This is a genomic window from Chryseobacterium sp. BGARF1 (genome assembly GCF_001677955.1).
Lineage (GTDB): Bacteria > Bacteroidota > Bacteroidia > Flavobacteriales > Weeksellaceae > Chryseobacterium.
Genome location: NZ_LELA01000058.1, coordinates 1 through 57671, shown reverse-complemented (window position 1 = coordinate 57671; position 57671 = coordinate 1). Strand labels below are relative to the sequence as shown.

Annotated in this window: 53 protein-coding genes and 1 other RNA gene; 20 read left to right on the top strand and 34 right to left on the bottom strand. The window is 32.9% G+C overall.

Translation table 11 applies throughout. From position 1 onward, the window contains the following. Window positions 1-88: 88 nt before the first annotated feature. From AB671_RS12115 to AB671_RS12015, 21 genes are all read right to left on the bottom strand, one after another. Window positions 89-676, bottom strand: coding sequence for an acetyltransferase (locus tag AB671_RS12115; protein WP_066677509.1), 588 nt, complete (start codon window positions 674-676; stop codon window positions 89-91). Window positions 677-764: 88 nt separating this feature from the next. Then, the gene (locus AB671_RS12110) at window positions 765-1370 is read right to left on the bottom strand and encodes a sugar transferase (protein ID WP_066677508.1); all 606 of its coding nucleotides are present in this window, start codon (window positions 1368-1370) and stop codon (window positions 765-767) included. Next, window positions 1363-2529, bottom strand: a complete 1167-nt coding sequence (locus tag AB671_RS12105; RefSeq protein WP_066677507.1) for a glycosyltransferase family 4 protein — start codon at window positions 2527-2529, stop codon at window positions 1363-1365. The genes AB671_RS12110 and AB671_RS12105 overlap by 8 nt, the downstream gene beginning before the upstream one ends. Before the next feature lie 36 nt (window positions 2530-2565). Further along, window positions 2566-3903, bottom strand: coding sequence for a phenylacetate--CoA ligase family protein (locus AB671_RS12100; protein ID WP_066677506.1), 1338 nt, complete (start codon window positions 3901-3903; stop codon window positions 2566-2568). A gap of 6 nt (window positions 3904-3909) precedes the next feature. Further along, window positions 3910-5154 carry an EpsG family protein gene (locus AB671_RS12095; protein WP_066677504.1) on the bottom strand — a complete coding sequence of 415 codons (1245 nt, stop codon included), beginning with the start codon at window positions 5152-5154 and terminating at the stop codon, window positions 3910-3912. Window positions 5155-5159: 5 nt separating this feature from the next. Beyond that, complete coding sequence (locus AB671_RS12090) at window positions 5160-6461, bottom strand: glycosyltransferase (RefSeq protein ID WP_066677502.1); 1302 nt, start codon at window positions 6459-6461, stop codon at window positions 5160-5162. A gap of 273 nt (window positions 6462-6734) precedes the next feature. After that, a complete protein-coding gene (locus AB671_RS12085) occupies window positions 6735-7277 on the bottom strand; it encodes a DapH/DapD/GlmU-related protein (protein ID WP_082987297.1) in 543 nt (180 codons plus the stop codon). Then, on the bottom strand, window positions 7274-8614 hold the full coding sequence (locus AB671_RS12080; RefSeq protein ID WP_066677500.1) for a lipopolysaccharide biosynthesis protein: 1341 nt from the start codon (window positions 8612-8614) through the stop codon (window positions 7274-7276). The genes AB671_RS12085 and AB671_RS12080 overlap by 4 nt, the downstream gene beginning before the upstream one ends. A 73-nt stretch (window positions 8615-8687) precedes the next feature. After that, window positions 8688-9896, bottom strand: coding sequence for a UDP-N-acetyl-D-mannosamine dehydrogenase (gene wecC / locus AB671_RS12075; protein WP_066677498.1), 1209 nt, complete (start codon window positions 9894-9896; stop codon window positions 8688-8690). A gap of 10 nt (window positions 9897-9906) precedes the next feature. Beyond that, complete coding sequence (gene wecB, locus AB671_RS12070; RefSeq protein WP_082987296.1) at window positions 9907-11028, bottom strand: non-hydrolyzing UDP-N-acetylglucosamine 2-epimerase; 1122 nt, start codon at window positions 11026-11028, stop codon at window positions 9907-9909. A gap of 119 nt (window positions 11029-11147) precedes the next feature. Continuing rightward, window positions 11148-12431: a nucleotide sugar dehydrogenase gene (locus AB671_RS12065; RefSeq protein WP_066677494.1), complete on the bottom strand. Its 1284-nt coding sequence runs from the start codon at window positions 12429-12431 to the stop codon at window positions 11148-11150. Window positions 12432-12497: 66 nt separating this feature from the next. Continuing rightward, entirely contained in the window at window positions 12498-13466 is a 969-nt protein-coding gene (locus AB671_RS12060) for an SDR family oxidoreductase (RefSeq protein ID WP_066677492.1), read from the bottom strand. A gap of 2 nt (window positions 13467-13468) precedes the next feature. Further along, the gene (locus AB671_RS12055; RefSeq protein ID WP_066677490.1) at window positions 13469-15844 is read right to left on the bottom strand and encodes a GumC family protein; all 2376 of its coding nucleotides are present in this window, start codon (window positions 15842-15844) and stop codon (window positions 13469-13471) included. A 20-nt stretch (window positions 15845-15864) separates the two neighbouring features. Beyond that, window positions 15865-16674: a polysaccharide biosynthesis/export family protein gene (locus AB671_RS12050; protein WP_066677488.1), complete on the bottom strand. Its 810-nt coding sequence runs from the start codon at window positions 16672-16674 to the stop codon at window positions 15865-15867. A 113-nt stretch (window positions 16675-16787) separates the two neighbouring features. Beyond that, on the bottom strand, window positions 16788-18737 hold the full coding sequence (locus AB671_RS12045) for a polysaccharide biosynthesis protein (protein WP_066677487.1): 1950 nt from the start codon (window positions 18735-18737) through the stop codon (window positions 16788-16790). 314 nt (window positions 18738-19051) lie between these two features. Then, window positions 19052-19519 (bottom strand): regulatory protein RecX, encoded by a 468-nt coding sequence (locus AB671_RS12040; RefSeq protein WP_066677486.1) that lies wholly within the window; start codon window positions 19517-19519, stop codon window positions 19052-19054. Window positions 19520-19670: 151 nt separating this feature from the next. After that, on the bottom strand, window positions 19671-20936 hold the full coding sequence (glyA, locus tag AB671_RS12035) for a serine hydroxymethyltransferase (RefSeq protein ID WP_066677485.1): 1266 nt from the start codon (window positions 20934-20936) through the stop codon (window positions 19671-19673). 104 nt (window positions 20937-21040) lie between these two features. Continuing rightward, window positions 21041-22075: an ACR3 family arsenite efflux transporter gene (gene arsB, locus AB671_RS12030; protein ID WP_066677482.1), complete on the bottom strand. Its 1035-nt coding sequence runs from the start codon at window positions 22073-22075 to the stop codon at window positions 21041-21043. A gap of 4 nt (window positions 22076-22079) precedes the next feature. Then, window positions 22080-22691, bottom strand: coding sequence for a protein-tyrosine-phosphatase (locus tag AB671_RS12025; RefSeq protein ID WP_066677480.1), 612 nt, complete (start codon window positions 22689-22691; stop codon window positions 22080-22082). A gap of 78 nt (window positions 22692-22769) precedes the next feature. Beyond that, the gene (locus tag AB671_RS12020; protein WP_066677478.1) at window positions 22770-23243 is read right to left on the bottom strand and encodes a DUF6428 family protein; all 474 of its coding nucleotides are present in this window, start codon (window positions 23241-23243) and stop codon (window positions 22770-22772) included. Window positions 23244-23314: 71 nt separating this feature from the next. Continuing rightward, window positions 23315-23644 (bottom strand): ArsR/SmtB family transcription factor, encoded by a 330-nt coding sequence (locus tag AB671_RS12015; protein ID WP_066677477.1) that lies wholly within the window; start codon window positions 23642-23644, stop codon window positions 23315-23317. Between the two features lie 168 nt (window positions 23645-23812). On the opposite strand from AB671_RS12015, the gene AB671_RS12010 reads away from it, so the two are divergent. Continuing rightward, window positions 23813-24106, top strand: a complete 294-nt coding sequence (locus AB671_RS12010; RefSeq protein WP_066677476.1) for a hypothetical protein — start codon at window positions 23813-23815, stop codon at window positions 24104-24106. An 81-nt stretch (window positions 24107-24187) separates the two neighbouring features. On the opposite strand, the gene AB671_RS12005 is transcribed toward AB671_RS12010, so the two are convergent. From AB671_RS12005 to AB671_RS11990, 4 genes are all read right to left on the bottom strand, one after another. After that, window positions 24188-25384 (bottom strand): efflux RND transporter periplasmic adaptor subunit, encoded by a 1197-nt coding sequence (locus AB671_RS12005; protein WP_066677474.1) that lies wholly within the window; start codon window positions 25382-25384, stop codon window positions 24188-24190. Window positions 25385-25474: 90 nt separating this feature from the next. Continuing rightward, window positions 25475-26743 (bottom strand): ABC transporter permease, encoded by a 1269-nt coding sequence (locus AB671_RS12000; protein WP_066677472.1) that lies wholly within the window; start codon window positions 26741-26743, stop codon window positions 25475-25477. 78 nt (window positions 26744-26821) lie between these two features. Beyond that, a complete protein-coding gene (locus AB671_RS11995; RefSeq protein ID WP_066677470.1) occupies window positions 26822-28051 on the bottom strand; it encodes an ABC transporter permease in 1230 nt (409 codons plus the stop codon). A gap of 171 nt (window positions 28052-28222) precedes the next feature. After that, window positions 28223-28912 (bottom strand): ABC transporter ATP-binding protein, encoded by a 690-nt coding sequence (locus tag AB671_RS11990; protein WP_066677464.1) that lies wholly within the window; start codon window positions 28910-28912, stop codon window positions 28223-28225. Between the two features lie 430 nt (window positions 28913-29342). Here AB671_RS11990 and AB671_RS11985 point away from each other — a divergent pair, with 430 nt between their 5' ends. The 14 genes from AB671_RS11985 (at window position 29343) to AB671_RS11915 (ending at window position 43725) form a co-directional block, all read left to right on the top strand. Then, window positions 29343-30317 (top strand): ribonucleotide-diphosphate reductase subunit beta, encoded by a 975-nt coding sequence (locus AB671_RS11985; protein WP_066677462.1) that lies wholly within the window; start codon window positions 29343-29345, stop codon window positions 30315-30317. A 3-nt stretch (window positions 30318-30320) separates the two neighbouring features. Continuing rightward, entirely contained in the window at window positions 30321-30812 is a 492-nt protein-coding gene (locus tag AB671_RS11980; RefSeq protein ID WP_066677460.1) for a hypothetical protein, read from the top strand. Between the two features lie 310 nt (window positions 30813-31122). Next, on the top strand, window positions 31123-32781 hold the full coding sequence (locus AB671_RS11975; protein WP_066677458.1) for a ribonucleoside-diphosphate reductase subunit alpha: 1659 nt from the start codon (window positions 31123-31125) through the stop codon (window positions 32779-32781). 261 nt (window positions 32782-33042) lie between these two features. After that, a complete protein-coding gene (locus AB671_RS11970) occupies window positions 33043-35982 on the top strand; it encodes a T9SS type A sorting domain-containing protein (protein ID WP_066677456.1) in 2940 nt (979 codons plus the stop codon). Between the two features lie 9 nt (window positions 35983-35991). After that, complete coding sequence (locus tag AB671_RS11965; RefSeq protein WP_157444198.1) at window positions 35992-36225, top strand: hypothetical protein; 234 nt, start codon at window positions 35992-35994, stop codon at window positions 36223-36225. Window positions 36226-36389: 164 nt separating this feature from the next. Then, window positions 36390-36845 (top strand): hypothetical protein, encoded by a 456-nt coding sequence (locus AB671_RS11955; protein ID WP_066677448.1) that lies wholly within the window; start codon window positions 36390-36392, stop codon window positions 36843-36845. After that, complete coding sequence (locus AB671_RS11950; protein WP_066677446.1) at window positions 36842-37042, top strand: helix-turn-helix transcriptional regulator; 201 nt, start codon at window positions 36842-36844, stop codon at window positions 37040-37042. Before AB671_RS11955 ends, AB671_RS11950 begins: the two co-directional genes overlap by 4 nt. A 465-nt stretch (window positions 37043-37507) precedes the next feature. Then, window positions 37508-39010 (top strand): hypothetical protein, encoded by a 1503-nt coding sequence (locus AB671_RS11945; RefSeq protein WP_157444197.1) that lies wholly within the window; start codon window positions 37508-37510, stop codon window positions 39008-39010. A 6-nt stretch (window positions 39011-39016) separates the two neighbouring features. Continuing rightward, entirely contained in the window at window positions 39017-39460 is a 444-nt protein-coding gene (locus AB671_RS11940) for a hypothetical protein (protein ID WP_066677441.1), read from the top strand. Between the two features lie 26 nt (window positions 39461-39486). Beyond that, the gene (locus tag AB671_RS11935; RefSeq protein ID WP_066677437.1) at window positions 39487-39816 is read left to right on the top strand and encodes a hypothetical protein; all 330 of its coding nucleotides are present in this window, start codon (window positions 39487-39489) and stop codon (window positions 39814-39816) included. Between the two features lie 35 nt (window positions 39817-39851). Next, entirely contained in the window at window positions 39852-40427 is a 576-nt protein-coding gene (locus AB671_RS11930; RefSeq protein ID WP_066677435.1) for a hypothetical protein, read from the top strand. Between the two features lie 15 nt (window positions 40428-40442). Next, window positions 40443-41054: a hypothetical protein gene (locus AB671_RS11925; protein WP_066677433.1), complete on the top strand. Its 612-nt coding sequence runs from the start codon at window positions 40443-40445 to the stop codon at window positions 41052-41054. A 34-nt stretch (window positions 41055-41088) separates the two neighbouring features. Beyond that, entirely contained in the window at window positions 41089-42684 is a 1596-nt protein-coding gene (locus tag AB671_RS11920; protein ID WP_066677432.1) for a LytTR family transcriptional regulator DNA-binding domain-containing protein, read from the top strand. 153 nt (window positions 42685-42837) lie between these two features. Beyond that, on the top strand, window positions 42838-43725 hold the full coding sequence (locus AB671_RS11915; RefSeq protein WP_066677430.1) for a DUF72 domain-containing protein: 888 nt from the start codon (window positions 42838-42840) through the stop codon (window positions 43723-43725). A 2-nt stretch (window positions 43726-43727) separates the two neighbouring features. Here the strand turns inward: AB671_RS11915 and AB671_RS11910 are convergent, their stop codons facing one another. Next, window positions 43728-44318, bottom strand: a complete 591-nt coding sequence (locus AB671_RS11910) for a hypothetical protein (RefSeq protein ID WP_082987294.1) — start codon at window positions 44316-44318, stop codon at window positions 43728-43730. Between the two features lie 53 nt (window positions 44319-44371). On the opposite strand from AB671_RS11910, the gene AB671_RS11905 reads away from it, so the two are divergent. Then, window positions 44372-45610 (top strand): hypothetical protein, encoded by a 1239-nt coding sequence (locus AB671_RS11905; RefSeq protein WP_066677429.1) that lies wholly within the window; start codon window positions 44372-44374, stop codon window positions 45608-45610. Here the strand turns inward: AB671_RS11905 and AB671_RS11900 are convergent. From AB671_RS11900 to AB671_RS11880, 5 genes are all read right to left on the bottom strand, one after another. Further along, the gene (locus AB671_RS11900) at window positions 45607-46251 is read right to left on the bottom strand and encodes an HD domain-containing protein (RefSeq protein WP_066677428.1); all 645 of its coding nucleotides are present in this window, start codon (window positions 46249-46251) and stop codon (window positions 45607-45609) included. The genes AB671_RS11905 and AB671_RS11900 overlap by 4 nt on opposite strands. A gap of 91 nt (window positions 46252-46342) precedes the next feature. Next, on the bottom strand, window positions 46343-47185 hold the full coding sequence (locus AB671_RS11895; protein WP_066677535.1) for an alpha/beta fold hydrolase: 843 nt from the start codon (window positions 47183-47185) through the stop codon (window positions 46343-46345). 91 nt (window positions 47186-47276) lie between these two features. After that, window positions 47277-48164, bottom strand: a complete 888-nt coding sequence (locus tag AB671_RS11890; RefSeq protein ID WP_066677423.1) for a ribokinase — start codon at window positions 48162-48164, stop codon at window positions 47277-47279. Between the two features lie 55 nt (window positions 48165-48219). Continuing rightward, window positions 48220-48861: a DUF4241 domain-containing protein gene (locus AB671_RS11885; protein ID WP_066677422.1), complete on the bottom strand. Its 642-nt coding sequence runs from the start codon at window positions 48859-48861 to the stop codon at window positions 48220-48222. A 75-nt stretch (window positions 48862-48936) separates the two neighbouring features. Then, window positions 48937-51636 carry a valine--tRNA ligase gene (locus tag AB671_RS11880; RefSeq protein WP_066677420.1) on the bottom strand — a complete coding sequence of 900 codons (2700 nt, stop codon included), beginning with the start codon at window positions 51634-51636 and terminating at the stop codon, window positions 48937-48939. 128 nt (window positions 51637-51764) lie between these two features. On the opposite strand from AB671_RS11880, the gene AB671_RS11875 reads away from it, so the two are divergent. Then, on the top strand, window positions 51765-52220 hold the full coding sequence (locus AB671_RS11875) for a DUF1573 domain-containing protein (protein ID WP_066677417.1): 456 nt from the start codon (window positions 51765-51767) through the stop codon (window positions 52218-52220). Window positions 52221-52397: 177 nt separating this feature from the next. After that, window positions 52398-53267: a polyphosphate kinase 2 family protein gene (locus AB671_RS11870; protein WP_066677415.1), complete on the top strand. Its 870-nt coding sequence runs from the start codon at window positions 52398-52400 to the stop codon at window positions 53265-53267. 29 nt (window positions 53268-53296) lie between these two features. Here the strand turns inward: AB671_RS11870 and AB671_RS11865 are convergent, their stop codons facing one another. Together AB671_RS11865 and rnpB are read right to left on the bottom strand one after the other, a co-directional pair. Continuing rightward, the gene (locus AB671_RS11865; RefSeq protein ID WP_066677413.1) at window positions 53297-54190 is read right to left on the bottom strand and encodes a PKD domain-containing protein; all 894 of its coding nucleotides are present in this window, start codon (window positions 54188-54190) and stop codon (window positions 53297-53299) included. Window positions 54191-54226: 36 nt separating this feature from the next. Beyond that, window positions 54227-54549, bottom strand: an RNA gene (gene rnpB, locus AB671_RS11860) — RNase P RNA component class A. Window positions 54550-54711: 162 nt separating this feature from the next. On the opposite strand from rnpB, the gene AB671_RS11855 reads away from it, so the two are divergent. After that, the gene (locus tag AB671_RS11855; RefSeq protein ID WP_066677411.1) at window positions 54712-55203 is read left to right on the top strand and encodes an RNA polymerase sigma factor; all 492 of its coding nucleotides are present in this window, start codon (window positions 54712-54714) and stop codon (window positions 55201-55203) included. Next, entirely contained in the window at window positions 55196-55870 is a 675-nt protein-coding gene (locus tag AB671_RS11850; RefSeq protein WP_066677409.1) for a beta-carotene 15,15'-monooxygenase, read from the top strand. Before AB671_RS11855 ends, AB671_RS11850 begins: the two co-directional genes overlap by 8 nt. 59 nt (window positions 55871-55929) lie before the next feature. On the opposite strand, the gene rpoN is transcribed toward AB671_RS11850, so the two are convergent. Continuing rightward, a complete protein-coding gene (gene rpoN, locus AB671_RS11845; RefSeq protein ID WP_066677405.1) occupies window positions 55930-57393 on the bottom strand; it encodes an RNA polymerase factor sigma-54 in 1464 nt (487 codons plus the stop codon). Window positions 57394-57671 lie beyond the last annotated feature (278 nt).

Here is a 57671-nt window from a genome sequence, read left to right as displayed (position 1 = left end):
CAATACCAATATAAAATTAAATTATGTTAAATCTCAAAACCTAATAAAACTGTTTTTTTAGACAATAAAAATAAGAATTAATAAGGTTTTAGTTTTTAATAATTCTTCCAGGATTTCCCACGATTGTAGCTCCATCGGGAACATCTCTTATGATAACAGCTCCTGCGCCCACGGTACACCACCTACCTATACGTATACCCTGAATAATTACAGCCCCTATCCCGATATGGCTGCCTTCACCGATGTAGACATCTCCAGCCAGTGATGCGTTTGGAGAGATATGAACGAAATCTTCCAAGGTACAATCATGATCAACTGACGCATTGGTATTTATAATGCAGTGTTTACCGATGTTGACCTCTGAATTTACTGTTGCCCCGCCCATAATTACGGTTCCTTCTCCTATGCTGGCTCTTCCTGAGATTATAGCTCTAGAGTGTACAAGTGTTACATATTGAAAACTGTTATATTCTGACGCAATCTTTTTTCTGACCTCATTATTCCCAATAGATATAATTGCTTTTATGTGCTGATTAGGTACATTATGCATAACAGGATAATCGAGAAGCTTTGTTTTAGATTGGTCCTTATCAATAAATCCCTCGATCAGAATATCTTTATCTTCTGCAATTTCTGCAATTACTTTTCCGTGTCCACTGGCTCCGTATAAATACATAAGTAGTTGTTGGTTGTTAGTTTTTGGTTGATAGATGAATGTATTAAAAAATTGTTATAAAACAGTACCATTAATTTACATGCAAAAATTAATTATTTCCATTAAAAGCTTCTGCCGTCGCCTGACCTTCTTGTGATATTCCCTCACTTTTAAAAACTTTTTTAAAGGTGGTAAAAAAGACTTTTAAATCTGTTGTAAAAGAAATATGATCAACATACCAAACATCAAGTTCAAACTTTTTTGTCCACGAAATTGCATTTCTTCCGTTTACCTGTGCCCATCCTGTAATCCCAGGTCGTACTAAATGACGTCTTTTCTGATTTTCGCTATACAATGGTAAATATTGTGGTAGCAAAGGTCTTGGTCCTATTAGAGACATATCTCCTTTTAAAACATTGATCAATTGCGGCAATTCATCTAAAGAAGTTTTGCGCACAAATGCTCCAATTGGCGTTAAACGTTCAGCATCAGATAAAAGATTTCCGTTTGCATCTTTTTTATCATTCATTGTTTTGAACTTGATGATGCTGAATATCTTTTCATTTTTACCCGGGCGACGCTGAAAGAAGAACGGCTTCCCATCATTCGCAAAATAAAGCCCAATCATTACAACGATAAATAATGGACTTAAAATCAATAACCCTAAGAAAGCAAATATAAAATCAAAAAGTCTTTTAAATATAAATTTATACATTAAGTTTCTTTTCTTTAAGTAATTGTGTATATTCTTCTAACAGAGCTTGCCAAACAACAGCTTGCTCATATCGAGATTGTATCATTGAGCGAGAATTTTCTTTGAGTTTAAAATAAAATTCTTTATCCTCTATCATTTTTAACATTGCTAATCTTATAGCTTCAGAATCTTTAACAGGAATTATCGTTCCGTTTTCTCCTTCTATGATTATTTCGTTGCAACCATTAATATTAGAAACAATACTCGGCAAACCCATTGCTCCAGCCTGCATTACTACATTTGGAAAGCCCTCACGGTAACTAGGGAAAACTAAAGCATTCGCAATTGCAAAATAAGGGCGTACATCTTTCTGGAAACCAACACTGATGATGTTATCATTAGATTCAATTTTCTTTAATGTTTCAAATCTTAAAGGATCTAAATCGCTTTCTAAAGGTCCAACCAATAATAGTTTTGCATTATGAATTTTGAGTTGTGAAAAAGCTTCTATTAATTCGTTAATTCCTTTATCACCTACTAAACGTCCAACAAATACAAAAATAAAATCATCTTGTTGAATGTTTAGTTTCATTTTTAGTTGTGCTTGATTTTCTTGCGAAAAGTATTGACAAGAAAAGAACATAGTGTCAATCCCATTTGAAGACCCCTCTCCAATCACTTTTAATTTATCAATTGAAGTATAATTATTTTGCAATATAAAGTCATATAACCCTTTTGAGTTGGGATAAACCTTAGTTGCAGATGAATACGTTAATTTCTCAACAAAATCTAACACTTTTCGTTTATTTCCAACAGCCTCCATCAATGGAAGACCAGCAACCGTATGTAGTCGAATAGGAACTCCTGCCAATTTTGCAGCTAACATTCCTATTATTCCAGCTTTTGGGGTATGGGTATGTACAATTTGAGGTTGCTGTTGCTTTAAAAATTTGTACATTTTCCAAAGTGAATTTATATCTTGTAATGGAGTAATTTTACGAGACATATCAATTGGAATAACTTTTATTCCTTCTTCATCGTGTACTTCGTTCAATTCTTTTCCTTGTGAAGAAATACCTATAACCTCAAAATGTTGTGACATGAAACGATGTTGTCCTTTTAAAAGGATTTTTAAAGATATTGGAACTGTTGTAATGCGGATAAATTTAATATTAATCATAGTTTGAGGCTAATAATTCTCCTGAAAAATTTAACTTTATTTTAAAATTTTTACTGCACTTAGCTTTCCTCTTTTTGATTTCTCAAAATTAGAAACTGCTTTATATTCAAAAACAAAATTAGTTTCCAGGAGGGATTTCATTTTATCTTCAAAATCATTAAAAAGACTCTTATCTAATTGATCTTTGCAAACGTATTCGACAAGCACGGTATTTTGCTGTTGGGTAAGGACTAATTGCGATTCTAATATTTGACTCGGCAGATATTTAAGAATTAACGAAAACCTACCAAAAGCTTTACCTTGTGGAGTAATAAATATTTCTTCTTGTCTTCCTTGTATTTCTTTAACTCTAATTACAGAGTTGACTTCTGAATCAATGGTAGCATAATCACCAATATCATAACGAATGAGGGGAGTGAATGAACTACTAAAACTGGTAATTAACATTCTTCCTGATTGATTAAATTTTACTTGACTATAATTTTCGTCAACACATTCAAAGTAACCAATTTTATTACAATTTAAATAACCATTCTTACCGTTTGAGAACATGTATACAGAACCTTCAGATGAACCGTAAAAATCAAAAATTTCACATTCAAAAAAATCTTCGATTTCTTGTCTTTGATAATCTAATAATTTTTCAGCTGTAGTCAATACATGCTTTACATCAGGCAATTTTAAATTATTCATTTTTAATAACCTAACTAATGAAATAATCGTGGACGGGTAGCCTTCTAAAATTTCTATTTTAAATTTTCTTAAAGCATTATAATAGTCAAAAATCTTATCATTTGAAAGATGATATATCGAAAACAACAAATGTTTATTAATAAAATCTTGTCTATAGACTTTACCATTTCTAGCTAAATCAGCACCTGGAAATCTTGCTACTGGTTTTGAATAATTAACATTTCCTAACTTTAACGAAATTAGGAACATCGTTAATCGCATTTTTAATTCGGAGTTTTTGATTGATCCAAAAATAGGAGTTCCAGTAGAACCACTGGTTCGATATTTATAAGAATTAAAACGGTTGCTTTCTTTTGAAATAAATTCTTGGTTAAATTCTTTCAATGTTTCTTTTTTTAATATTGGAAGTTGTTTTAAATCAGATAAATTATTTATTTTCTTATAATAATTTTTATGCCTGATGTAATAGGGAACATGATTTGTTGCATAATTAATCAGTAAATTAATTCTATTTAATGTATTATTATCATTAAAATCATCAACGTTTAAATTTTCAATAATTTTCGAAAATGGTCTTATAAACGGAATAACATTATATTTTTGATAATACTTATAATTATTTACAATAGTTAATATTATATTTTGTAAAAATTCAGGTAGAGTTGTATAAATCTTTTTCATAATTAATCAGGTACGAAATCCCCATCCTTCAAGTATAGTCCAGAAAAAATTTCCATACCAAAATGTGGGGGTTAAAATGAGTGAAGGAAGCATAAAATTGGTAAATGCGATACTAAAGGAAAATGCGGGTAATGCCAACATTATTAAATTTTTCATTCTTCTTGCCCTGTAAATAGCATAATTTTTAACCAGAAAAACAAGCAAAAATAAATGGGCGATGTTCATAAATCTTGCTCCTGAAGGAAAAGAAGTGGCTATGAATGCAAATGAATAAAAGAATAAAACAAAAGCAAAAAAACTAGTATATTCTGTCTTATCGCCTTTCATGCGTTTTAATAATTTATGAAGGAATAATATACTTATAAATACAAAAATCTTAATCCCATAATCAAAATACTTTTGAACGCCTAAAAATAAAGAATTATCTCTCCTATTTTCCACAAGGTTTGCCATGTCTTGGGTGTTAAGACTATTCATCCTGCTTCCTGCTGCGCCTAAAGAATCGGAGTCTGCCAAAAAACCAATATTGATGGAATTTGTACTTAAAAACCAAGAAGCAGCAAAGGTTGCTATGAATATATAAAAAAGTACCGGCATTACACCTTTTTTATTATAAAATAAAGGATGTATAAATCGATACAAAATCATAATGGGCACGATAAGTATAAAACCATAGTGGAACAAAGGAGTAACCAAAATACCTAAAATCCCAACTGTTCTTTTTTTAATTATATAGTTATACGTCGCATAGAAAAAAATCAGGGCCCCTGTCCAAAATCTAAAACCATTAATGTTAGATAAAGAAATATAAGTGTAAAACACCAAGGCTAATATGAAAGTAAAGACATCCCAATATTTACCTCTTTCGTTTACAAAAATTCTTAAAGATAAATAACTAAAAATTCCATATACCAACCCCGCAAACGCATACATGATTTTTGGGTTAGTCGTAAAAATAGATGTGATGTAGAACAATAGGAGACGGTACAAATCTCTGAGTTCTCCATTTTGATACAAGGCAATGATAGCATCAGAATCAAGCGTATTATCAAAACGACTGAAAGATTGTGCATAACGGTAGGAGTCTGCAGAAGGATCGGAAAATGAAATTGCATACCCGAATAGCATTGCGAAACCTACATAAACAAAAGCACTTGATTTTGAACGAATATCGAGCAAAGCAGTTATAAAACCCGCTATGGGTAATATAAAAAATAATGGAAAACCTAACCCTGCTATTTTCTTGTACATGTTTGTTAAAAAAGATTTTCTATTAATTTGATTTGGTTATCCCATACAAAGGAATCCAAATTTTCTACCGGTAAAGGCTTGTTATAATATCCATTTTTAAAATCTGACACCAATTGCGTGAAGTCAATATAAGCTTCTTCCAGATTGAATTCTAATGTGTCAAAGTTAAATCCCAAATTATTAGCCTCGATGATCTGAGATGATTCTGCCGCCGCCGGAGCAAAGTTCACAATAAGTTTACGGGCTGCTATGTACTCAAAAATCTTTATAGGAATTGTCTGATAATGGGCTTTGATATTGGCTACAATCAACCATAAAAAAGTTGCTTCTGACATTTGTTTTATCACCTCTGTACGGGGAATACTGCCTAAAAAATTTACACATTGATTGGATTCAAATCTTTCCATCTGCTGCTTTATATCCTCTTCAATGTTTCCTGCAATGCGTATTTGTATATCATCAGTAGACAAAATTTTATCTTGAATTGCTTTATCTACAAGCTGCATCAATGGAAAAGGAGAACGCAGTCCGTTGTAAAAACTGCCTGCATAAAAAAAACTCAATTTTTCAGTATCTCTAAGCTGTTGAACCATTTCAGGAAAGTCTGATTTGTCAAATCCATTGTAAACGCAATGCATTTTTTGGTCATGCTTCGGATAAAATTTCTGATATGCTTTTTGCATGGTTTGGGTAACAAAAGTTACCTCGTCAGCTTTACGGATAATGGATGCTTCAAGCTTTTTATGTAAAATTGCTTTGATACCACTTTTAAATTCCCAATGCTCAACATAATTAAAATCACGAAAATCGGCTATCCATTTTGCTTTGCTGTTTTGCTTTTTTATAAACGATGCAATTCTATGATTGGTAACACCAGGAGATGTTGAAAAAATCACATCTGTATTTTTAACCAATTCATTATTCTTCTTTAAAAATGATTTCACTTCCGGATACCAAAACATTCCTTTGTCTGGAAAAATCAGTCGCTGTGCAGTTTTAAATAGAAATAATTTCAGCTTTGATAAAATTTTTATATTGCTTTTTATTTGATTATTTTGACGAAGTTTACTTGCGGAACTTCCTATTTTGCTCTTAACTTGTATTAACTCCACACCATCAATATGTGGGTCAAAATCTAGGTTTTCCCCCATTGGCAAATCCGGGTTTTTACATGTAATAACTTTTACGTTATATTTAGCCTTATCCAAATACTTTGCTAAAGCATGCGGTCGCTGAGCACCGGCAACATTATTTGGAGGATAAGCATATGCAATTATTAAAATGTTTTTTTTTATTTCAAAATCCATGAATTACTTTCTATGTTTTTTAAAGAATTCCTTATTTTTTTTCATCTGTTCATCATTCCACTGCCACCATTGTTAACCTATTTATCAAGTTACATTTTCCTATATCCACATTTCTTATTATAAATAATTCATTCGCCATTCTTTGTTTTAGCATCTATTTCATTTCCTTTAATTTAAATTTATAGTAGAAAAATGATACACTGCCAAAATCAAATTTGTAAAACGTAGATTTTAGGGTATTTAATAAATAGAATCAGCAGATTTTCAAAAGCCTTAATTATTTTCATTTAGATATTTTATTACTTTACAGGGATTTCCTACTGCTACAGCATTAGAAGGAATATCCTTAGTAACTATGGAACCTGCCCCAATAATAGAATTATCTCCGATGCTTACTCCCGGAAGTACTACGCAATTTGCACCTAACCAAACATTTTTACCAATTCGAATTGGCTCAGAGAAATCATGCTTAGATAAATTTTCAGCCGAATGATTGGCACTGATAAAGGAACAGTTATATGACCACAAGGTTCCTTCACCTATCTCTATTCCATTAATAGCTTGATAATAGCATCCTCCAGAAGTTGCGAAACACAAGTAAACTGAACTTGCTTTTTCACTACCTTGAATTCGTATCTTATGCGGACTATTACTTCGAGATGTAAAATGAAAAAGAAAATCACCGTTATTCACTCTTAAAATATATTTAAAAAAAATATTTACAAGATAAGTTCCAACTCCTGTTGCATAGTATTTACGTTCAAAAGTTTTTTTGATAAGGGGTATGAAATAGAATATTTTAAATATGTTTTTCATTTTATTAAATAAATTAAAATTATTAATGCCATTAAAATTAATATTTTATAATTGAGAAGAAATTTATAGACATAATCTTTAATCAATTTTTCATGATAGAGTTGTAAAAACGCTAATATTATCGTTGCGCTCAACGTTCCAAACACCACTCCTGAAATACCAAAAAAATAGTACAACACCAAGGAAAGTACTGCATTTGTAGCCAGCATAATAATCGCATACAAAGATATGTATTTAGTTTGTCCGGCTGCCGTTATCAATGCCCCGTAATAATTATTCCTAAACAAACCAATCAGCAGATAGGTTTTAAATAAAAATACAGATTCTTCATATTTCGGACTGTAAATGAAGTATATGATTTCCTCTGCAAAAAACATAAGCAGGATAATCAAAGGATAAGTGATGTATGAGATCTGAAGGGTAGTTTTCATCCAAAGTTTCTTTGCTTTTTCCTTTTCATTATTTGTAATCATTCTCACAAGATCAGGATAAATTCTCTGTGAAAATGCAGCACTAAGCATTGCAAAAATCGGTATCTCTAAAGCTCCTACAGAAAAAATTGCAAATGTTTCCGCATTTTCAAATGTATTAACAATCAGCATTGCGGTATTTAGAGTCAAAGTTCCAATAAAGGTCGCTAAGTAAAGTGGAAGTCCTTGCTTAAGTACTTTGGCAAAATAGTCTTTATTTATCCATTTTGTGGTAATAATAAAATTTCCTTTTACAATTAAATGAGCTATTGGAAGTAGATAAACTAATATGTACAGTATAATTCCTACATAGAGATAATTTGTAGATATCCTATCAAAATACAAATACGTCAACAATAAAAATATCCCCGTAACAACAAAACCAATCAAAGTAATATTGGTATGCAATTGAACTTTGCCATCGTTTATATATGCATATCTGAGCGTTTTATTAATTGCAAATACAAAATAAGCAAGTGGGAGTAAAAAGCTTAGAAGATAATATTCTTTGAGATCAACCCATCCTAAATAGTTTGTTAAATTGGCTATCGAAATTATCACTACTAAAACTAACGAAATAATTAGATAAAATGAAAAGGTGTTTGCAAACATCCATTTTCTTTTCCTTTCTTTAGCTAAATAGTACTTGTAACCTTCAGAAATCCCAAAAGACATGAGCGGTATTAATAAATTAATAACAAATATGAGATGTTTCCACTTTCCAAAGTTTACTACACTTAAATTTTTTGAAAAAATAAAATCGATTCCTATAAAATATAAAGCTACGATGCTTTGTGAAAAAGCAAGTAAGAAACTCTGATAAACATTCCCTTGTGAATATTTTTTAATTAATTTTAAAACCTGCATCGTTCAATAATTTAAAAGTTCTTCTTCATTAAATTGGTTGTAATTAACAAAAGGTTCTCTACAATATTTACTATTAGGATATACCACAAAAATCCAATACTACTTTTCCTGCACCATAGTTTAATGTTTTAAACTCATTATGAGCTACCAATAAAGCAATAATATCCGCTTTTTCTATCGCTTCTTTATAATCTGTTATTTTAAAGATATTATGCTCGTGGATGTTCGGTTCTACAATAAAGTATTCTTCATCATTCGCCTCTTGTAAAACTCTTTGAACGATATATTTAGCCGGAGATTCTCTTAAATCATCAATATTGGGTTTAAATGCTAGTCCCATCATAGCGATTTTCGGCTCTCTATTGTATTTTAATTTAAATTCTTTTTTAGCCTGCTTAATTTTTTCCGCACACCAAAAAGACTTGTGGTTATTAACCTCTCTTGCAGTTCCTATAATTCTAGATTCTAATGGATATTCAGATGTAATGAAATATGGATCAACAGCAATACAATGACCTCCAACTCCGCAACCAGGTTGTAAGATATTTACACGCGGGTGTTTATTTGCCAAATGAATAAGCTCCCAAACATTGATTCCCGCTTTATCACAAATTAAAGAAAGTTCATTAGCAAAAGCAATCTGCACATCACGAGATGAGTTTTCAGTCAATTTACACATTTCTGCTGTACGAGCATTTGTAGGATGCAGTTCGCCTTTAACAAATTGCCCATAAAATTCCAAAGCTTTTTCTGTTGAGGCATCATCTACACCACCAATTACACGATCATTATAAACCAATTCGTACATTACGTTTCCTGGCAAAACTCGTTCAGGGCAATATGCAAGATATATTTTATTTTTTAACTCTGGGCGTATTGAAAAAATCAATTGCATCATTTTTTCAGTTGTTCCCACTGGAGAAGTAGATTCTATAATATAAAGGTCACCTTCCTTCAACAGCGGTATAATACCCTCAGTTGCAGCTTGCACGTAGGAAATATCGGGTTCATGATTGCCTTTAAAAGGTGTTGGCACAACAATTAAGTATGTTTCTGCAGAAACCGGTTTGGTATCTGCTTTTAAGAATCCATTTTGTACAGCTTCAGCTACCGCTTTATCAAGATCTGGTTCAACAATATGAATTTTCCCAGCATTGATGGTATCTACAACATGTTGAGAAATATCTACACCATGAACAGGAATACCGTTTCCTGCGATTAATGCTGACGTTGGTAAGCCTATGTAACCTAATCCTATTGTCACTACTTTGGGTGAATTCATTTGTATAAGTTTATATGTTTTTAATAAAATTTACTATTCTTTCGCAAGCTTTTCCATCACCGTATGGGTTATGCAATTCGCTCATTTTTTGATAAATATTTGTGTTATCTAATAAATTAAAACATTCTGAAATAATTTTATCTGTATCAGTTCCCACTAAAATAACTGTTCCGGCATCTACTGCTTCGGGTCTCTCAGTCGTGTCACGCATCACTAAAACAGGCTTTCCTAAACTCGGCGCCTCTTCCTGTACCCCCCCACTATCTGTAATGATTAGATAAGATTGATTCATCAGCCAAACAAACTCTGGGTAAGCAAGAGGATTAATAAGTTTAATATTTTCAATTCCTGAAAGGATATCGTAAACCGGACCTTGAACATTGGGATTTAAATGAACAGGATAAATAATTTGCACATCCGGTTTTTGAATTGCAATTTCTTTTAACGCTTTACATATGTTTATAAATCCTTGACCATGATTTTCACGACGGTGCCCCGTGACTAGAATTAATTTTTTAGTTGAATCCAAAATGTTTTTAATCCGATCGATTTCTTCATTATCAAGCTCTTTTACTCTTTCAGAGCTGTCTAACAAAGCATCAATAACCGTATTACCTGTAATGAGTATATTTTCTTTTTTAATATTTTCATCCAATAGGTTTTGAGCAGATGTCCTCGTAGGTGCAAAATGGTAATCACAAATCCTTCCTGCTACCTGCCGGTTCATTTCTTCAGGAAAAGGAGAAAGTTTGTTGTGCGTTCTCAATCCTGCTTCTACATGACAAACTTTAGCCCCTGAATAAAATGCTGCAATACTTGCTGCCATTGTCGTCGTAGTATCTCCGTGCACATATACATAATCTGGTTGAAAATCTTCCAGAATAGGTTTCATTTCTGTTATAATATCAGCAGTAAGATTATATAAATTTTGATTAGGCTTCATTAAATCCAAATCATAGTCTGGAATAATGTTGAAAAAGTTGAGAACTTGGTCCAGCATTTCCCTATGTTGAGCGGTCACACAAACTTTTGTTTCAAACACACTAGTGTTTTTTTGAAATTCTTTTACCAATGGTGCCATTTTAATAGCCTCTGGTCGAGTTCCAAATATTACTAAATTTTTTATTTTCAAAGTAAGAAGTTTTTGAGATTAATAATTTATCTATTTCACAATGTGTAATCTAAGCATAGCTAATTAATCGTCATTTGAGCTGTAAAAACAATTAATTTTGACTTTAGATTCATATAAATCTATAATCTATTGTCACAATCTTTTAATATTCCTTTCACATCATAGACCACTCCGCCTTCAATTAAGAATTGATTCAAATCTAAGTTTGTAAACTCATTATGCGCAACAGTTAAAATAATAGCATCGTATTTAGTCCCTTCAACAAGCTCAGAACTACAATCTAAATTATATTCATGCATTACCTCTTCTGGATTTGCCCAAGGGTCGAAAGTAGTAACCTTCATCGAATAATCTTCTAGTGCACTAATAACATCAACTGCTTTTGTATTACGAACATCTGGACAGTTTTCTTTGAACGTAATTCCTAAGTTCAATACTTTAGCTCCGTTTACTTTGATATCTTTTTTGATCATTGTTTTCACAACTTGCGATGCCACATATTCACCCATAGAATCATTCAAACGACGACCTGCTAAAATTATTTCCGGATGATATCCATGCTCTTGAGCTTTTTGTGCCAAATAATAAGGATCTACCCCAATACAATGACCACCTACCAAGCCTGGTTTGAATGGCAAAAAGTTCCATTTTGTACCAGCTGCTTCTAAAACAGCATGGGTATCAATATTCAATAAATTGAAAATTTTAGCTAATTCATTGACGAATGCAATATTGATATCTCTTTGAGAGTTTTCAATCACTTTTGCTGCTTCTGCCACTTTAATAGTGGGTGCCAAGTGTGTACCTGCCGTGATAACAGATTTATATAAATCATCTACTTTTTTTCCTATTTCAGGAGTAGAACCAGAGGTTACTTTCAATATTTTTTCTACGGTATGTTCTTTATCGCCTGGATTAATTCTTTCGGGAGAATACCCTGCAAAGAAATCTACATTGAATTTCAAACCGGAAGTTTTTTCCACTACCGGGATACAGTCTTCTTCGGTAGCACCAGGGTAAACAGTAGATTCATAGATAATGATGTCTCCTTTTTTGAGTACTTTCCCCACCGTTTCGCTTGCTTTAAATAAAGGAGTTAAATCGGGGCGGTTATTTTTATCAACTGGTGTAGGAACCGTAATTATGAAATAATTACAATTTTTGATCTCGTCTAACTGATTGGTTACATACAAACCTTTCTCTTCGTTAGGACTATCAACTAAAACCGCCTGAAGCACCTCATTTTCAACCTCTAAAGTATTATCAGTACCCGATCTCAATTCATGAATTCGTGTTTCATTGATATCAAAACCAACGGTGTTGTATTTAGTAGCAAATAATCTCGCCAATGGCAAACCTACATATCCTAAACCGATAATTGCAATTTGATGTTGTGTATTCATATTTTATAAAAGAGTTTTCAATATTGGTTTTCTATTTTTAACAATGTATTTTGTAATATTTATTTTCTATTTAAGGTTTTCCCAATACCATTTTACGGCTTCTTTCAGCCCTTTATCTATTGTATGAGTGGGCTCATATCCTAATAAAGTTTTTGCTTTTTCAATAGATGCTAGCGAGTGTGGAATATCCCCGATACGGTTTGGACCGTATATTACGTCGATATTAGCAATCTTTTTATCAAATTCACTTAAATACTCTTTCAGATACCCAACTAAATCATTTAATGTTGTACGATCACCAACAGCTGTATTGTAAACGGTATTTATTGCTTCCGAATTATCTGTCAGCATTGCTCGTTCATTCATCTGAATAACATTGTCGATATAGGTAAAATCACGTGAGTAATCACCTGTTCCATTAATTTTCGGAGACTCGTGCTTCATCAATTGTTTTACAAACAAAGGAATAACTGCCGCGTAAGCACCATTGGGATCTTGTCGACGACCAAATACATTGAAATACCTTAAACCGATGCATTCAATACCATAGGTTTTGCTAAAAACATCTGCGTATAGCTCGTTAACATATTTGGTAATTGCATAAGGCGATAAAGGTTTCCCAATAACATCTTCCACCTTCGGTAAAGATTCAGAATCACCATATGTTGAAGAAGATGCTGCATATACAAATCTTTTAACGTTTGCATCTCGTGCCGCAATCAGCATATTTAAAAAACCAGAGACATTCACATCATTGCTGGTTGTAGGATCTTTAATAGAACGGGGAACAGACCCTAATGCTGCTTGATGCAATACATAATCTACCCCTTCTACAGCCTTTTGGCAAGTTGGAAAATCACGAATATCTCCTTCTATAAGTTGATAATTTGGATTTTGAAGAAATACTTCTATATTATGACGATGTCCTGTAGCAAAATTGTCTAAACAAATAACATTATAGCCTTTATTTAAAAAATATTCTGAAAGATTTGAACCAATAAATCCAGCTCCTCCACTAATTAAAATTTTGTTCATTATTATGATTTAAATATTTTTTTCCACCAAGGCTCATTAGAATCAGCATTGTAGCCATAGCCATATTTGTAACCATAGCCATAGCCACTGTTCATCTTGCTTACATCATTCAACACTATTCCTACATTTTTAATTTTCTTTTCTTTTACCTGCTTATTGATAAAGCCTGTTAGTTCTTTTTCTGTATAACCAGAACGGGTAACATAGACTGTAACATCTGCCACATCAGCAATTAAGAATGAATCTGTTACCAACATCAAAGGTGCACTATCTAATATGATATAGTCATACATAGGTTTTAAACTTTCTACAAGTTCGTGATATCTACCGTTAGATAATAATTCTGTAGGATTTGGGGTAATGACTCCCGAATAGATCACATCACAATACGGATTGAATGAAGTAGGATGAATAATTTCTGACACATTAATTTGGTCATCATACATAAATTCTGAAAGACCAATTAATCCTTTTCTACTTTCGTTATATCTCTGTAGCTGCGGGTTTCTAATATCTGAACCAATAATCAGTACCTTTTTTCTAGGTGTTGCCAATGTTAAAGCCAAATTAACTGAAGTAAATGTTTTCCCCTCTCCTTTAACTGTAGAAGTAACAAGAACTACATTTCCTTTTTTGTTTTTCGGCAACATAAAATTAATATTCGTAATTAAAATTCTGAATGCTTCAGCCAAAGGAGACAAATCATTTAATTGCACCACTTCAGCATCACCCTTTTGCACTGATGGAAGTTCACCAACGACTGGCGCTTCATCAATCAATTTTTCCAAATCAAGCTTTGTTTTAACTTTATTGTTGAATAATTCTATTAAGTAAATAACCGCAAAAGGAATCAGTAACCCAATAATGAATGCTCCCACATAAATGATCATTTTTTTAGGAGAAACGGGTATAGAATTAGTTAGTGCATCGTCAACAATTCTCGCTTTGGGTGCTGCAATTGCTAAAGAAATGGCAGCTTCTTCACGTTTTTGCAGTAATAATAAATACAGCTGTTCTTTGATGTTCTGTTGTCTTTCAATACTCCTGAACATTTTCTCCTGAACAGGAATTTTAGAAATTTTCCCCGACAATCTGTTTTGTTCACCTAAAATGGTGTTTCTTACAATCTGCAGTCCTGATTTGTTTTTCTGCAGACTTTGCACGACAGAACTCCGCATACTGTTGATCTGATTCGTAATATCCTGCACCACAGGATTGGCATTCGTAGAATTTTCAAGCAATCTGTTTCGTTCAATCACCAATTGATTAAACGCAGCTATAGACGTAGCAATACTTTGATCTGAAAGACCTACATTTAATGGTAAAACCTGATAAGTTCCCTGCCTGTTAACCGATGTCAGTAAGCTGTTGATCAATTCGAGCTGAGTTTCGTTTTCTAATTCTTGCTGACGATTTCCCACCGCTGTCTGTAGTGAAAGCCCTGCTTCTGTCTGAATATCGGCAATATTATTTTTAACTTTAAATTCTTCTTTCTGCGATTCTACATTTCCAAGCTCTCTGCTGATCAGCGACACTCTTTCATCAATAAAAGAAGCCGTTTTTTGCGCTTCTGAATTTTTATCCAAATTAGCTTCACGATTGTAATTCACCGCCAAGCGATTCAAAATATTTTCAGCTTTCTCGGGAACAGGATCAGTGAATGAAATCTTCAGTACCGTTGCTTCTTTCTGCGCTAGACTTACATTAAGTTGAGTTAGATAATATCGGGCTCTGTTCATTCCCGACATAAACTGCAGGATGTACATGCTTTTTTGATCGGATTTTCCTTTGAATTTTGGATTTTTCTGAAACATGACCACTCCAAAAGGCATGGTGACCGCTGTATTAAACTGTGCCTGTATCTCTTTTTTTAAATCTTCAGATTTAATAATAATTTTATTCCCTACAACTTGAGCGGTAACCTCGTTTTTGGGATATTTTGCTTTCTTTTTTTCACTGATAATGCGTACCAAGAAAGGAGAAGACTCCTGATAAAGCTCTGTTTCTTTAACACTTCCCTTAGAATAAACGCTGGTTTCCAATGCGAGCTCTTTTACTACAGAAAGCATCAGCTTTTTAGATTTTAGAATCTCAATTTCGTTATCCACCGAATTGGTTCCCATACCACCGATGCCTCCCAATTCAGAAATCATCGACATTTCAGGCTGTGAAGAGGCTGATTTTTTTACTTCCTTAATTAATAAAGTAGATTCTGTACTGTATACGGGAATACTGTATCTTAAAAAAAACCATGCAGCAATAACCGCTATAATTACTCCTATAATAAACCAATACCAACGATGAATATAAGGTTTTAAAATTTCTCTGATGTTGAAAGACTCTTCCTGAGACTCTTCTTGTGTTTGGTTGTAATCCACTATAAAGAATTCTTCTTATATTAATTTTTTGTAAGGGCTAAAACTCCAATAACCAAAGAAGCAATAACTGATGCCACCGATATATACAATCCTGTATTAGGATCTACCCTAGCTGCTTTTTCTCGGTTAGCGTTAGGCTGTATGTAGATTACATCATTCTGTTTAAGATAATAAAAAGGTGAATTGATAAACTGAGCACTGTTAAGGTTTATTCTATGGTGTGTCATTTGCCCATCTACAGTTCTAATAAGAAGAACATTGTTACGGATACCATAGGTAGTCAAATCGCCCGCTAATCCTAAAGCAGCGAGCACCGTAGTATTTCCTTCAGGAACGACATAAACTCCCGGTCTGGCAACTTCACCCATTACCGACACTTTGAAGTTGATCAATCTAGCATCAATAACAGGATTCTTTACGTATTCACCGACAAGATTCGTTAATTTTAATCTAAAACTCTCTATATTTTCATCTTTAGCGTTTACTTTACCGATTTGAGGAAATACGATATTATAATCAGTATCTACAATATACGTTTGACCTACAACTGGTGTTGGCTGCGGAAGACTATTAGAGCTAGGATTTGAATAACGAACGACTTCAGAACTTGACGAATAGCTTTGGTTAAATGGTCTCACCACATCCAAATCTTTTGCCGTTACGGAAATAATCAACTGATCTCCCGGTTGTAATGTCGTACGGCTGTTTTTAATTGAATTATCTAATGTAATATTTTCAATGTCTTGCATGTAATTAATGTCCTGTCTCGGTGTACAAGAAAATACAGCCAGACCTAAAGCACTATATACAAAATATTTTTTAAAATTCATTTTCGGTAATTTTTTCACAAAAATAGGATTATTATTTTTCAAACAAAACTTGTTGAGGGTTATATTAAGAATTAGCTGTTAATTATCCTTAACAACAGTTTTTTTTATTTAAATTAATTATCTACCAGATTCTTTTTATCTAATACTTCAAATTCTGAGTTATTACTAATAAATTCTGGCACAATATCTTTTAAAAGCTTCACCACGTGCAACTTGTCTCTTTTTACCGCTGCTTTGATTACTTGTTGACATAAAAATTCTATTTCATCAAAACCAATCAAAGGATCTTTAGAAATCATAATTTTCTGATGATGAGTAGGAACAGTCGTCGCATTATCGCTCAGTAGCTCTTCATACAATTTTTCGCTTGGTCGTAAACCAATGAATTTGATCTTAATATCTATCTCCGGTCTAAAACCAGATAATTTAATCATTCGTTTGGCTAAATCTAAAATTTTAACAGGTTCTCCCATATCAAAAACATAAATTTCTCCTCCAGCACCCATTGTTCCTGCCTGAAGAACCAATTCGCAAGCCTCAGGAATTGTCATGAAATACCTGATAATATCGGGATGGGTAATGGTAATAGGTCCTCCTTTTTCAATCTGCTTTCTAAAATGCGGAATCACTGAACCGTTGGAGCCTAATACATTTCCAAAACGAGTTGTAATAAATTTCGTTGTATTGCCTTCTAAATTTTGCAAAGACTGCACAAAAAGTTCGGCTGTTCTCTTCGAAGCCCCCATTACATTGGTAGGATTTACTGCTTTGTCTGTAGAAACCATTACAAAACGGTTTACTTTATATTTTTTTGAAAGCAAAGCCACATTTTTAGTTCCCAATACATTTACAAAAATAGCTTCATGTGGGTTTTCTTCTATTAAAGGAACATGTTTGTAAGCAGCGGCATGATAAACCATTGAAAACTGATAGGTTTCAAATATTTTTTCGAGTCTGTAAGAATTAGAAATATCTGCCAGAATAAATTTGAATTTCTGCTCAGGATATTTTTCAAGCAATTCTAGTTCCAGTTCGTATAAAGGAGACTCTGCCTGATCAAGTACCACAATGAGTGAAGGGCTGAACTGAGCCACTTGGCGTACAATTTCACTCCCAATAGAACCTGCACCCCCAGTCACTAAAATATTTTTATTAAGATGTCTTTTTGTAACATCCTCATTTTCAATTTTAATAGGTCTTCGGTTTAGTAAATCCTCAATTTGAAGCTGACGAATTCCCCCTACCAAGTCTGAATCACGCATTTTACTTAATGTAGGGGCTTTAAGAACTTTTAATCCGTGATCTAATGCCAATGACATCCATTCTTCGAGCTCTTGCTTTGACATAATTTCTTTGATAATCAAAAGCGCATCAAACTGTTTAATTAGATTTTTATTTTTAAAAAAATAATCACTATTATAAATTTTATTTCCCAGCAGAACCGCCTTGTTTGAATCTGATCGTTTTGTGACAAATCCCTCTAAGCGATAAGGATAATTGGGATTATGAAGTATTGCTCTTGCCAAAGAAACTGAGGGATCACTTACCCCCACTACTGCAACTCTGGTTTTTGACGAAGCTCCTTTAACATCAATTAAAATATTAAAAAACTGTTTGATGAGCATTCTAAAGAAGAACATCAGTGAAACTGAAATAAAAAAGTAAAGAAATAGAGTTGGATATAAATAAAATGACTTCCCGAGTATTAGCTCTATACAAAAATTGATAGACATTAATGTTATCAAAGTACTTCCTGAAGACAAAAGAATCTTAAACAAATCAAAAAAAGTAGAATGCCTTACAATACCTGCATATGTTCTAAAAACAAACATAAACAATAAATTAACCCCAATAAGTAATATCCTTTTTTCTAAACTTCGATTGGGAAAGTTGACCTGTACCTGTAACCAATCTAAAAACTTATACGAAAGAAATATCGAAAAAAATACAATAGAAATATCTATAAGAATTACGATCCATCTCGGTATATATCTTAGATCTGTAAGTTTAACAATATTGTCCCCTTTATACAGTGCAGCAAAAGCATCAGTAAGCTTTTTCATTCAACATTTTGATATTTTCGATTATTTGGCAAATATAATGATATTATTTTTATAAAAAAATTGCTATAATATTAATTTAATTAGAATTAATCAAAAAAACTGAAAAAAATTATTATATCAAATAAAGAAAATAGCAATATTAACAAATTAATACATCATTCAAAAACATTAAACAAAACCATTGGCAAGTCTTAAAACAAATGTAATAAGTAAGATAACATCATTCGTTTTATCTCGTTTGCAAATATATTGGTTTTTTCATAAAAAAAATCAATATAAAATACCCCTAATTTAATGATATATTATAGTCTATATTAATTTTCTATTACTTGCAGAATAAATTCGTATTCAAAGCCCCTGCTTAGAAGATATTTAATCGTTTTTGCCTTTTTTTGATACTCCATCAAGCCTTTTAATTTCGACTCGTAGTTTTCGTATATCTTATTGATTATATTCAAATAATCAACCTCGTCAATTTCATCGAAACAGCTCGTGATTAGTTTTTCAGTAATGCCTTTTTGTTTTAAATGCATCTTGATTTTCGTTCTACCCCAACTTTTTATATAAAACTTTCCACGAATATAACTTCTGGTAAATCTTTCTTCGTTCAGATAATTTTCTTTCATCAAAAACAAAAGAATTTCTTCTTTCGCCTCAGGGATTAAAACAAACTCACGCATTTTTTGCTCAACCTCAGCATGACAACGATCCTGATACACACAATAATTGGCAAGTTTCAGTTTAATTTCTTGAAAGGTGAAAAGTTTTTTCTCGGAATTCATTTTGAGTTGATAGTTGATAGTTGATAGTTGATGGTTGATGGTTGATGGTTCAAAATTACAATTTGCAAAAAAGAGGCACAAAATATTTGCACCTCTTTTTATTTTTATATTGAAAAGCTAACGGCAAATTGCTATTAGCCAAAAGCAATTCTTAATAATTAAATAAAGCCTTACCTTCCATTAATTGGTTCACTTTCTTTCTAGTACCTGCAATTACTTCTTCATTTTTAATATTGTCTACTACTTCAGAAATTAATTCTGCAATGGTGTTCATATCATTTTCTTTAAGACCTCTTGTCGTGATAGCCGCAGTTCCTAATCTGATACCAGAAGTAGTGAACGGAGATTTATCATCAAACGGAACCATGTTTTTATTACAAGTAATATCCGCTTTTACTAAAGCTTTTTCAGTTTCTTTTCCGTTTACTCCTTTATTTCTAAGGTCAACCAACATCAAGTGATTATCTGTTCCGCCACTTACAATATCAAAACCTAAACCTACCATCGCTTTTGATAAAGCCTGAGCATTAGATTTAACTTGTTTTGCATACGTCAAGAACTTATCATCGATAGCTTCACCGAAAGCAATTGCTTTACCAGCGATTACATGCTCCAACGGTCCACCTTGAATTCCTGGGAAAACAGCTCCATCAAGAACCTGGCTCATCATTTTGATATCACCTTTTGGAGTTTTGTGTCCGTAAGTATTTTCAAAATCTTTACCCATCATGATCATTCCTCCTCTTGGACCTCTTAAAGTCTTGTGAGTTGTTGTTGTTACAACATGACAGTGCTCGAATGGAGAATTTAATAATCCTTTTGCTACCAAACCTGCAGGATGTGCAATATCTGCCCAAAGTGTTGCTCCGATTTCGTCTGCAACCTCTCTGAATTTTGCATAATCTAAATCTCTTGAATACGCAGAGAAACCAGCAATTAACATTTTTGGTCTTTCTCTCAACGCTACTTCTCTCATTTGGTCGTAATCAATCAAACCTGTTTCCTGCTGTACTCCGTAAGAAACTACGTCATACTGAATTCCTGAAAAGTTGACTGCAGAACCGTGAGTAAGGTGACCTCCCATAGAAAGATCCATCCCCATAATTTTATCTCCAGGTTTCAAAACTGCCAAATAAATTGCAGCATTTGCCTGAGAACCAGAATGCGGCTGAACGTTTACATAATCAACACCGAAAAGCTGCTTTGCTCTGTCGATTGCCAATGTTTCAACCTCATCTACTACTTCACAACCTCCGTAATATCTTTTTCCCGGATATCCTTCTGCATATTTATTCGTCAATACACTTCCCATTGCTTTCATTACATTTTCAGAAACAAAGTTTTCTGAAGCAATAAGCTCTAATCCGTGGGATTGTCTTTCTCTTTCTTTTTCGATAAGGTCAAAAATAATGTCCATTTATTCTTAGATTTTTAGATTTTGAACCCCAAAAATACGGAATTTAGTATAGATTTAAGTATTTCTAATAATGATTTTTACACTTAAGTCTTTACTTTTTCAATTTAATTTAAATAGAATTTTCTCTTTAACCACAAACTGGCTTTTACCAATAAGATCAAAACCGGAACTTCTACCAAAGGGCCTATAACGCCAACGAAAGCTTGTGCAGAATGAATTCCGAAGACAGAAATAGCAACCGCAATCGCTAATTCAAAATTATTTCCTGTAGCCGTAAATGATATCGAAGCATTTTTATCATAAGAAACATTCATCCATTTATTAATGAAAAAACTCACGAAAAACATCAATACAAAATAGATAACAAGAGGAATTGCCACTTTCAAAACATCCATCGGAAGCTCTACAATTTTATCACCTTTTAAAGCAAACATCAAAACAATGGTGAATAACAGAGCATACAAAGTAACCGGAGAAATCTTTGGTATAAATTTCCGGTTGTACCATTCTACACCTTTCAATTTTACTAAAAAATAACGCGAAAAAAATCCTGCTAAAAAAGGAATCCCAAGATAAATCAAAACACTTTCTGTTACATCTTTCATCGGTACAGAAACATTGAAATTTCCCAATCCTAATTTTTGTGGTAAAACGTTGACGAACAACCAAACAAAAAAGCTGTAAGAGAAAATTTGAAACACACTGTTCAAAGCAACCAAAAATGCAGCGTATTCCCGGTTTCCTTTGGCTAAATCATTCCAGACAATTACCATTGCAATGCATCTTGCCAAGCCAATCAAGATTAAGCCAATCATATAATCTGGTTCATTTTTTAGGAAAATAATTGCCAGAATAAACATTAAAACGGGACCTACAACCCAATTGAGAAGCAATGAAAGCGATAATACTTTTTTATCTTTAAAAGCTATTGGCAACAGAGAATAATCTACTTTTGCAAGCGGCGGATACATCATTAAAATTAAACCGATTGCCAGCGGAATATTGGTACTTCCAACCGAAAGCGAGTTGGTAACAGATAAAATATTTGGAAATAAAAAACCTAAACCTACTCCGATTGCCATTGCAAGGAAAATCCAAAGGGTGAGATAACGGTCGAGAAACTTGAGTTTGGGCTGCATTTTTTTAATTTTTAACTAAAGAAAAAACATACAGACATTCCATCGCAATTTGATTGCATCTCTCAGTATATTTTTCGTCCTGAAGAATAGAATTATCGTAAGATTTTGGGTCAAAATAAGTTGTTCCGATTCGCAAATCGCACCCCGGAATAAATGGACAATTTTCGTCTGCATCTCCGCAAGTCATTACCGCCACAAAATTTTCTTTGGGCAAAGTTTCATCATCAATTGTTTTTGAAAAACAGAGACTCGATTTATTCTCTCCAAAAACAACTTCATATTTCGGATTGGTCGTTTCGTCTAATTTCTCCACATCAAAACTTTGAGATTTCAATGCATTGATGGCATTTTGATTGAAAGCCGTCACTTCAGTTCCTGCAGAAAAAGTATTGATGTTGAAACCATAAAAATCGGCAGCCACTTTTGCCCAAATTTGTCCCAAATGACTTCGGCGGGAATTATGCGTGCAAACATACACCAGGTTGATTTCTTTTCCTGAATTGAATTTTTCCTGAATATGATTGGCTAATTTTTCCAATAAACCTTTTCTTTCAGGATTAATTTCTTTAAAATTTTTGCTGGTGATTTCGCAACGTTCTTTAATTTGTTGTTTCATTTCGAATTTACATTATATTGTTATGCCACGAATACACAAATATTCATTTTATTATTCGTGCATTTGTGGCTGAAAAAACTAGCAACACCCACTTCCTGGTTCGCAAGAATTTCCTGAATTTGACGTTAATTCTGACAGATTTTTCTTTTGTTTTTCTGAAGGAATTCCGCACGCATCCTGAGCTAAACAAGCTGTCGTTTTATTGACCAATACAAAATGTTTCCCATTGAATTCCAAATCATATTTTCCGATGGTTTCAGCTTGATATTCCACTTCAATTTCTGAATCTTCTATTCCTAATTTTTCTTCGGAAAGTTTGATAATGTTTAAAAGTTTTCCGGGTTTCAGACGATGTTCAAAATCATCGGCATCCCATAACTGAAAATTCACTACTTTTTCTGAACGAATTACCCCGCCACAATCGATAAAGTTTTTGGCGATTTGCCCTACCTCTGTTACGTGAAAATGTTCTGGTACAAATGTTCCGTTTTCCAACTGAAATTCTACATTTTCTAATGATGGCAAAATTTCTTTAATCTTTGAAAGTTTCATATGATTTATATTTAATTAATTTTAAATTGTAATATTGCTATATAACGATATTGATAAATAAAAAAATGCCTTTAACAGCATGATTCTGATTGAATATCCTGAGTAAAAAACAATCCTAATTCAGCTTGTACTGTTTTCCAGACTTTCTCATCAATACAGTAACAAACCGATTTTCCTTCGATAGAACCTTTGATGATTCCGATATTTTTCAACTCTTTTAAATGTTGTGAAATTGTAGCTTGTGCCAAACCCAATTCTTCTACCAAATCATTACAAATACACGCTTTTTGATTGATAATATGCTGCAAAATAGCTATTCTTGCAGGATGCCCCAAAACCTTGAAAAGCGTTGCCAATCTGTTTTGTTTATCACTAAAAATCTCAGTCTTTGTAAGTCCCATTTTCTTATTTTAATATTGCAATATTACGATAATAAATTTATTTCGGAAAATAAATTTTAATTTTTATCTTTAGAATACGTAAAATTGATAAAAAGTTAACATCAAAATTGAGTTATAATGTAAAATGATATATTTGCATATCGTAAAAGAAAAAATTGTCTGAAAATTATGGGAAAGAAAAAGTATAAAAAACAATTGCTTAACACTTTAAAAGCTCTTGGTAAATCTGAACATTTAATCCTTGAAAACATGACCGACCTTATGCTGAAAGGAGAATTAAAGAAAAGTAATATAGAGTTTAAAGACGGCGATACATTTAGTTTTAAAGACAATATTTTTGATTACAGCGAAGATAAAAACATCAGAAAACTGGCTAAACTTCGCAGAAAAATGTTGACGACTATGAATAAAATCGTAGTAAAAAATGAATTTAAAGATAAAGAAATTAAGTTTTTAAGCTAAATTTTAGCTCTTATAATCTAAATTACTAAAGCAAAAAAAGTCCCAGATATTCTGGGACTTTTTACTTATATCAAAACGAAATTATTTCTTCGCTTTTTCTTTTAATTCTTCTTTATCCTTATCTGAAGGGTTCCAAACTTTCACATCTGAGTTTTTATCAATACCTGAAAGAATCTGTACATTAATTCCGTCGCTTGCGCCAAGTTTTACATACACTTTCTTAAACTTTCCGTCTTTTTGTTTTACCTCAACAAAAGGAACATCTTTACCATTTTTCTTTTCATACTGAATAAGAGACTCATCCAAAAGTAAAGCGTTCTTCTGAGAACTCATCACGATTTCTCCGTTGGCAGAAAATCCGGCTCTGATGTACTCGTTATTCGGGTTATTTACATCACCTTCAACCGGGAATTTAATCGTACCGTTGGTATCTTTTCCTTTTGGTGCAATCATTGTCAGCTTTCCTGGAAACGTCTTATTCTGCAAAGCTCCGATGACGATTTTCATATCCATTCCCTGCTTCAATTTTCCAGCTTGAGCTTCATCAATTTCTCCTTGGAAAATTAGTGAATTCAAATCTGCTATCGAACAAATTGTAGTTCCAGCATTAAAAGAGTTGGCTTCAATTACCTGACTTCCTACTTTTACAGGAACTTCAAGAACGGTTCCCGCTGCTTTAGAACGAATTTGTGTTGTTGCCAAACCTTGTAATTCAGGAGTTGCACCCGTTTTTACAATTTGTAATCTCTTTTGAGCAGTCTGAAGTTGCTGGTTGGCATTTTTCACGCTTTGCTGCATTGAGTATAATTGCTGCTGAGAATTTAGAAATTCCTGCTTTGAGATTACTCCTTGTTTGAAAAGTTTATCCTGCATCGCAAATTGCTTCTGCATATTATCAACATTCATTTTTGCATTGCTTATCTGAAGTTGAGAATTTACCACTTCCTGTTGTGCATTATTTACTTCGGCAATGTTTGGAATAATTCTCACTGTTGCAATCAGTTGCCCTGCTTCTACTCTATCTCCTTCATCAACCAAAATTTTATCAATGATTCCTGCAATGTTTGGCTTAATTTCGATTTCTTCTTTAGGAACAATTTTACCTGTTGCCATCACTTTGTCTTCCATATTTTGGATGGAAGGTTTTCTCGTTAAGAACGTCTCACTTTGAGTGGAATTTGATTTTATAACATAGCTAATTCCTGAAATTAATGCTACCGCAAACAAAAGCCCTAAAAAGATATAAATGCCTTTTTTCCAGGTAAATTTCTTTTTCATATGTATCGTTTATTTTTTTTATTTAATTATTAAGACTGAAAATATAAAACCTATTTCCATCTTCAAATTTTCAAATTATATTATTTAAAATTACTCACTTCTCAATGCTTCAATTGGTCGTATTTTAACTGCTCTTTGTGCAGGAATCATCCCAATGATTAAACCTAAAATTACCATAACTGACATGGCACTGAAAACATTTCCATAATTTACCGTTGGGTTGTAAAATGGAAATTCATCTTGATTTTGCGTTAGCGTATTAAAAATCATCAACACAAAAATTCCGAAAATAAATCCGAGCAAACCTGAACTTAATGTAATCACCACACTTTCCAACAAGATTTGATTTCTCACTTCCGAAGGTTTGGCTCCTAGAGCTCTTCTGATGCCGATTTCTTTTGTTCTTTCTTTTACGGTAATCAACAAAATATTTGATATTGCAATGACACCGGCAAGAATCGTTAATGTTCCTACGATGATGGTCAAAAGCTGCATCCCGGTAAGGAAGCCTGTCAATTTTTTAAATTCTTTCCCTAAATTAAAGCTTCCAAAAGCATTAGTATCTTCGGGCGAAACCTTATTTTTCTTTTTCAACTCATCTTTTACACGGTCTTCAACATCGTTTACATCTGCATTTGGCTTACTTACAATCGCAAAAACATCTACATTATCACCGTCATTATAAATTTTTGTGAATGTAGAAAGCGGAATAAAAACAGTCTGGTCATTATCCATTCCACCACCTCTTTTCACTCTGAAAACTCCAATTACATTGAAGAATATACCTTTAACGTTAATTGACTTCCCAATTGGGTTTTCATTCTTTTTAGAATCAAAAAAGTTTTTATAAACCTCTTCACCAATTACAGCGACATTTTTATTTTGCGAAACATCTGCATCATTAAGATATCTTCCGTAAATAAGTTTTTTCTCTGAAATTTTATTTCCGATAGGATAATCTCCATTCAAACTGTAGGTTGCCGTCTTTCCATTTCTAGACATTTGTTCGCCCGCAGTTCCGAAATTACCTCTTGAGTTTTTTGGAGAGATGTATTCAATCTCGCCAATTTTTCGCTGCAGCATGTCGATATCCTGAAGTTTCAAATCCATCCCCCTTCCTTTAGGAAAACCTTCGTAAGGAATGGATGTATTTTGTGCCCAAAGAAAAATAGAATTGGTAGCAAAACCTGAAAATAATTTATCAAAACCATTTTCCATACCTTTTGCAGAGCCCAATAAAACTACGTAAAGGAACATTCCCCAACCCACGCCAATCATGGTAAGAAACGTACGAAGCTTATTATTCTTGAGTGAATAATAAATCTCCTGCCATGTATCTTTTTTAAATAAAATGTTCACTTTTGTTGAGTTATAAGTTATTAATGATGAGCTATAAATGATTTTCAAATTAACTCATCAACAAATTTTCAAATTAAATTATTCAGTTCTTAACGCTTCAATAGGTTTAATTTTTGAAGCTCTGTATGCCGGAACAAATCCTGCAATTAAACCCGAAATTACCAAAGCGATGAATGCCGCAATAATTTCGTACCAACCCACACTTGGGTTTTTAATAAAATATTCTTCTAAATTATCTCCTATTAAATTCAATGCTAAAACACCCAGTCCTACTCCTACAAATCCTGAGACTACGGTAATCACAACACTTTCCTGTACAATCAACGCAACGATGCTTCCCGGTTTTGCACCAATTGCTTTACGCACACCGATTTCTTTAGTTCGCTCTTTTACGATATATACCATGATGTTGCTGATTCCGATAATTCCTGCCAATAGAGTTCCTAGTCCGATGAAAGTTACAATTCCTGTTAAAACAGCCATAAACATAAACGTTTCATTCATATTTTTAGCGTTATTCCAGATACGCACTCCATTTTCATCATCAGGAGAAACATTTTTTCGGGCTTTAAGACCATCTTTCAGTTTATCTCCATATTTTATAGCCTGCTCCGGAGTAAGCTTTTCGTTATAAGCAATATATACCGTACTTACCGTGTCAGAACCTTTTTTCATTTGCTGCAAAGTAGTGATAGGAATCGTAATGTGTCGCTCATCATAATCTCCACCATCATCAGAGAAAACACCTACAACTTTGAATATCGTTCCGTTGATATCTAAATCTTTACCTACCGGACTTCCGTTTTTTATCAAATCTCGTTGCACCATTCTACCGATTACGGCAACGTTTTGCTTACGTTCTAAATCTACAGGCGAAAGATAACGGCCTTCCAGCATTTTTCTGTTTTCAATATATTTTTCTTCAGCTTCGGCACCGTTTATTTGGTAAGAACCACTTTCCTTACCGTACTTCACCATTAGATTTGCTGTATATCTCGGCGTTGAATATCCTACTTTTTCTTTGTCATTATTAACCAAAAAATCGTAGTCTTCGTTATTCATTGTTACGGTACGATCAGATTGCAACCCATTATAGGCAATGGTTGTTTTCCCAGTATATATGGTAATCAAGTTCTGAGCATCTCGTGCAAAACCTTCTGTAAAAGCATTTTTTAAACCACTTCCAATTCCGAAAAGGACGATAAAAATAAACAGACCCAAGGCCACGGTAAAGCCCGAAAGCACCGTTCGCAATACATTACTGCGAATCGAACTGAATATTTCCTGCCAACGATCTAGGTCAAACATATTTTTTGGTTTGAGGCGGAAAGATGGATGATGGAAGTTTCCATACTTACCGCTGATTTTTTATTTAATTTTAAAAGTAAATTTTCACTTTTTATCAATCACAACTGTGATATATTTTGATTGGAATGCTGCAATAAACTTCACGCAGGCAGCTTACAACATCCAGCCTATCTACAGAATAATCTGCTTTATAAAATCATCACTTTCAATAATTCCGTCTCTTAAAATGACGTTTCTTTTAGTTTGAGCGGCAACATCGGGCTCGTGGGTTACAACGATGATTGTTTTTCCTTCGTTATTGATATCCTGAAGAAGCTTCATAATATCATGTGTGGTTTTTGAATCTAATGCTCCGGTTGGTTCATCGGCAAGAATTACTTTTGGATCTGTAATTAATGCTCTTGCAATGGCAACTCTCTGTTTTTGTCCACCTGAAAGTTCATTCGGTAAATGATCAGCCCATTGTGCCAATCCTACTTTCTCAAGATATTCTAAAGCCCTTTGATTTCTTTCTTTTCTGGAAACATTTTGATAATATAAAGGAAGCGCTACATTTTCTATAGCGGTTTTATAACCAATCAAATTGAAAGACTGAAACACAAATCCCAAAAATTTTGAGCGGTATTCTGCAGCTTTCACTTCATTGAGGTGTTCGATAGGAATTCCATCCAGCTCGTAAGTACCCGAATCTTTTTCATCCAAAATACCGATAATATTCAGCAAAGTAGATTTTCCGGAACCTGAACTTCCCATAATAGAGACAAATTCACCTTCCGATATATTGAGGTTTATTCCTTTGAGAACGTGAAGTTTACTCTTTCCTGTATCGTATGATTTATTGAGATCCTGAATTACTAACATTAAGCTTTGGATATTTTATGTCTTATAAGTAGCCACTGTTGTCATTTTGTTACAAGTTTAGAAAATTCTTTTTATTTTACCACTGTTTAATGCCTTATGTATTGAAATTCAATTATTTAAATTTAATCGTTTAATCAAAATCTTCATTAGTAATTTGTTTACCTCACTTAAGTTGCTCTAACCCAATGGTAAAGGGTGTTTCATGTAAATGTGGAAAACTTTTAAGGTTAAAAGCCAGCCAATTACTCTTTACCCCTTTCAAAATCAGTCTTCATTTTCTAACTTTGTAGGTAGATTCTGAAAGAAGGTAATGCTGATCAAGGTAAAAAAATCGCATTATTAACTTTCAAAAAATCAAATACTTACCGTTTCAACGATTGTATTTGTAGAATTTTATTTTTGACAAAACAAAAGACATAAAATTTATAATATGGGAATTTTCGATAAAAGAATTAGTTATAAGCCATTTGAGTACCCTGAAGTTCTTCAGTTTACAGAAGCTATCAACAAATCATTTTGGGTACACTCTGAAGTAGATTTCACGGCAGACGTTCAGGATTTTCAGTCGCAGCTTGAGCCGCACGAAAAAAATGCTGTAAAAAATGCACTTTTAGCGATTGCCCAAATTGAAGTTTCGGTAAAGACTTTTTGGGGAAATCTTTACAACCACATGCCAAAACCTGAACTTAACGGCCTTGGAGCTACTTTTGCAGAGTGCGAATTCCGTCATTCTGAGGCGTACTCTCGTTTGCTGGAAGTTTTGGGTTACAACGAAGCGTTTACTCACGTAGTAGAAGTTCCGGCTCTTAAAAAGAGAATCGACTTTTTATCAAACGTTTTGAAGCATGCCAATTCTACCACTCCAAAAGAGTATGTGTCTTCTCTTTTATTATTCAGTATTTTGATAGAAAACGTTTCGCTTTTCTCACAATTTGCAATCATTCTTTCTTTCACAAGATTCAAAGGATACATGAAAAATGTTTCCAATATCATCGCTTGGACTTCTATTGATGAGCAGATTCACGCCAATGCAGGAATTTATCTGATCAATAAAATCCGTGAAGAGCAACCTGATCTTTTGACTGATTCTGATATTGAAGATATTTATACTTTGGTAGACCAATCTATCGAACTGGAAGGTGAGATCATCGAATGGATCTTTGAAATGGGAGAATTCAGCTTTTTCACAAAAGAAGATTTATTAAACTTTATGAAATACCGTGTTGACGACAGTTTAAAGAAAATCAACATGGCAACCCGTTACAACATCAGCGGAGAACAATACAATCCGATGAAATGGTTTGAAGAAGAAGTTTTCGCTAATTCTATGGATGATTTCTTTGCAAAAAGACCGGTAGATTACACGAAACACGATAAGAGTATTACGGCGAACGATTTGTTTTAAATTATGATTGCTACTCCTAAAATTTCAAATGAAAATAATATAAAAGAGGTTCGAGGATGGATTATTGATTGTCTAAATGGTGTGGAAATGTTTGTGGACAAAATAATTATCGACTTTTTTAAACCTGAAAACATTGAAGATTTTAAAAAAATTATTTTAAATGCATCTATCATGAATTTTGGTGCGAAGATTAAAATTTTATCAAATATCGATTACATTTCCAACAAAATTATTGAAAAAATACGAAAATTATCTGCTATTAGAAATGGATTTGCCCATGCTCATTCCAAGAATATTTTAAAAATAATTCATGACCCTAAAAAAGAACCAGCTACTAAGGTTGAGTCCTACAAAGGAATTGAAGTAATGAATTCTAGCGGTAAAGTAGAAATAAAAAACTTTTTAGACTACTACAATGAATTTAAAGAAATGTTTGAAGAAACCAAAGTGATGTTAACGGAATTATTTCAAGCAAAAGGATTAACCATTTTGTAAACAAATTTCAGATCAATAGAAACGGGCTTTAATCCGTTAAAAAAAAGACTACTTCATTCCTCGCAATGACGAGGTTCAGAAGTAAAGAAGACAAATCATTGTCTTAGCCCTGATTGAGCGACGTGTCTGAGCTCTTTTTCTGATTGCTGAGCTCGACGAAGTAAACAGAAAAAAGCGAGTAGCGAAAGCAGGTAGAAAAGTGAAAAGAAGCAAGACCTAAGTGCTTCAAATAAAAAATAATAAGAACAAAAGATTGCTTCGTAGCTCGCAATGACAAACGAGAATTGAAGTATCGAGAACAATATAAAAAATGGAAGAACAAAACAACAACATCTGGTGGCTGAATGAAGAGTCTGAACAAATGCTTAACAGAGGTTACCTTTTGAAAGGGGAAACCGTAGACGGAGCGATTGACAGAATTACCACTGCAGCAGCAAAAAAATTATACAAACCTGAACTTCAACCGGCTTTTAAGGAGATGATCATGAAAGGCTGGATCAGTTTTTCTTCTCCTGTTTGGGCGAATATGGGAACGCAGAGAGGTCTTCCAATCTCTTGTTTCAATGTACATATTCCAGACAGTATTGAAGGGATTACCCACAAAATGGGTGAAGTGATCATGCAGACGAAAATCGGGGGCGGAACTTCAGGATACTTTGGAGAACTTCGTAATAGAGGAACTGCGGTAACTGATAACGGAAAATCTTCGGGAGCAGTTTCGTTTATGAAATTGTTTGATACTTCGATGGATGTTGTTTCTCAAGGGGGTGTAAGAAGAGGAGCTTTTGCAGCATATCTTGATGTTGACCACGGCGATATTGAAGAATTTTTATCAATTAAAGATATTGGAAGTCCGATTCAGAACTTGTTTACCGGGATTTGTGTTCCTGATTACTGGATGCAAGATATGATTGACGGGGACGCCGACAAGCGTAAAATCTGGGCAAGAGTTTTAGAAAGCCGTCAGCAAAAAGGTCTTCCTTATATTTTCTTTACAGATAACGTAAACAGAAATAAACCTCAGGTGTATAAAGACCTTGGATTAACAATTAATGCAAGTAATCTTTGTTCGGAAATTATGCTTCCGTCTACAAGACAAGAGTCATTTATCTGTTGTCTGTCGTCTATGAACTTAGAATTGTACGATGAATGGAAAGATACGAATGCAGTACAGTTGGCAATTTATTTCTTGGATGCTGTTTTGTCTGAATTTATCGAGAAAACGGAAGGGAATTATTACCTTCAGGGAGCGAGAGACTTCGCAATGCGTCACAGAGCGCTTGGTTTAGGAGTTTTGGGTTACCATTCTTACCTTCAAAAAAATATGATCCCTTTTGAGAGTTTTGAGGCGACTCAGTTTAATGCAAGAGCATTCAAACACATCAGAGCACAAGCCGATATTGCATCAAAAGAATTGGCAAATATCTACGGAGAGCCGGAAATCTTAAAAGGTTACGGAATGAGAAATACAACGGTAATGGCAATTGCTCCTACCACTTCAAGTTCGGCAATTTTGGGACAAACTTCTCCGGGAATTGAGCCTTTTGCATCAAATTACTACAAAGCTGGTCTGGCGAAAGGTAACTTCATGCGTAAGAATAAATACTTAGCTAAATTGTTGGAAGCGAAAGGCCTTGACAATGAAGAAACGTGGAGAACAATTATGCTAAATCATGGTTCGGTACAACATTTAAGTGAATTGACCGACGAAGAAAAAGCAGTATTCAAAACGTTTAAAGAGATCTCTCCAATGGAGATTATTTCTCAGGCTGCACAAAGACAGCAATACATCGATCAGGCTCAGTCTCTGAACTTACAGATTCCTTCAACCATGCCCGTAAAAGACGTAAATTATCTTTACATCGAAGCTTGGAAAAAAGGAGTAAAAACTTTGTATTACCAAAGAAGTTCATCTGTTTCTAAGGAAATGATGGTGAATTTTGTGAGCTGCTCGGCTTGTGAAGCTTAAGTAAAGAGCCAAGTTAGGCTTTGAATATATCTTAAAACCGTAGATTTTTTCTGCGGTTTTTTTTTGTAAAATTCCCTAAAATTCGATGTTTTATAAAACATAATAAATTAACAAATCATTTGTCGACAAGCTACAGATATACAACTAAATGTTTTTTTTGAAAATTTATAAATTATTCTAGCTCAGATATAAAATCAATTCATATATTTGTGATATCAGTTTACTTTACATAAGGTAATTGATAATTAAACACATAATGACATGAAAAAAATTTTATTTACACTTAGTGTAAGCTGTTTCTCTATAGCTTATACGCAAAATCTAAATTTTGCAGATTCTAAATTCAAAGCTTTAATTTTAAGCTCAAATTCAAGTAATGAAATCGCCAAAGATCTTAGCGGAAACCCAATAGCTATTGATGAAAACGGTGATGGTGAGATTCAGGTTTCGGAAGCACAGCAAGTGGTGATTCTAAATGTGAAAATGGACGAGACCCAGAAATACGATGCCGTAACTGGAGACATTAATTTCCCTTATTATTTTAGCCATCTTCCAGAGAACATTTCTGATGCTCTACTTTTTACCAATATTGAAGAACTCTATATTGCAGACACGAAAAATGCGAATATCAGTTTTGTAAATAATGCTAAAATTAAAAAATTGATGTGTATAAGCCGTTGGTTTTACAAAGAAGGATCTTTCAACGGAAGCGTTTATGAAACAGATTTTTTTCCCGTCGATTTTACCATTGATAATTGTCCGTCGATCCTAACGATGGCTGATATTAGTGCTTCTTATCATCCTTATTTTCTAGGACAAGCTATTTTTAGAATTAAAAATAACCCTCAATTTAATGGAGCATTAGTTCTGAATGACAAATTGGTTTCAGAACTATATTTCGAAAATATCAATTTAACCTCAATTAGTATTAATGACAGTAGAGGGCTTGTAAAATTATCGGTTCCCAATATTTCAACATTACAGACGATTAATATTACCAATACACAAGATTCACAGACCTCTGATCAAGAAATTAATTTAATTGCGAGTAATTGTAATACTTTACAGGAAATTATTTTAGATGGCGATTACTATGATAGTCGTGCTGTTTATTTATCGGCAATCAACGTCAATGGGTGTACTTCTTTAAAGAAAATAAAAGGTCTTAATGCTCTAAATATTGATTTTTCGACAGCTGGGTTAATCAATTTGGAGGAACTTGATTGTTCATTCTACAATAGATATATCTACAATACAACCAGCGGAGTTTATTATGGAAAATTAAATTCATTAAATCTTTCAGGTCTTCTCAATCTTAAAATATTAAAAGCCTCTAATCAGCCAATTACAAATAATATCAATTTTTCAGCGGCATCTAATTTAGAGAATATTGATGTTACTAATTCATCCGGGTATATGACTACTATGGATTTAAGTACTCTTAGCTCACTTCAGACTTTAAAAGCTGACAGAGTATATATTAATTCAAATTACGGAAATAATGATCTTACTTCAGTAAATATTAAAAACGGCGCTCTTGAACAAAGTGTTACTTTCGGTAGTAATTATAATCCGAATTTATCAGTCTGTGTAGACGATGGTCAATTGTCAGCTTTGCAGACTCAATATCCCAACATTAATTTTTCAACTAACTGCAATAGTTTATTCACTACAATTTGGAATGGTACAAGCTGGTCCAACGGAGCTCCCAATTTCAAAAATGTAATTATTACTGGTACTTATACCACCTCAACGACCTCTCCTGCTTTCAATGCTAAAAACATGACCATTCAAAACGGTGGAGCTTTAGAAATTACTTCAGGAAATACAATTTCAGCTTTAAATGTAACCCTGGAAGACGGAGGTAACCTTATTCAAAAAGATGGATCTACTTTATCTTACTCAGGAGCTTTCAAAGCATTGAAAAATGGCACGAGCGAAGTTAATAAATATGCATTTTGGTCTTCACCAATAGTGAGTCAAAATTTAGCTAACATCTATACCGGAGCAACACCTGCATTTATTACAGAATACGATACAGCTACCGACTATTATGTAAATGCTAACTCTACAACCTCAGTATTTGGTAAAGGATATTCTATTAAAACTCCCGTTGCCAATGCGGCTTTAGTTTTTGAAGGAGCACCCAATAATGGAACGCAAACTTTTACATTGGCAACTTCTGGAAACGGATTTAACTTAATTGGCAACCCATATCCTTCAAGCTTAGATTTAGGAGTGTTCTATAACACTAATTCTGCAAGAATTTCAAGTACATTCTATTTCTGGGATAATAAAAGTACGAATGTAACCCTTCAGAATGGCGCTACCACTACAAATTACGGATATGCTACTTTCAATGGTGCAAATCCTACTTGGGTTCCTGCTCCTAATAGTAACGGAGGAACATCTGTAGTGCCGACCGGCGCTGTTGCCAATATTGGTCAAGCATTTATTGTTAAAACTTTAAATACTTCTGTGGATACTTCATTAACATTCAATAATGAAATGAGAGGTGCTACAAATGGTACATTTTTTAATAAAAACAATTCTACAGAAGGTAAATTCTGGCTAAAATTAAATTCTGAATACAATACCAATAATATTTTCGCTGTAAATTATACGACTGGAGCTTCTGACTCATTCGATAATTATGATTCTAAAGCAATAGGAATAGGCTCTGATGCATTCTATACCTTAGCTGATGCTCAAAAATTAATTATCCAGGGGAAAGAAAGTTTTGATATCCATGATATGGTGCCTGTAGGAGTAAAACATTTTCAAAACGGAAACTTTACTATCTCTTTAGTACAAAAAGAAGGATTATTCAATAGCGGACAGGCAATTTATCTGCTTGATAAAACGACAGCCACTTACACCAATCTTCAGAATGGAGCTTATACATTTACTGCAAATGCAGGAGAAAACGCAGATCGATTCGAGATTGTTTACAAGCTTGATGTTTTGGCAACTACTGAAGTCAATAAAGATTCTTTTGAAGTATACAGGGATGGTGAGGATTTCGTAGTGAGAAATAATAAAAATATCGAAAAAGTAGAAATATTTGATGTAGCTGGAAGAAAAATCCAGACGATTAATGAAAATTCTAAACTAATTCGTGTACAAGTTTCTTCTAAAGGTGTTTATATTTTAAAAGCAATATCAGAAGGTAAAGAGTATACCAAAAAAATAATAAAATAACAGGAAATTATGAAAAAGATAATAATAATTTCGGTAATACTATTGTCAGGGTTTACTTTTGCACAGGAGTCTTCAGACAATCCATATGTATATGATAATGAGAGCCCTGAGCTGTATGAAGAAGAAATTACACCTGCTAATCCGGGAGATCCAAAGTCAGTACCTATTGACGAGTATATTCCTGCTCTAGTAATTGTTGCAGTCTCATTTATTGCTTATGCAAATAAAAAGAAAGCTCCTTAAAAAAGTAAAAACACCAAGTAAAAAGTTTAAAAACATTTTTTGGGTTGTGATTATATTGAAAACCGCAGAAATATTTTCTGCGGTTTTTATTCAAAATAAAATGTAAAATAAACTTTACAATATGTAAAATATTTTTTACATTTGAATAATTAAAAATTACAAACATGAATACTTTACAACTTTTCCCAAACCAATGCAAAAAGATAGGTTGGTTTATTTTTATTCCTTCATTAATTTTAGGAATAATTTCATTGACAGGAATGATTAATTTCCCTGAAATCTCGCTTCCTGTATTTTATAATTCAGGATTTCCGTTAAGCAGTGAAGATTCCGGTTTATTTACAACGACAGAAATTGCATTTTTCCCGAATCTTTTTGGAATTTTAATTATTGTCGGCGGAATTCTGACAGGTTTTTCAAAAGAAGAAATCGAAGATGAATATATTTCAAGTTTAAGACTGAAATCTGTATTTTGGAGCCTGATTGTAACCTACTCTATGGTTCTAATCTTATTTTTAACCATATTCGGAACACTTTTTTTTACTATAATGATTTTGATTATCTTTTTACCTTTGGTACTCTATGTTTTCAGATTTAACTATTTATTGTTTACAAAATGAAAAATACCATTAAAATAGAAAGAGCTTTAAAGAGTATAACTCAGGAAGATTTAGCAAAAAAAATCAGTGTTTCGAGGCAGACCATTAATGCTATGGAAGCCGGAAAATATGTTCCATCAACAGTTTTGGCATTGAAAATCGCAAAATATTTTGATAAAAAAGTAGAAGATATTTTTGAACTGGAAGATGAAGATTAGCTTAAGAAAATGGTTGTATAAGAATCATTCAGTTTCACTACATAATATGCACTCATTGGAGTGCATATTTTTTTATCTGTTTTAATGTATTCTATAATCATAAATATAGTGTTTTGAATATTTTAAAGAAGAAATTTTCACCCATTTTTATCTTTAAATAAATGCCGAGGAAGACAGATTTATCTTCTGTTGCTTTTACTTTATAAAGGTTCTTAGATATTCATTAAAAAAAATATCAGAAAACATAATTTTTATCTAGCAACGGCACTCGTTCGTAGGATAATTAAAAAAATAAAACACATCTTGTTTCAAAAAATTCATATTTAAACAAAGATAATTTTCACCCCTTACCATTCACGCTATTTATCATTCGATTCACGACATTTTTCGTGAAATGCTTATTTTTTGACAGAAATTTGTGTGAAGATTTAACGATTGAATCACGAACTGTTAAAAACAAGAAATATGAAAAATTTAGCAAAAATTCCGATTTTATGTTTTGTATTATTTCTGATGATACAGACATTATATGCACAAGCCAAAAAGAAAATTGTTGCACCGAAAGAAACGACCACTTTTGTCGAAAATATTTTTAAAACCGACTTAGAAGAAGCTACTCTACTTTTAGATGAAGAGCTGTCACAAATTGGGATTGTTTTTAAAAAAGTAGAGGACGAAAAAGATTACATCTATGACGACCAACTAAAAAAAACAGATACCATCAATTCTATTTTTAAATATTTGACAACTGATGACAATTATCAATTTACTCTGATTGCAGATAAAAATAATACGGTTATAGGCTTCTCACTCAATAATTATCCTGTAAACAAGGATTTGTTCCCCAAAATTCTTCAAAAACTAGGCATTAAAGACTGGAGCCTTGTAGAAACAAAAGGAACACGCTCTCTCTACAAAAGAGGAAAACTTTTTGCCAACATCAACTCGGGAGAATATTTCAGTTGTGATGTATTTGTTCCGGCTGTATTGCCAGCAGGTAAAGCGATAGACTCACTCACTTTACGCTCTTCATTTGCAGAAAATATAGATTTTACAAATGAATTGATGACCAAGATGGGATTCAAACTTTTATCTGCAAAAAAACGTGCTGTTTATAATAAAACCGATACTCCGGCTTATGATTTTGTAAGCTATTATCAAACTATGTATTACAATCAGGGCACCGAGGTTACAGTTGTAATGAATGAAAATAAAAAAAACAGTATTATCATCTCAAATCCCAATGCTATCATTTTTAGCACTTTAAAAACAAAACTTATAGACAATACCTGGAATCTGCGATATACTAATTCTGTATACGACATGGCCTACTACAGAAAAAATAATAGTATGATAAGTATTGCTCCCAGTATGAATCAAATACAGCTGTATCCGGTAGCTTCTCTGAATGATAATGAAACTAAACTTGCCTATGGAAGTCTGCTCTCTCTCTCTGAACTAGAAGATATCTACAGTGGGTTTTCTTATGAAGATAGAGTCGCTTATATGAATGATCATTTTGCAACAAGCAACGTTTACGACAGTCCAAATTTTATCATTAAGAAAAAAGGAGCAACCATACGATATATTTTCTACGACGACAAAACATCTAAAGAATACTGGGGACTGAAGTATAGCGTAGATAATGACAACTCTACAATAGCAAATCTGTATTATAAAAATATGATAGAAAATTACACTTCGCTTATCAGCCAAGATTTTACACTTACTACAGGAAAAAATACTTTGCCGAACCGAACCCAATTTTATGATAAAACAATTTATACGGCTAATGCAGCCAATCAGCAAGCGAAAGAAACAGCACAGCTTTTGGCAGACCAAAGAGCAGCTGCCGAACAAAAGCAACGAGATATATTGAGAGAGCAGGAAAAAGCACGCAGAAATGCAGAGCTTACCAATACCATCAACCAAACAACCAACGAACTTTTAAAACTTTTACAAAAATAAAATATCATGAAAACTACCCTATTATTTTTAATCGTTTTTACTACTTCATTTACATATGCACAGCAAGATGAGGGTGCCGCAAAACTTAATGAATGTAAAAGATATACAATTGATCTTTTGAATAACAATACTAAAAATGATAACCTTACTAATTGTCTGGTGTCGCTTGCCACGAAAGGCGGTAACTATATAGAACAATATAACGGCTGGATGAGCGAGATTACCCAAAGTTCTAAAGAACAGCTTCAGCAAGAACTTGATTTATTGGAAAATCAAAAGCAACAAGCTACAGAAATGAGAAAGCAAAGCTTTAATTCTATGATGGATAATGTGACCCAAAATCTTCAGAATAAAGCACAGCAAAATTCTTATCAAAAAAAAACATCAGGATCGGGAACTGCTACAAGAGACTGTGTAAACCGACCAGGATATGGATGTGGACAACAATAAATGTTTAATCATTAAAAATTTGCATTATGAAAACACTAGTAACATCAATATTACTTTTTGGTATTTCACTTTACAATGCCCAAAATTCGCAGGATACGATTACTATAAAAAGAGCATTAGTAATAAAAGAAGGAAACTCTTATTATATCTATGACAAAAATGAATCATGTCTTTTCACAAAGCTGAATACAGTTTCACAAAAAGAAGAATTACTACCAGTTTGCTTTGGAGATTTGTACAACGCTTACGTAAATAGTGATAAAAAAATACTACAAAAAATAACCTTGAAAGAAGCAAAAAAAAACATCGATAAACCTCAAAAATTTGAAGAGCTTATCACTTTAACTGATTTCTAAAATACACTCATAAAACTATTTAAAAATCTTATCTCATGAAAAATCAAACAATCATAAAAAACTATGTTTTAATAGCATTCATATGTTTTTCTCTTGTGCCTTTTTCTGCTTTTTCGCAGATGAAAACAGAAAACAAAAAAGGATACGGATTGGCAACTGGCAGCTATAAACCCAACAAACAAGAAACTTCACCCAAACAAAAAAATAACTTAGAGGAAAGGCCTTATGAAAACGAGTGCTACCGAAGTCTTGGTTTTATTGTAAAAAATTATGGCTACAACAAAGACGGAAAATTTTATTCTTGGGGTGTAAAGCTCAAAAATAATTATTCTAAAGCAGTTCAATTAAGATACACTCTTATTGTAGGAAATGACAATAATCAAAATGGTACTCTTACTTATTATATCGACCCTGGAGCATCTTATACCAATGATTTTGGACTTACCAAAGCTATTATTGTTAATAACGATTCGGATCAGTTTAGAATAGAGGTTTCCGAAGTTTGTTTTGAAGGATTAGATTGCAGAAAAAACGGATACGTTAATTGCAACGGGAGACAAAGTGTAAGTACGAGTTCCGAGAATAAAACCACATCATCTTGCAGTCTCTAAGATTTATTCTAAATAATGAAATACAAGTATAGATTTAAGCAAAAAACCAATAACCATTTCCCAAGCCTCGTATATTTTCAAAAATTTGCGGGGCTTTTATTAGAAAGACGTAAATTTATTAAAACGAATAATACCATGGATATCATCAAAGAAATAATAATACAAGCCAGACAATTTGAAGGTGAAACTGAAACCGGAGGACAAAACCGTTCGCCTTTTATTGATAAGATAAATATCTGGATGCCACTTGCTGAACTAGGAAATCCTTACTGTATGACAGGAATTTGCTATACTTTACATCTTTTGGAGGAACAATTTTTAATTAAATTTGATTTACCAAAACATCCTGGTGCTATCGATTTTTATGAATTAGCAAAACCTAAATACAAAACCCATCTTTTCGAAATCGGGAATCTTGTATTTTGGAAATTCAAAACCGGACCTCACGGTCATGTTTCTATTATAGTAGGAGAACCTGATGAAAACGGAAATTTCCCTGCATTTGAATTTAATGTTGTAGTAGGTGATGAAGCGGGTGTTTTTGAAACCGTTAGAAATACAAAAGGAGACTCTGATTTAGATTTTTACGGCCTATTGAATATTTCAACCGCTTGGAAAGCCAAATGACATTAAAATGTTACCGAAATTCTGTTTTATAAAGATGCCAAAGCTTTTGCTTTTATTTGGAGTATTTTTATTCCAGACCTTTGCGTTTTCGCAGCAGAAGAGCATTGTTTTTTCGCCAGAAACAGACAGTATTTCTTTATATAAAAATGCTCAGATTGCTTATACCAATCAAGAAAATTTATCTGCTACATTTATCAATCAGCTAGATTTTAAACCATTTGACGCCTCCACTTTAAAGCAATATCCAATTCCTGATACTTTGCAATATGCGGTTATAAAATTTAGTGTTCTTAATTTTCAGGATAAAAACACCCATCTTTATCTTTCCGCAAAAGACGATATTGCTTATATGCAGGCTTATGAACTTAAAAACAATCATTATCAGCTCATTGCAAAAACGGGGTATGCCAACAGAGTTTCTGATTTTTCAATTAAAAATAATGATAAACAATTGATATTAAGTCCAAAAAAGTATAAAATTACTCAATATATTATCTATCTTAAAAAATACAAATACATCCTTCCGATTCCTGAAATTGAGTTGCAAAGTGAAACAAAGTACCTGAAAGACTTCGAAAAAAAGCAAAGTAAGCCCTTGAGTTTATACTTCTTGTTTACCGTTTTTATTGCAGGATTCCAATTCGCATTGCTTCTGTTTGGGATTTTCAAAATGTATCTTTTAGGTTTTAAAAGAATATATTTCTTCTTTTCATTACAATGTCTTTTGTTTATTTTATTTTATTTAAACGAAATTCATTTTTTAGTTTTTGAAACCCGTTTTTTACCGTTCATTAGCAACAAAATGATATATGAAGCTTTGGGAGATTTATTTATTGTCGTATTTAATTTTTTGATTATCAGCTTTTTTGATTTAGATAAAAAGTCATTTTTATACCGTTTTTTAGTTTGGATTACAGTCTTCTGGGTCATTTTATTTTTTGTCGAAGCCTTACCTTTTATCAATAATCCTATCGTTATTTCGGTATTCCGATTGATACTTAACACCGCTGCAATTGTCGATTTTATAACTTTAACCTGTGTTTTTTATTTTGCATACTTCCACAGAAACGGTTATCGTAAATATCTTTTCATAGGAATTCTAATTGCCATGATTAGTTCGTTTGAAGTAGCACTTCCAAGATTTCTCAATCTGATTAATCTCAACCCCAATTGGATTAAAATATCAGACACTTCCTATCTTTTGCTCCAAATCTGCGACAATCTCAATTTTTGCTTTTTCTTCATTTCTTTTATTATGAGAGAAAAAGAACTGTCTCAGGAAAAAGAATCTTTAGAAAAAGAGCATAATCAAACAGTAGATGAACTCAAAAACCTGAGGAAAATAATAGAAAAAGAAAACATCATTCTAAAAGACAAAACCAAAATAAACCTCGATCAGTTGGTGTACATAAAAGCCGATGACCACTATCTGAACGTGCATACCATCGAAAGTAAAAATCATTTTGTAAGAGGGAAACTGGCAGATATTATAGAAGAGCTACCCGCTAATTTTGTAAAGTGTCATCGTTCTTACATCATCAATAAAAATTATATCAAGCAGTCGCAGTCTAAATTTATAACAATGGCTGATAATTCAGAAATTCCCGTTTCACGTAATTTCAAATTATAATAAAACAGCATTTAGGCTTTAAAATTAATCATCAATATTATTTCTTTGTGCTTTTGAATGTGCTTAATAAAATGAAATTGGAATGCTTTAAATCAAATAAAAATTTATTTATATTTGTTTAAACCTATCACCTAATCCCTAAAACCTAAGTCAATGAAATTCGGACAAGTAGAAGACCCTTCACAAGTAGACTTTACCTTACCAAAAAATCATCCTAAAACCCAGGAAATTTTAAAGCAAAATAAAAAAGGGCTCGAAAATATTTCGATAGGCTGTGCAAAATGGAACAAGACCGACCTGAAAGGCTTTTATCCAAAAGGAACAAAGGACGAATTAACCTATTATGCTACACAATTCAACTCGATTGAGTTAAATGCAACATTTTATGGGATGCCAAGTTCTGAACAGGTTTTAACATGGAAAGAAAAGACACCTGAGAATTTTAAGTTTTTCCCCAAAATAACCAATACGGTCTCACATTTCAGAAGACTTTTGAATATTGATGATGTAGTGACTCAGTTTGCAACAGCTGTTCTCAATTTTGATGATAAATTAGGAATGGTTTTCCTACAGCTTCATGATAATTTTAAACCAAAAGATTATGAAAGGCTGGAGCAGTTTGTGAATAAATGGCCAAAAGAAGTGCCCTTAGCCATCGAACTTCGAAATACAGAATGGTTTACAGATGAAGATATTTTTGATAAAACCTGTCAGCTTTTTGAACATAACGGCATCACCAATATTATCGTAGATACAGCGGGAAGACGAGATATGCTTCACATGAGACTCACTACACCTAATGCATTTATTAGATATGTGGGAGCCAATGCAGAAAGCGATTACGAAAGATTAGACGATTGGCTGAATCATCTTACCCAATGGAAAAAAGAGGGATTGCAGAATCTTTATTTCTTCGTTCATCAAAATATCGAAAAAGCATCTCCACTTTTATCAGCTTATTTTATTGAAAAATTAAATAAAGAATGGAAAACTGATATTTTGGTTCCGAAATTGGCAGATGAAAGGCCTACTCTATTTTAGGATTATTTTTTTCTTACCAAAAGAACAAAATTGAGGAATAATAATAGGAAACAAAGGGTTACCCAAATTCCCATTACCATATTTTGGTAGTTGTCTTCTTCAATTTCTTTTTTAGCTATTGCCGAAAGTTTTTCGCTTTGATTGATGTAATTCTTTACCTCAAGCATCTGATCTATATTTTTATTGGGTACAGAATGTTGGGAAAAATAAACAAGATTTTTTTTACCCAAATATCCGGCAACCCAATATTCATCAGACTTATTCATCTTCAGATACTCTACTCTGTAATATTCGGGACGAATTTTTCCAATGTGTTTGGTTTCTAAAGGTGTATTTTTATCAAAATTATTTACATTGATGACATAAAAATCAAGGGGCTGCGGAAGTTTGTTGATTACCTGTAATGACAAAGAATTGTTGACAACGCCTATCACCGATTTTTTGATGAACCAATAGGTAAAGACAGAAACCGCAAAAACCACACTTGCAATCCTGAAAAGTTTAGCCAACTGTCCCAATTTTCCTTTTTTCAGTTTTGAAAAAAAGAGCGAGAAAACCAGCGAAAGAAAAATAACAAAAATGATAAATCCCATAAGTGCAAAGATACTTATTTATGTATATTTGCGTCAAAACTAAATAAGTAACTATGAAAAGAATTATTTTGAGCTGTTTTTTGTTCATAACCTCAGTAATCAATGCTCAAATCAAATTTGAAAAAGGATATATTATTACTCACAATGGTGACAAACAAGATGTTTTAATTAGAAATATTGAATGGGTAAATTCTCCAGAATCTTTTGTTTACAAAATCAATGAAAATTCCTCAGAACTAACTGGAAATATCACCAATACAGAAGAATTTGGAATATATGGACATGAGTCGTATATCAATTACAATGGTACTATAGATACATCGTCTAGAGATTTATCTTTCTTATCTTATAAAAAAGATCCTGAATTAAAAAAAGCAAATGTTTTTTTAAAACAATTAGTTTCTGATGAAAAAAAATTATACTCTTATAGAGGCAATAACTTAATCAATTATTTTTATTCAGACAATAATAACCGTGATATCAAATTATTAATTTATAAAAAATATCACCCTCAGGGAAACCAAATGGCTGTGGCTATTAATGAAGACTATAAGGAGCAACTAGCTACAATTTTTTCGAATACCGAAATAACAAAAAAAGAAATAGCTCTAGCAAAATACAGTGACAATGATTTAAAAAATATTTTTGCTAAGGCTAGTCAGACAGGTAATTCTACAACTTTTAAAATTGATAGCAAAGCAAAAAATAGCAACAAATTTAATCTTAATATAAGACCTGGAATGAATTTTTATGCTCCACTTTCTTTTTACAACCCGAATTTTACAAATACAGAGTTTACTTCAAGATCATCATTCAGATTTGGGGTAGAGGCTGAATTATTTTTACCATTCAACAAAAATAAGTGGTCGGTTATTTTCGAACCTTCCTACGCTATTTATTCCTCCGAAAAACTTAAAAGTAGAAGCTCTAACATTTATGACTTTTCCTTGGATAGCTATTCTTTTATCAATGTATCTTTAGGACTAAAACATCATATGTATGTAAATGATAAATCTAAGATCTTTTTGAATGCTGCTATGAATATTGTGACAATCAACGTAGGTACCGCAAAACATTTCGATTTTAGCTACGAAAATAGATCATTTTATCAGGTTCCTATTTCACCAGCAAAACCTTTTAACTCTTTTGTACTAGGAGCTGGCTACACTTATAACAATAAATATACTTTAGAGTTGAGATATAATACAGCTGGTGAAATACTAAAACTAAAAGCAGATCAAAGCGCTCAATTAAAATACTTTTCTGTCATTTTAGGTTACAACATCTTTTAATCGACATTCCATTCTTTCATAAACTGGTCGAGGAAAGTCAGCATAAACTGATGTCTTTCTTCGGCTATTTTTTTGCCTTCATTAGTATTCATTAAATCTTTCAAAAGCAACAATTTTTCGTAGAAATGATTGATTGTTGTTCCGTTTGATTTTTTATATTCTTCTTTCGTCATATTCAGTTTTGGCTGAATATCTGGATGATACATCATATTATTTTTAAAACCACCAAAATTGAAAGTTCTTGCCACTCCGATAGCGCCAATTGCATCTATTCTGTCGGCATCCTGCACAACTTTAAGTTCGATTGGTAAACTTTGAGGAACTTCACCTCTATTTTTAAATGAAATATTCTGAATAATAAATAAAACCTGCTGAATAATCTCTTCCTCAACATTCTGAGCTTCTAAAAATTCTCTGGAAATTTTTAAAGCTAAAGTTTCATCTCCATTATGAAATTTAGGATCGGCAATATCGTGTAATAAAGCAGAAAGCTCAACAACATTAAGATTACAATTTTCAGTCTGAGCAATTTTCTTTGAAAGTTTCCATACTCTTTCGATGTGAAACCAGTCGTGACCAGCTTCTGCACCTTCTAATTTTTCTTTTACGAATTGTATTGTGTTTTGAATGATGTTGTTCATTTTAATTTTTTAAATATTATTTCTAAAACCACCCCGTCAAAAATTCTTTCGAATTTCCGCCACCCCTCCAAAGGAAGGAAATTTTCATTGCTTAATTTTTAATTTCTTTCAAAATAATATTCCAAAGTTTTTTATTATAGCTTCTGAAAAAATTCACATGTCCAATCTCACCTTTTTCTGATTCTTTAGTCTGTAAGAATCTATAATTAGGTTTCAGATTAGAATACACATCATTAAGTAGACTTTTCACCCCTTTATCAGTTAACCAAACATCGTCTTCAGCATATAAAACAAAAACTTTTTGGGTTAATTCTTTTGAATAATCATTAGTTTTAAGCAATAATTTTCCTGTAGATTTTCTGTTCAAAATTAATGTTCTCCAGTCATAAGCGCAATTTTTTGGAAGACTTTCTCCCAATCCAAACCAATGCGCTGGGAAATAACCAAATAGCTCTGTAAAAAAAGGCTGTGCCAATCCGAAACCGAAAAAAGCTTCCCATTTGGTCTTCCCTTTTAGATTTCCGATGAAAGCATTTTGGGTGGCAACGAAAATAAATTTTTCAAATATTTTAGAATTTTCATTCATCCCAATAATTAGAGCACCAACAGAATGTCCTAGGCAAAACTTGCGATGATCTGGATAGTTTTCGATGATAAAATTTGTGACCGTTTTAAAATCTTCATTCCCCCAAATTCGCATAGAAGCATTAAATTTTCTCATTCTATCAGGCTTCGACAGTCCTATCCCACGATAGTCATAAGTAATGACCGTAAATCCGTTCTCAGAAAAAAATTGAGCAATAGAAAAGTAAACCTGCTGTTTTACCCCCGTAGCAGAATTGATAATCAAAACCTTACCATTAGATTTTTCAGGTTTAAAAAGATGGGTGGTCAATTGAAATTGATCTTTGGTGGTGAGTATCAGTTTTTCCATAAGATGTAATAAAAAAATCCACATCAAATGTGGAAATTTTAGCTTTATAAATCTCTATTAAAAAGATATATCAATATGCATTAAATAGGGTCTATATCAAATCTTTAAGATAAGGAAGTGCTGTCTGAGCGCCTTTCCCTAAAGAAACTTTAGATGAAACCAGGTTACCAAATTTCACACAGTCCTCAATGGTGTTTTTATGGCACAATGCTATCGCAAAACCGGACGTAAAAGCGTCTCCCATTCCCATCTTATACACCATACTTTCATGTTCGTTGCGGAAATATTTCATTTCAGTTCCGTCAAAATAAATGGTAGAGTTTGTTTCGTCTCTTACAAAAAGTTTATTCTGATATTTTTTGAAAATTTCTTCTCTTTTATCTTCTCCAAAAATAATAGAAAGTTCATTGCTTCGGGCAACGATAAAGTCAACTTGATCTAATAGATAATCATTTAATTTTGCGCCTGGAGATGCATACAGACCTATCATTTTACCAAGGCCTTTTGCTTTTGCTATCGTATATTCTATAATCTCCATTGGAATCTCCAACTGCAAAAGAATAAGAGATGCTGAGTGAATATATTTCTCTGCATCATCAATCTGTTTTTCGGTTAATTTTTTATTGGAAGCAGGATCTACAACAATAGAAAAATCGCCGTTACAACTCGTTACATAAGCAATACCAGTAGCCTCTTGATCTGTTTCATATACAAAACCTACATTCACATTTTCATTGACGAGATTACGCATGATTTGCTGCCCCAAAGGATCAATCCCTACGCAACCCACAAAATGAACATTGGCTCCCAATCTTGCTGTACCCACTGCCTGATTTGCCCCTTTACCTCCAAAATAATTTTCAGAATGACGAGCTATCACCGTTTCATTACAAGACGGTATTTTATCAGTATAGAGTACTAAATCTAGCGAACAACTGCCAACAACGACAATCTTTGGATGCTCTGATGAAAAGTTCATAATAATATATTCGTAGTCTTTTGAATTAAAAACTACTATTTAAATGTAAGCAATTTTAACTTACTAATATCTCAATAAATTCAGTAATAATTTTCACAGGATTATTTTCTTTGTCAAATCCTATATAGCTTGCATAAAAACCTTCACCATAGCCTGTTTCAAAAGCAAAAATATTTCCCGGATTTTCTTCTGTGGGTTTTAAAAATGCAAACTGATCGATGGCACCATTTTCATCGAAAAAATGCTCATGAAAAAATTCTTCATAAATTCCCATAAAATCGTCTCCTTTTCTTTGGAAAAGTTTCTGCTCATGAAGATTAAGCTGCTCCTGAGTTTGAAGATCCATAAAACATCCCATTCCGCTTTCTACGGGATAACCGAAAACTTCACCTTCTGCTAAATCTTTTATATTTTGCTCTTTGGTAATTGCCATTTTCCATGATGTAATTTTGGCATTGCTAAAAATAATTTCAGCATAGGCTACACAATTACTTTCAGTTTCTTTGTGAAGTAAAACCTGAAAGTCTCCTTTAGGAAATTGAGTCGTAAAAGGTTGCATATCATTTGTGATCAAAGGGTCACAGGCAACCAATTTTCCGGTGGAAAGATATATTTTTCCCACTTCAAAACTTTCCAATAAAGGACTTTCAACGAAGTCTTTTGAGAAAAGTTTTTGTATGTTTTCTAAGTGTGTCATTTTAATTTTTTAGGTTAAGGTTGAGGCTAAGATTAAGATAATTTTTAACCTTAGCCTAAGTCTCAACCTTATTTGTTATAAACTTTTTAGCTTCTCTTCTAAAATCGCAATCTTATCTTGCGCATCTTTTTGTTTTTTGCGCTCGCTTTCTACCACTTCTGGTTTTGCATTGGCAACAAACTTTTCGTTAGATAATTTCTTATCAACAGAAATAAGGAAGCCTTTTAGGTATTTTAATTCTTCTTCTGTTTTTGTTTTTTCTTCACCCAAATCTAAGTTTTCACTTAACGGAATTGAAACTTCCGTAGATCCAACAAGGAATGTAAAACTTGGTTTATCTGTTTTTGCTCCAAAATGAATTTCAGAAATATTGGCTAATCTCTTAATTACCGATTCGTTGTCAAACTCAGTAGCGTTGGTATAAACTTCTGCAGCTTCTCTTGGCGAAATGCCTTTTGTCTGACGGTAGTTTCTAACACCTGAGATCAAATCCTGAGCAGTCTCAAATTTCTTGATAATATCTTCGCTGAATGTTTCTGCTTTCTTCTGCTGAGAGATCATCAAAGCATCTTCTATTTTTCTGTCTGAAATCGTCTGCCACAATTCTTCCGTTAAGAAAGGCATGAACGGATGAAGTAGTTTCATCAATTCTTCAAATAAATAAATCGTCTTTGTATAAACTTCTTTAGAAATACCTTCACCATAATTGGGTTTAATTGCTTCCAAATACCAACCACAGAAATCATCTTTAACTAATTTTTGAAGTAAGCTTAAAGCATCCGAAATTCTAAATTTACTGAACTGGTCATTAACTTCAGCAATTGTTTTATTCAATTGATTTTCGAACCATTCTATCGTCTGAATATCTGTTGAATTAGCCGGCTTATCTTCATGATTCCACATGTTGATCAATCGGAAAGCATTCCAGATCTTTGTTCCAAAATTTCTTCCCAAATCGCAAAGAGGTGACGTGTAAACAGCATCTTTACCTTCTTCCATTCTTTGTTTTATCTGCTTTTCAGTTAAAACATTTCCTTCTTCATCAATCTGCTCAGAATCAAATTTCAAATCGTTTCCTGCTGCAGAACTCATCATAATTCCTACTCTTACTGCATCAGCTCCGTAACGCTCGATTAAGTCTAATGGATCTGGTGAATTCCCAAGAGATTTAGACATTTTTCTGCCAATTTTATCTCTTACAATCCCTGTAAAATAAACATTCTTAAACGGAACTTCTTTTCTGTATTCCAATCCTGCCATGATCATTCTGGCAACCCAGAAGAAAATAATATCCGGACCTGTTACCAAATCTGAAGTTGGATAATAGTAATTAATATCTTTATTATCCGGATTATTCAAGCCATCAAAAACAGACATTGGCCACAACCATGATGAAAACCATGTATCTAATGCATCTTCGTCTTGTCTTAAATCTTCAAGCTGAGCTATAATTCCCTTTTTCTCTTCTAATACTACAAGTGCCTGATATTTATCTTCTGCAACTACGAAATCATTTTCACCATCTCCGTAATAGAAAGCAGGAATTTGCTGTCCCCACCAAAGCTGACGAGAAATATTCCAGTCACGGATGTTTTCCATCCAATATTTGTAAGTATTTTTAAATTTTTCTGGATAGAATTTTACTTCATCATCCATTACAACATCCAAAGCTGGTTTTGCAATCTCAGACATCTTTAAAAACCATTGAACAGAAACTTTAGGCTCGATAACCGCACCTGTTCTTTCAGATGTTCCTACTTTATTCATATAATCTTCTGCCTTCAACAAAAGATCATTTGTTTCTAATTCTTTAGCGATTTGTTTTCTTACGTCGAATCTGTTTTTTCCTACGTAATGCAATCCGTGCTCGTTAAGATTTCCGTCATCATCCAAAGAATCAATCATTGGTAACTGATGTTTTTGTCCAATTTCATAGTCATTAATGTCGTGAGCCGGCGTAATTTTCAGCGCCCCTGTTCCAAATTCAATATCAACATATTCATCTTCAATGATTGGAATAACTCTGTTAACAATCGGAACGATTACATTTTTACCTTTCAGATGAGCATATCTCTCATCGTTAGGATTGATACAAACTGCAGTATCACCAAAAATAGTTTCAGGACGCGTTGTAGCCACCGAAAGGAATTCTTCTGTACCTTCGATTTTATATTTAAGGAAATATAGTTTTCCGTTTTGCTCTTTAAAGATTACTTCTTCATCAGAAATATTGGTTTTAGCCTCCGGATCCCAGTTGACCATTCTGTAGCCACGATAAATCAATCCTTTGTTATACAAATCAACAAAAGATTTAGTTACCTGTTGAGAAAGAGATTCTTCCATTGTGAAACGGGTTCTGTCCCAATCGCAAGAACAACCCAATTTCTTCAACTGCTCAAGAATTGTTCCGCCGTATTTGTCAGTCCATTCCCAAGCGTGCTTTAAGAATTCTTCTCTGGTAATATCAGATTTGTTGATTCCTTCAGACTTCAGTTTAGCAACAACTTTCGCTTCGGTAGCAATTGAAGCGTGATCTGTTCCCGGAACCCAACAAGCATTAAAGCCCTGCATTCTTGCACGACGGACCAAAACATCCTGAATGGTATTATTCAACATATGCCCCATATGAAGTATCCCGGTGACGTTAGGCGGTGGAATTACAATCGTATAAGGAGGCTTTTCGTTGGGTTCTGAGTGGAAATATTTGTTTTCCAGCCAGTAATTGTACCATTTTTGTTCTGTTTGCTGTGGATTATACTTTTCTGAAATCTGCATAAATTCTGGTTTCTATAACTTATAATTTGCAAAAATAGTTTAAAGTAAAAAAATGTAAGCATTAATTAAAATAATTTTTAACTTTGTTTCTCAAAATTTATCTAACAAACATATTAACTTTTAAGAATATGAAAAACTTATTAGCAGGAATTGCATTATTCGGAACATTTGCATTAGCATCTGCACAAACAATTACATTCGACAAAACTACTTATGAATATGGTCAAATTAAGCCAAATTCTGATGGTACAAGATTCTTTACAGTAACTAATACAGGAGATAAGCCTCTTATTATTTCTAATGTAAAGCCAGCTTGTGGATGTACTACTCCAGAATTTAGCCAAGATCCTATTGCACCTGGAAAATCAGCAAAAATTAAAGTTGGATACAACACTGCAACTGTTTCTCCTTTCAACAAAATGATCGAGGTATTTTCTAATGACCCTGTAAACAGCAGAAGTGTAATTTACATTAAAGGTGAAGTAACTGCTAATGCTCCAGAACCAAAACCATTAACTCCTGCAGAACAAAAAGCTAAAGCAAAAGCTGACAAAAAAGCAGCTAAAATTGCAGCTAAAAAATAATTTTTACTTTAAAAATTCTTAAACCGTCTCAATTGAGGCGGTTTTTTTGTTATATTTATGTTGTTAGATGTTAGATGTTAGATGTTAGATGTTAGATGTTAGATGTTAGAAAGTTAAGATATATTGAAATCCCATCATCATTTATCTATTGAATTAAATCATTAAATCATAAAAAATATGGATAATAATTTCTCAGACGATTTTTTAGTGAAAGGTAAATTTTCAATAAAAAAATCGTCAACAGAGTATAAAGGAAAGCTCACTAAAGAAGAAGGTGTGCAGTTATTAATTCAGGAAAAAGAAAAACTGAGAGAGCTTCAGGAAAAAATGTATGCCGACGGAAGCCAATCACTTTTAGTCGTTCTGCAAGCGATGGATGCTGCCGGAAAAGACAGTTTGATAGAGCATGTTTTTGGAGGTGTAAATCCTCAAGGCTGCAATGTTACCAGTTTTAAAACTCCTAGTTCTAAAGAATATTCGCATGATTTTCTTTGGAGACATTATTTAGCTTTACCTCAGAAAGGTATGATCGGTATTTTTAACCGTTCTCATTATGAAAGTGTTTTGGTCTGTAAAGTACATCCTGAATATAATTTAAGCGAAAAAACATGGGATTCTGTAAAAGATTTCGATAAAAAATTCTGGGAAAACAGATATGAAAGCATCAGAAATTTTGAGAAACACCTCGCTCAAAACGGAACGACAATTATTAAAATTTTCTTGAATGTTTCTAAAGATGAGCAAAAGAAAAGGCTTTTAGACCGTATCAACGAACAGGAAAAAAACTGGAAATTCTCAGCTGCTGACCTTCCCGAAAGAGCTTTGTTTGACCAATATATGGAATGCTACGAAACTGCCATCAATGAAACCTCAAAAGATGAAGCACCTTGGTACGTAATTCCCGCAGACAATAAATGGTTTGCAAGACTTTCTGCATTACAGATCATTATTGATACGTTAGAAAAAATGGATTTGAAATTCCCGAAACTTTCGGAAGAAGACAGAGCAGATTTAAAAGATGCTAAAAAGCAGCTTGAAAGTGAGTAAAAAAGCCTCATAAATTGAGGCTTTTAATATTATAATTTTTCAAAATCAATTTTGAATGATAAATTACCTTGAGTAAATGTACGCGAACTACCAATGAACTCAGAAGCAGGGATTGAAAATGTAGCCATTAGTTCATCTGGGCTTCCATCCTCTACTAATGAATTAACAGCATCATTATCTTTAAAATAAATATTAAACCCGTTTAATGCCTCATATCCTAAAGTAATATTGTAACTAGATAAATCAAAAACAACATTCGCTTGTTGATTAGTTACAATCCCTGTTGATAACATAAATGATGTATTTGAAGGCAGAAACTGATGAGGATTATTAGGATCTGGCGTTGATGAATTTTTATATAACTCTAGATACATATCTGCATATTTATTAACATTTGTAGTCATATAACTTTTACTTTCATCCCACGCTCCAGTAAAATTCACCCAATTTCCAGTCGTTCCTGTTACCATTACCCAATTCAGATTTGTAGTTTTTTGAGGAATAGAAGTAACAGTAATTTTCTTTATTTTTAATAAATTAGTATTAGTAACTGTTACATTTACTGTCTTTACAATATTTGTTCCCCCAGCTAATACTAGTGTTGCCTTTACAGTAAAACTACCTGCTGTTTTATAATTATGATAAATTTTAGATAAAGATCCGTCCCCATAATAAGTAGATCCATCACCAAAATCCCAATTCACATTAGTTATTTGTTCATTAATAGAATTTTGGAAATAAAATTCAAAAGTAGTATCAATAGACGCTTGTGTTTTTGAAGAAACTAATATTAAATTGTTTCCACTATTTCCAATGTTTATATTCGTATTCTCTGAAACATCATCAGATTCTCCTCCAGAACAAGAAAGGAAAATTAAAGAAACCATAGCTGCCTTTAATAAAATAGATAATTTTTTATTCATAGTACTTGTATTTTTAAGAATGCTAATATATTAAAAAAAACGAGAAAATCTATAAGCCGGATTTTGTACTTTAAAAAAGTGCCTGTTATTTATCTACGCTTTACATTGCTGCAAAACTTGAGCTGATTACCCCTCGGCTTTCAGAGCGAGCAACTCCTATTTTCATTACTGAAAAGAACCGATATACTTATCATTGCACCGCAAAGAGTTTACCTGGTTTCACTACAGCCGAACTGTACCTGCTTTCTGTTGCACTTGTCCTATCCTCACGGATGACGGATGTTATCCGCTTTGCTGCTCTATGGTGTCCGGACTTTCCTACCCTTACCGAAGTAAGAATCAACAAGCCGATTTTCTCGTGGCTGCAAAGATAGATAATTTGAAAATTCGGGAATGAAATAATTTGAAAATTTTTAATTCATTGTGTTTATTTGAAAAAATGCTTTATTCATTCATTTCCAAATTACTAAATTTTCAAATTGTCAAATTATATCATATCTTCGTGCAGTTATATATTTATTTTGATTTCTAAAGAGAAAGAATTTGCACAGCTTGTAAAAGATAATCAGGGTTTGATTATTAAAGTATCGCGTCTGTACACCAATTCGCTGGAAGATGAGGAAGACCTTTTCCAGGAAATTGTCTTACAGCTTTGGCGAAGCTATGATTCTTTTAAAGGAAATTCAAAGATTTCTACCTGGATGTATCGTGTTGCCCTTAACACTGCAATCACTCTTTTCAGAAAAAAAAGTAAAAGCTTACCAACTAATGAGCTCGACATCAATCACAGAGATTTTATTGAAGATGATGATGACAAGCAGCAACAGATTTCACTTCTTTACACGGTAATCAAAACTTTACCAAATGTAGAAAGAGCAATCGTAATGATGTATCTCGACGACTTACCCTATAAAGATATAGCAGAAAACTTAGGTATTACGGAAGTAAATGCACGTGTGAAAATGAACAGATTAAAGAAAATACTTAAAGAAAAAATGGAAAAATATGCCTGAATTTGATTTAGACAGCTTTAAGAAAACCTGGCAGGAACAACCTGTTCAGCCTAAATATAATGATAATGAGATTCTGAAAATGCTCAACAATAAGTCACGTAATTACATGAAATATATTTTCTGGATCAGCGTAATGGAGTTTTTACTTTTCAGTGTTTTGGGTGTATTTTATCTTATACAAAATAATGAATCAGATAGTTTCTTGAGTATTTTAGAAAAAATGGGGGTGCATAAAGATAGCCAACTGGTCACTAAACTTGACAATATTTATTTAATTGTAAAAATTCTTAGCCTTGTAGTTACCGGATTTTTTGTATTTAAATTTTATCAAAACTACCGTAAAATTAAAATTGAAGAAGACCTCAAAGCATTTATTACAAGAATAATTACCTTCAAAAAAACAGTCAATGCTTTTATTTTAACCAATATCGGGTTATTGCTAATTCTGATAAGTACACTAATCGGATTTGCTTTTTATATTTTAAATGTTCAAAACATAGAAATCAACAACTCCGCTTTTACAGGATTTATTGTTGGAATTATAGTAGGTACAATTTTGTGCGTTATTCTGATTTGGGTTTATTACAGATTGGTCTACGGAATTATTATGAGCAGGCTCGATAAAAATTTAAGTCAATTAAAAGAAATAGAATCTCAGGAAAACTAAAAATATTATTACATATTCAGCACAAAAAAAGCATTTCAAATTTGAAATGCTTTTCTGTTTTATAATTCTTTTCTTAATCTTGCGACTGGAATATTGAGCTGTTCACGATATTTTGCAATCGTTCGTCTGGCAATATTATACCCTTGTTCTTTAAGAATCACCACTAACGCATCATCTGTTAAAGGTTTTCTCTTATTTTCTTTACTAATTACTTCCTGAAGATGATTTTTTATTTCTTTTGTAGAAACTTCTTCACCATCATCATTTGTCAAACTATCCGAAAACAAATCTTTAAGATAAAGAATACCGTTTGGCGTATCGGCATATTTACTTTTTACTACTCTTGAGATTGTAGAAATATCAAAACCAGTAATATCAGCAATATCTTTCAAAATCATTGGCTTCAATGACTTTTCATCGCCCGTAATAAAATAATTATGTTGAAATTTAACGATGGCGTTGATCGTTTGCAGCAAAGTATTCTGACGTTGATTAATTGCATCGATATACCATTTGGCAGCATCCAGTTTCTGCTTAATAAATAATGCAGCCTGTTTATGCTCAGATGATTTTTTATCGTGAGAATATGTGGTTAAAATATCTTTATATTCTTCAGAAACCCTTAAAGTTGGTGCATTCTTGCTGTTAAGCATTGGGATTACCTGTCCGTCTTTCACCTGAATTACAAAATCCGGAATAATTTCCTGATTGATTGTAATGGTTTGTGTATCGAAGTTCCCACCTACTTTTGGTGACAGTTTTGAAATTTCCTCCAAGGCATCTTTCAAATCCTCTTCTTCAATATCATATTTCTGAATAATCTTATTATAATGCTTATTGGTAAGCGCCTCAAATTGATATCTCAAAATATTAGCAGCTAAAGAAACTGCCTTATCAGAACTTATTTTTTTCTCGATCTGCAATAAAAGACATTCCTGTAGACCTCTAGCCCCAACACCAGATGGATCAAGCTTCTGAATATAATTTTCAAGTATATCCTCTACCTTCTCTTTGGTTGTATAAATTCCCTGAGAAAAAGCCAAGTCATCCACGATCGCCTTAATTTCTCTTCTAAGATATCCGTCCGTATCTAGATTACCAATAATATATTCCGCAATTTTCAGATCTTCATCACTGATGTTAATAAGATTTATTTGCTCCATTAAATAGTCATACAACGATTGTCCCTCAGTAAGGAGACTTTCGTTATCAAAATCTTCATCATCGGCAGAATAATTACTAGAAGCCGTTTTATAGCTTGGTTCATCATCATACAGATATTCATTGACATCAAAATCTGTTTCTATACTTTCTGTACCCTCGCTTTCATAGCTTTCATCCAAAGTAGAATATTCATCTTCTTTAGATTCATCTTTTGCTACTTCAAGTGCAGGATTTTCTTCAAGTTCTCTTTCAAGCTCTTCTTCAAATTCCAAAGTATGAAGCTGAATCAACTTCATCAGCTGAATTTGCTGAGGGGCAAGTTTCTGTCCTAATTTAAGTTGTAAATGTTGTTTTAGCATATTCTACTTTGTGTTTGTTAACATAACATCTACGAATTTAATATTTTTTTTTGGAAAAAACATCATTAGCACGATTTTTGTAGCATTAAATATACAAAGTCAATACAATTATGTTTTGGCTTATTTTCACACAAAATATAATCCTATATTTTGCACATATCATTCAAAAATTTATTTAATTAATTTTCTTAGGAGCTATTTCCGTCTATCCGCTCATACTCCTCACGCCAATGCTCTCCAACACCAAATCCCTCCTACTCTCCAACTCATGTTCCGGG

Excerpts from the sequence above, each read along its gene's own strand:
- AB671_RS11940 (WP_066677441.1), top strand. The coding sequence starts at position 39,017 with ATGAAAACTACCCTATTATTTTTAATCGTTTTTACTACTTCATTTACA.
- AB671_RS11980 (WP_066677460.1), top strand. The coding sequence starts at position 30,321 with ATGATTGCTACTCCTAAAATTTCAAATGAAAATAATATAAAAGAGGTT.
- AB671_RS12065 (WP_066677494.1), bottom strand. The coding sequence starts at position 12,431 with ATGAATACACAACATCAAATTGCAATTATCGGTTTAGGATATGTAGGT.
- AB671_RS11890 (WP_066677423.1), bottom strand. The coding sequence starts at position 48,164 with ATGAACTTTTCATCAGAGCATCCAAAGATTGTCGTTGTTGGCAGTTGT.
- AB671_RS11975 (WP_066677458.1), top strand. The coding sequence starts at position 31,123 with ATGGAAGAACAAAACAACAACATCTGGTGGCTGAATGAAGAGTCTGAA.
- AB671_RS12115 (WP_066677509.1), bottom strand. The coding sequence starts at position 676 with ATGTATTTATACGGAGCCAGTGGACACGGAAAAGTAATTGCAGAAATT.
- AB671_RS11970 (WP_066677456.1), top strand. The coding sequence starts at position 33,043 with ATGAAAAAAATTTTATTTACACTTAGTGTAAGCTGTTTCTCTATAGCT.
- AB671_RS11870 (WP_066677415.1), top strand. The coding sequence starts at position 52,398 with ATGGATAATAATTTCTCAGACGATTTTTTAGTGAAAGGTAAATTTTCA.
- AB671_RS11850 (WP_066677409.1), top strand. The coding sequence starts at position 55,196 with ATGCCTGAATTTGATTTAGACAGCTTTAAGAAAACCTGGCAGGAACAA.
- AB671_RS12085 (WP_082987297.1), bottom strand. The coding sequence starts at position 7,277 with ATGAAAAACATATTTAAAATATTCTATTTCATACCCCTTATCAAAAAA.
- AB671_RS12050 (WP_066677488.1), bottom strand. The coding sequence starts at position 16,674 with ATGAATTTTAAAAAATATTTTGTATATAGTGCTTTAGGTCTGGCTGTA.
- AB671_RS11925 (WP_066677433.1), top strand. The coding sequence starts at position 40,443 with ATGAAATACAAGTATAGATTTAAGCAAAAAACCAATAACCATTTCCCA.
- AB671_RS12045 (WP_066677487.1), bottom strand. The coding sequence starts at position 18,737 with ATGAAAAAGCTTACTGATGCTTTTGCTGCACTGTATAAAGGGGACAAT.
- AB671_RS12080 (WP_066677500.1), bottom strand. The coding sequence starts at position 8,614 with ATGCAGGTTTTAAAATTAATTAAAAAATATTCACAAGGGAATGTTTAT.
- rpoN (WP_066677405.1), bottom strand. The coding sequence starts at position 57,393 with ATGCTAAAACAACATTTACAACTTAAATTAGGACAGAAACTTGCCCCT.
- AB671_RS12020 (WP_066677478.1), bottom strand. The coding sequence starts at position 23,243 with ATGAAACTTTCAAAGATTAAAGAAATTTTGCCATCATTAGAAAATGTA.
- AB671_RS11965 (WP_157444198.1), top strand. The coding sequence starts at position 35,992 with ATGAAAAAGATAATAATAATTTCGGTAATACTATTGTCAGGGTTTACT.
- AB671_RS11900 (WP_066677428.1), bottom strand. The coding sequence starts at position 46,251 with ATGAACAACATCATTCAAAACACAATACAATTCGTAAAAGAAAAATTA.
- AB671_RS11875 (WP_066677417.1), top strand. The coding sequence starts at position 51,765 with ATGAAAAACTTATTAGCAGGAATTGCATTATTCGGAACATTTGCATTA.
- AB671_RS12025 (WP_066677480.1), bottom strand. The coding sequence starts at position 22,691 with ATGAAACAACAAATTAAAGAACGTTGCGAAATCACCAGCAAAAATTTT.
- AB671_RS12105 (WP_066677507.1), bottom strand. The coding sequence starts at position 2,529 with ATGATTAATATTAAATTTATCCGCATTACAACAGTTCCAATATCTTTA.
- AB671_RS12060 (WP_066677492.1), bottom strand. The coding sequence starts at position 13,466 with ATGAACAAAATTTTAATTAGTGGAGGAGCTGGATTTATTGGTTCAAAT.
- AB671_RS11880 (WP_066677420.1), bottom strand. The coding sequence starts at position 51,636 with ATGCAGATTTCAGAAAAGTATAATCCACAGCAAACAGAACAAAAATGG.
- AB671_RS11990 (WP_066677464.1), bottom strand. The coding sequence starts at position 28,912 with ATGTTAGTAATTCAGGATCTCAATAAATCATACGATACAGGAAAGAGT.
- AB671_RS12095 (WP_066677504.1), bottom strand. The coding sequence starts at position 5,154 with ATGTACAAGAAAATAGCAGGGTTAGGTTTTCCATTATTTTTTATATTA.
- AB671_RS11895 (WP_066677535.1), bottom strand. The coding sequence starts at position 47,185 with ATGGAAAAACTGATACTCACCACCAAAGATCAATTTCAATTGACCACC.
- AB671_RS12110 (WP_066677508.1), bottom strand. The coding sequence starts at position 1,370 with ATGTATAAATTTATATTTAAAAGACTTTTTGATTTTATATTTGCTTTC.
- AB671_RS11955 (WP_066677448.1), top strand. The coding sequence starts at position 36,390 with ATGAATACTTTACAACTTTTCCCAAACCAATGCAAAAAGATAGGTTGG.
- AB671_RS12090 (WP_066677502.1), bottom strand. The coding sequence starts at position 6,461 with ATGGATTTTGAAATAAAAAAAAACATTTTAATAATTGCATATGCTTAT.
- glyA (WP_066677485.1), bottom strand. The coding sequence starts at position 20,936 with ATGGACATTATTTTTGACCTTATCGAAAAAGAAAGAGAAAGACAATCC.
- AB671_RS11920 (WP_066677432.1), top strand. The coding sequence starts at position 41,089 with ATGCCAAAGCTTTTGCTTTTATTTGGAGTATTTTTATTCCAGACCTTT.
- AB671_RS11930 (WP_066677435.1), top strand. The coding sequence starts at position 39,852 with ATGAAAAATCAAACAATCATAAAAAACTATGTTTTAATAGCATTCATA.
- AB671_RS11905 (WP_066677429.1), top strand. The coding sequence starts at position 44,372 with ATGAAAAGAATTATTTTGAGCTGTTTTTTGTTCATAACCTCAGTAATC.
- AB671_RS12015 (WP_066677477.1), bottom strand. The coding sequence starts at position 23,644 with ATGGGACTTACAAAGACTGAGATTTTTAGTGATAAACAAAACAGATTG.
- AB671_RS11985 (WP_066677462.1), top strand. The coding sequence starts at position 29,343 with ATGGGAATTTTCGATAAAAGAATTAGTTATAAGCCATTTGAGTACCCT.
- AB671_RS12005 (WP_066677474.1), bottom strand. The coding sequence starts at position 25,384 with ATGAAAAAGAAATTTACCTGGAAAAAAGGCATTTATATCTTTTTAGGG.
- AB671_RS11995 (WP_066677470.1), bottom strand. The coding sequence starts at position 28,051 with ATGTTTGACCTAGATCGTTGGCAGGAAATATTCAGTTCGATTCGCAGT.
- AB671_RS11910 (WP_082987294.1), bottom strand. The coding sequence starts at position 44,318 with ATGGGATTTATCATTTTTGTTATTTTTCTTTCGCTGGTTTTCTCGCTC.
- AB671_RS11915 (WP_066677430.1), top strand. The coding sequence starts at position 42,838 with ATGAAATTCGGACAAGTAGAAGACCCTTCACAAGTAGACTTTACCTTA.
- AB671_RS12010 (WP_066677476.1), top strand. The coding sequence starts at position 23,813 with ATGGGAAAGAAAAAGTATAAAAAACAATTGCTTAACACTTTAAAAGCT.
- AB671_RS12040 (WP_066677486.1), bottom strand. The coding sequence starts at position 19,519 with ATGAATTCCGAGAAAAAACTTTTCACCTTTCAAGAAATTAAACTGAAA.
- AB671_RS12100 (WP_066677506.1), bottom strand. The coding sequence starts at position 3,903 with ATGAAAAAGATTTATACAACTCTACCTGAATTTTTACAAAATATAATA.
- wecC (WP_066677498.1), bottom strand. The coding sequence starts at position 9,896 with ATGAATTCACCCAAAGTAGTGACAATAGGATTAGGTTACATAGGCTTA.
- arsB (WP_066677482.1), bottom strand. The coding sequence starts at position 22,075 with ATGCAGCCCAAACTCAAGTTTCTCGACCGTTATCTCACCCTTTGGATT.
- AB671_RS11865 (WP_066677413.1), bottom strand. The coding sequence starts at position 54,190 with ATGAATAAAAAATTATCTATTTTATTAAAGGCAGCTATGGTTTCTTTA.
- AB671_RS11885 (WP_066677422.1), bottom strand. The coding sequence starts at position 48,861 with ATGACACACTTAGAAAACATACAAAAACTTTTCTCAAAAGACTTCGTT.
- AB671_RS11945 (WP_157444197.1), top strand. The coding sequence starts at position 37,508 with ATGAAAAATTTAGCAAAAATTCCGATTTTATGTTTTGTATTATTTCTG.
- AB671_RS11950 (WP_066677446.1), top strand. The coding sequence starts at position 36,842 with ATGAAAAATACCATTAAAATAGAAAGAGCTTTAAAGAGTATAACTCAG.
- AB671_RS11935 (WP_066677437.1), top strand. The coding sequence starts at position 39,487 with ATGAAAACACTAGTAACATCAATATTACTTTTTGGTATTTCACTTTAC.